Annotated in this window: 55 protein-coding genes (1 of these 55 running past the window's edge); 12 read left to right on the top strand and 43 right to left on the bottom strand. The window is 35.5% G+C overall.

Translation table 11 applies throughout. From position 1 onward, the window contains the following. The 34 genes from QZU83_RS02995 to ehaA form a co-directional block, all read right to left on the bottom strand. Window positions 1-2,200, bottom strand: the 5' portion of a protein-coding gene (locus QZU83_RS02995) for a CDP-glycerol glycerophosphotransferase family protein (RefSeq protein WP_295609549.1). It extends 497 nt beyond the left edge of the window; the window shows 2,200 of its 2,697 coding nt (coding positions 1-2,200); the start codon lies at window positions 2,198-2,200; its stop codon lies off the left edge, out of view. Between the two features lie 60 nt (window positions 2,201-2,260). Beyond that, on the bottom strand, window positions 2,261-4,897 hold the full coding sequence (locus QZU83_RS02990) for a CDP-glycerol glycerophosphotransferase family protein (RefSeq protein WP_295609547.1): 2,637 nt from the start codon (window positions 4,895-4,897) through the stop codon (window positions 2,261-2,263). Between the two features lie 122 nt (window positions 4,898-5,019). After that, on the bottom strand, window positions 5,020-6,090 hold the full coding sequence (locus QZU83_RS02985; protein WP_295609546.1) for an acyltransferase: 1,071 nt from the start codon (window positions 6,088-6,090) through the stop codon (window positions 5,020-5,022). Between the two features lie 98 nt (window positions 6,091-6,188). Beyond that, window positions 6,189-7,307 carry an acyltransferase gene (locus tag QZU83_RS02980; RefSeq protein ID WP_295609545.1) on the bottom strand — a complete coding sequence of 373 codons (1,119 nt, stop codon included), beginning with the start codon at window positions 7,305-7,307 and terminating at the stop codon, window positions 6,189-6,191. Window positions 7,308-7,439: 132 nt separating this feature from the next. Continuing rightward, window positions 7,440-8,984, bottom strand: a complete 1,545-nt coding sequence (locus tag QZU83_RS02975) for a CDP-glycerol glycerophosphotransferase family protein (RefSeq protein ID WP_295609543.1) — start codon at window positions 8,982-8,984, stop codon at window positions 7,440-7,442. A 243-nt stretch (window positions 8,985-9,227) separates the two neighbouring features. Continuing rightward, on the bottom strand, window positions 9,228-10,919 hold the full coding sequence (locus QZU83_RS02970; protein ID WP_295609542.1) for a hypothetical protein: 1,692 nt from the start codon (window positions 10,917-10,919) through the stop codon (window positions 9,228-9,230). 100 nt (window positions 10,920-11,019) lie between these two features. Beyond that, window positions 11,020-11,718 carry a diacylglycerol/polyprenol kinase family protein gene (locus QZU83_RS02965; protein WP_295609540.1) on the bottom strand — a complete coding sequence of 233 codons (699 nt, stop codon included), beginning with the start codon at window positions 11,716-11,718 and terminating at the stop codon, window positions 11,020-11,022. Beyond that, window positions 11,718-12,836 carry a tocopherol cyclase family protein gene (locus tag QZU83_RS02960; protein ID WP_295609539.1) on the bottom strand — a complete coding sequence of 373 codons (1,119 nt, stop codon included), beginning with the start codon at window positions 12,834-12,836 and terminating at the stop codon, window positions 11,718-11,720. Before QZU83_RS02960 ends, QZU83_RS02965 begins: the two co-directional genes overlap by 1 nt. Window positions 12,837-12,931: 95 nt before the next feature. After that, window positions 12,932-15,034: a nitrous oxide reductase family maturation protein NosD gene (locus QZU83_RS02955; protein ID WP_295609538.1), complete on the bottom strand. Its 2,103-nt coding sequence runs from the start codon at window positions 15,032-15,034 to the stop codon at window positions 12,932-12,934. Between the two features lie 229 nt (window positions 15,035-15,263). Further along, window positions 15,264-15,362, bottom strand: a complete 99-nt coding sequence (locus tag QZU83_RS02950; protein ID WP_295609536.1) for a zinc ribbon domain-containing protein — start codon at window positions 15,360-15,362, stop codon at window positions 15,264-15,266. 8 nt (window positions 15,363-15,370) lie between these two features. After that, on the bottom strand, window positions 15,371-15,808 hold the full coding sequence (locus QZU83_RS02945; protein ID WP_295609535.1) for an EamA family transporter: 438 nt from the start codon (window positions 15,806-15,808) through the stop codon (window positions 15,371-15,373). A gap of 123 nt (window positions 15,809-15,931) precedes the next feature. Further along, window positions 15,932-17,764, bottom strand: a complete 1,833-nt coding sequence (locus QZU83_RS02940; RefSeq protein ID WP_295609533.1) for a hypothetical protein — start codon at window positions 17,762-17,764, stop codon at window positions 15,932-15,934. 182 nt (window positions 17,765-17,946) lie between these two features. Further along, window positions 17,947-18,582: an HPP family protein gene (locus QZU83_RS02935; RefSeq protein ID WP_295609531.1), complete on the bottom strand. Its 636-nt coding sequence runs from the start codon at window positions 18,580-18,582 to the stop codon at window positions 17,947-17,949. A gap of 14 nt (window positions 18,583-18,596) precedes the next feature. Continuing rightward, the gene (locus QZU83_RS02930) at window positions 18,597-19,424 is read right to left on the bottom strand and encodes a 4Fe-4S binding protein (protein ID WP_295609529.1); all 828 of its coding nucleotides are present in this window, start codon (window positions 19,422-19,424) and stop codon (window positions 18,597-18,599) included. A 46-nt stretch (window positions 19,425-19,470) separates the two neighbouring features. Continuing rightward, a complete protein-coding gene (locus QZU83_RS02925) occupies window positions 19,471-20,403 on the bottom strand; it encodes a carbohydrate kinase family protein (protein ID WP_295609527.1) in 933 nt (310 codons plus the stop codon). 9 nt (window positions 20,404-20,412) lie between these two features. Further along, window positions 20,413-21,303, bottom strand: a complete 891-nt coding sequence (locus QZU83_RS02920) for a formylmethanofuran--tetrahydromethanopterin N-formyltransferase (protein ID WP_295609526.1) — start codon at window positions 21,301-21,303, stop codon at window positions 20,413-20,415. Window positions 21,304-21,322: 19 nt separating this feature from the next. Next, window positions 21,323-22,369, bottom strand: coding sequence for a hypothetical protein (locus QZU83_RS02915; RefSeq protein WP_295609524.1), 1,047 nt, complete (start codon window positions 22,367-22,369; stop codon window positions 21,323-21,325). 3 nt (window positions 22,370-22,372) lie between these two features. Then, a complete protein-coding gene (locus tag QZU83_RS02910) occupies window positions 22,373-23,743 on the bottom strand; it encodes a 4Fe-4S binding protein (protein ID WP_366925376.1) in 1,371 nt (456 codons plus the stop codon). After that, window positions 23,740-24,768 (bottom strand): 4Fe-4S binding protein, encoded by a 1,029-nt coding sequence (locus QZU83_RS02905; RefSeq protein ID WP_295609520.1) that lies wholly within the window; start codon window positions 24,766-24,768, stop codon window positions 23,740-23,742. The genes QZU83_RS02910 and QZU83_RS02905 overlap by 4 nt, the downstream gene beginning before the upstream one ends. Window position 24,769: 1 nt before the next feature. Continuing rightward, the gene (locus QZU83_RS02900; RefSeq protein WP_295609518.1) at window positions 24,770-25,894 is read right to left on the bottom strand and encodes a nickel-dependent hydrogenase large subunit; all 1,125 of its coding nucleotides are present in this window, start codon (window positions 25,892-25,894) and stop codon (window positions 24,770-24,772) included. Continuing rightward, window positions 25,891-26,340 (bottom strand): NADH-quinone oxidoreductase subunit B family protein, encoded by a 450-nt coding sequence (locus QZU83_RS02895; protein WP_295609516.1) that lies wholly within the window; start codon window positions 26,338-26,340, stop codon window positions 25,891-25,893. Before QZU83_RS02895 ends, QZU83_RS02900 begins: the two co-directional genes overlap by 4 nt. 41 nt (window positions 26,341-26,381) lie before the next feature. Further along, window positions 26,382-26,774 (bottom strand): DUF1959 family protein, encoded by a 393-nt coding sequence (locus QZU83_RS02890; RefSeq protein ID WP_295609515.1) that lies wholly within the window; start codon window positions 26,772-26,774, stop codon window positions 26,382-26,384. Window positions 26,775-26,779: 5 nt separating this feature from the next. Next, the gene (locus tag QZU83_RS02885; RefSeq protein ID WP_295609513.1) at window positions 26,780-27,088 is read right to left on the bottom strand and encodes an energy-converting hydrogenase subunit EhaL family protein; all 309 of its coding nucleotides are present in this window, start codon (window positions 27,086-27,088) and stop codon (window positions 26,780-26,782) included. 8 nt (window positions 27,089-27,096) lie between these two features. Then, window positions 27,097-27,351, bottom strand: coding sequence for a hypothetical protein (locus QZU83_RS02880; protein ID WP_295609511.1), 255 nt, complete (start codon window positions 27,349-27,351; stop codon window positions 27,097-27,099). Beyond that, window positions 27,348-28,220 carry a respiratory chain complex I subunit 1 family protein gene (locus QZU83_RS02875; RefSeq protein WP_295609509.1) on the bottom strand — a complete coding sequence of 291 codons (873 nt, stop codon included), beginning with the start codon at window positions 28,218-28,220 and terminating at the stop codon, window positions 27,348-27,350. The genes QZU83_RS02880 and QZU83_RS02875 overlap by 4 nt, the downstream gene beginning before the upstream one ends. Window positions 28,221-28,229: 9 nt before the next feature. Continuing rightward, window positions 28,230-28,445 (bottom strand): DUF788 domain-containing protein, encoded by a 216-nt coding sequence (locus QZU83_RS02870; RefSeq protein WP_295609507.1) that lies wholly within the window; start codon window positions 28,443-28,445, stop codon window positions 28,230-28,232. Between the two features lie 8 nt (window positions 28,446-28,453). Then, on the bottom strand, window positions 28,454-29,125 hold the full coding sequence (locus QZU83_RS02865; protein ID WP_295609506.1) for a hypothetical protein: 672 nt from the start codon (window positions 29,123-29,125) through the stop codon (window positions 28,454-28,456). Between the two features lie 7 nt (window positions 29,126-29,132). Further along, window positions 29,133-29,828, bottom strand: a complete 696-nt coding sequence (locus tag QZU83_RS02860) for an EhaG family protein (RefSeq protein WP_295609494.1) — start codon at window positions 29,826-29,828, stop codon at window positions 29,133-29,135. Further along, a complete protein-coding gene (locus QZU83_RS02855) occupies window positions 29,828-30,421 on the bottom strand; it encodes an EhaF family protein (RefSeq protein WP_295609493.1) in 594 nt (197 codons plus the stop codon). The genes QZU83_RS02860 and QZU83_RS02855 overlap by 1 nt, the downstream gene beginning before the upstream one ends. Continuing rightward, window positions 30,418-30,678 (bottom strand): DUF2107 family protein, encoded by a 261-nt coding sequence (locus QZU83_RS02850; RefSeq protein ID WP_295609491.1) that lies wholly within the window; start codon window positions 30,676-30,678, stop codon window positions 30,418-30,420. Before QZU83_RS02850 ends, QZU83_RS02855 begins: the two co-directional genes overlap by 4 nt. Beyond that, the gene (locus QZU83_RS02845; RefSeq protein WP_295609490.1) at window positions 30,671-30,940 is read right to left on the bottom strand and encodes an EhaD family protein; all 270 of its coding nucleotides are present in this window, start codon (window positions 30,938-30,940) and stop codon (window positions 30,671-30,673) included. Before QZU83_RS02845 ends, QZU83_RS02850 begins: the two co-directional genes overlap by 8 nt. A gap of 6 nt (window positions 30,941-30,946) precedes the next feature. Continuing rightward, window positions 30,947-31,195, bottom strand: a complete 249-nt coding sequence (locus QZU83_RS02840) for a DUF2109 domain-containing protein (RefSeq protein WP_295609489.1) — start codon at window positions 31,193-31,195, stop codon at window positions 30,947-30,949. Window positions 31,196-31,205: 10 nt separating this feature from the next. After that, window positions 31,206-31,697, bottom strand: coding sequence for a hypothetical protein (locus QZU83_RS02835; RefSeq protein ID WP_295609487.1), 492 nt, complete (start codon window positions 31,695-31,697; stop codon window positions 31,206-31,208). Beyond that, a complete protein-coding gene (gene ehaA / locus QZU83_RS02830) occupies window positions 31,697-32,080 on the bottom strand; it encodes an energy-converting NiFe hydrogenase A subunit EhaA (RefSeq protein WP_295609486.1) in 384 nt (127 codons plus the stop codon). The genes QZU83_RS02835 and ehaA overlap by 1 nt, the downstream gene beginning before the upstream one ends. Window positions 32,081-32,487: 407 nt before the next feature. Here ehaA and QZU83_RS02825 point away from each other — a divergent pair, with 407 nt between their 5' ends. Further along, window positions 32,488-33,297, top strand: a complete 810-nt coding sequence (locus tag QZU83_RS02825; RefSeq protein WP_295609485.1) for a CPBP family intramembrane glutamic endopeptidase — start codon at window positions 32,488-32,490, stop codon at window positions 33,295-33,297. Between the two features lie 13 nt (window positions 33,298-33,310). Here the strand turns inward: QZU83_RS02825 and QZU83_RS02820 are convergent, their stop codons facing one another. Then, window positions 33,311-33,682, bottom strand: coding sequence for a hypothetical protein (locus tag QZU83_RS02820; RefSeq protein WP_295609483.1), 372 nt, complete (start codon window positions 33,680-33,682; stop codon window positions 33,311-33,313). 230 nt (window positions 33,683-33,912) lie between these two features. Between QZU83_RS02820 and QZU83_RS02815 the strand changes: the two genes are divergently transcribed. From QZU83_RS02815 to QZU83_RS02765, 11 genes are all read left to right on the top strand, one after another. After that, complete coding sequence (locus QZU83_RS02815; RefSeq protein ID WP_295609482.1) at window positions 33,913-34,464, top strand: helix-turn-helix domain-containing protein; 552 nt, start codon at window positions 33,913-33,915, stop codon at window positions 34,462-34,464. A gap of 21 nt (window positions 34,465-34,485) precedes the next feature. After that, the gene (locus QZU83_RS02810) at window positions 34,486-36,153 is read left to right on the top strand and encodes an AMP-binding protein (RefSeq protein ID WP_295609480.1); all 1,668 of its coding nucleotides are present in this window, start codon (window positions 34,486-34,488) and stop codon (window positions 36,151-36,153) included. Between the two features lie 14 nt (window positions 36,154-36,167). Next, entirely contained in the window at window positions 36,168-36,455 is a 288-nt protein-coding gene (locus QZU83_RS02805) for a 4Fe-4S dicluster domain-containing protein (protein ID WP_295609478.1), read from the top strand. Beyond that, window positions 36,456-37,571 (top strand): 3-methyl-2-oxobutanoate dehydrogenase subunit VorB, encoded by a 1,116-nt coding sequence (locus QZU83_RS02800; protein ID WP_295609477.1) that lies wholly within the window; start codon window positions 36,456-36,458, stop codon window positions 37,569-37,571. A 12-nt stretch (window positions 37,572-37,583) separates the two neighbouring features. Continuing rightward, window positions 37,584-39,023, top strand: a complete 1,440-nt coding sequence (locus QZU83_RS02795) for a 2-oxoacid:acceptor oxidoreductase family protein (protein WP_295609476.1) — start codon at window positions 37,584-37,586, stop codon at window positions 39,021-39,023. A 9-nt stretch (window positions 39,024-39,032) separates the two neighbouring features. Further along, a complete protein-coding gene (gene gatD, locus QZU83_RS02790) occupies window positions 39,033-40,343 on the top strand; it encodes a Glu-tRNA(Gln) amidotransferase subunit GatD (protein WP_295609474.1) in 1,311 nt (436 codons plus the stop codon). A 9-nt stretch (window positions 40,344-40,352) separates the two neighbouring features. Then, window positions 40,353-42,218 carry a Glu-tRNA(Gln) amidotransferase subunit GatE gene (gene gatE / locus QZU83_RS02785; RefSeq protein WP_295609472.1) on the top strand — a complete coding sequence of 622 codons (1,866 nt, stop codon included), beginning with the start codon at window positions 40,353-40,355 and terminating at the stop codon, window positions 42,216-42,218. Window positions 42,219-42,884: 666 nt separating this feature from the next. After that, the gene (locus QZU83_RS02780; protein WP_295609470.1) at window positions 42,885-45,668 is read left to right on the top strand and encodes a type I restriction endonuclease subunit R; all 2,784 of its coding nucleotides are present in this window, start codon (window positions 42,885-42,887) and stop codon (window positions 45,666-45,668) included. A 14-nt stretch (window positions 45,669-45,682) separates the two neighbouring features. Beyond that, window positions 45,683-47,221, top strand: a complete 1,539-nt coding sequence (locus tag QZU83_RS02775) for a type I restriction-modification system subunit M (RefSeq protein ID WP_295609468.1) — start codon at window positions 45,683-45,685, stop codon at window positions 47,219-47,221. Between the two features lie 4 nt (window positions 47,222-47,225). Continuing rightward, on the top strand, window positions 47,226-48,467 hold the full coding sequence (locus tag QZU83_RS02770) for a restriction endonuclease subunit S (protein ID WP_295609466.1): 1,242 nt from the start codon (window positions 47,226-47,228) through the stop codon (window positions 48,465-48,467). 22 nt (window positions 48,468-48,489) lie between these two features. Then, window positions 48,490-49,005, top strand: a complete 516-nt coding sequence (locus tag QZU83_RS02765; protein WP_295609464.1) for a DUF1802 family protein — start codon at window positions 48,490-48,492, stop codon at window positions 49,003-49,005. A gap of 234 nt (window positions 49,006-49,239) precedes the next feature. Here QZU83_RS02765 and QZU83_RS02760 read toward each other — a convergent pair whose 3' ends face one another. The 8 genes from QZU83_RS02760 to QZU83_RS02725 form a co-directional block, all read right to left on the bottom strand. Next, window positions 49,240-50,139: a hypothetical protein gene (locus QZU83_RS02760; protein ID WP_295609463.1), complete on the bottom strand. Its 900-nt coding sequence runs from the start codon at window positions 50,137-50,139 to the stop codon at window positions 49,240-49,242. A 240-nt stretch (window positions 50,140-50,379) separates the two neighbouring features. Beyond that, window positions 50,380-52,833: an Ig-like domain-containing protein gene (locus QZU83_RS02755; protein WP_295609461.1), complete on the bottom strand. Its 2,454-nt coding sequence runs from the start codon at window positions 52,831-52,833 to the stop codon at window positions 50,380-50,382. 11 nt (window positions 52,834-52,844) lie between these two features. Then, window positions 52,845-53,696, bottom strand: a complete 852-nt coding sequence (locus QZU83_RS02750) for a hypothetical protein (RefSeq protein WP_295609459.1) — start codon at window positions 53,694-53,696, stop codon at window positions 52,845-52,847. 304 nt (window positions 53,697-54,000) lie between these two features. Further along, complete coding sequence (locus tag QZU83_RS02745) at window positions 54,001-55,074, bottom strand: zinc ribbon domain-containing protein (RefSeq protein WP_295609457.1); 1,074 nt, start codon at window positions 55,072-55,074, stop codon at window positions 54,001-54,003. A 192-nt stretch (window positions 55,075-55,266) separates the two neighbouring features. Then, complete coding sequence (locus QZU83_RS02740; RefSeq protein ID WP_295609456.1) at window positions 55,267-55,833, bottom strand: carboxypeptidase-like regulatory domain-containing protein; 567 nt, start codon at window positions 55,831-55,833, stop codon at window positions 55,267-55,269. Window positions 55,834-56,023: 190 nt separating this feature from the next. Further along, on the bottom strand, window positions 56,024-56,611 hold the full coding sequence (locus tag QZU83_RS02735; RefSeq protein WP_295609454.1) for an Ig-like domain repeat protein: 588 nt from the start codon (window positions 56,609-56,611) through the stop codon (window positions 56,024-56,026). A gap of 9 nt (window positions 56,612-56,620) precedes the next feature. After that, complete coding sequence (locus QZU83_RS02730; RefSeq protein ID WP_295609452.1) at window positions 56,621-57,241, bottom strand: Ig-like domain-containing protein; 621 nt, start codon at window positions 57,239-57,241, stop codon at window positions 56,621-56,623. A 15-nt stretch (window positions 57,242-57,256) separates the two neighbouring features. After that, a partial coding sequence (locus QZU83_RS02725; protein WP_394350257.1) for a hypothetical protein occupies window positions 57,257-57,671 on the bottom strand: 415 nt, incomplete at its 5' end.

Genomic DNA, 57,671 nt, shown 5'->3' with positions numbered 1-57,671 from the left:
TATCAAGTTTTCTTCTCCAGGTAGGGATGAACAGTATCTCCTTTTGAGGGTCGCTTTTTAGATTGTCATAACGAGGGAATCCCAATACAGGAATTCTGTCTTCCTCATAATTATAATGGCCATTGACCATTGAATCCCTTTCCAAATCTGATACGGTTAAAAACAGGTATAGATTCTTATGGTACTTCTTAATCCACCATGAGATATCGTCCTTTGTTACTCCATGCTGTAAAAAGCAGAATTTATAGGTGGATAAACCTTCGTAGATATAGCTGTTTTCATGGGTGAAAGGATTTAGGATACCTCTTGTAACCTGGGAAATCATGATTTTTTCAGAAAATAGATACTTGATTTTATGCTTGAAAGATCCGAAAGCAACCACGTTGTCAAGGGAGCTGTTTAGCCTTTCATAATCAGGACTGTCCCTATTTATAATGAAGTATTTTTCTATTCCGTCATCTTGCTTGATGCAATATTTGAATAAATGCTCTGCATTGTCATCGGCTATGATGTCACGGTCTATGAACAGCCAGATTGTCCTGTTTTTCCAGAACGGATACAGAAGCACATAGACAATGCGGTAAAATATTCCCTGAAGCAGGAATGGACCTCCGGTCCTTAAAATCCTGATGAGTGCTTTGAATTCCAGTTTTAAAACTGATGAATATGAATATGGCTGGATGTAGAATGTTCTTCCTCTGAAAAAGATTATTCTTCCATTTTTGATTAGGTAATTTCCTAAATTGGACAGTCCCGCAAATTCACGAAATACGATATGATTGTCCATTGCAACATGGTGATTTTCATCATCATATACTATCTTAAATGTCAGATTGGACACTTCATCTTTGGTTAATGGAATTTTCAAATCGAAATTGTATGGGAATTGCCAATCAATGCCTAAAAAAGTTTTGATACGTCTGTTTGTTGTTGGATACTCAACAAATTTTCCAATGAAAACCTCTTTTTTACCGTTTGCAAATTCGCGTGTCATCTCAACTGTCATGTTTTCAGCATATGAATTGCTTGAAAGGGAACCGGATATGTTGAGAGTATCTCCAATCAGCTCAATAATGTCTATTCTTAGCTTATGGAAATGAAGACTGTTGATGAGATAATCATTTGACTTTAAGAATACCTTATTTAAATCCTCCCTTGATTCGACATGGAAATCCCTGTTTTTCAGAAATACCAGGAATGACCTTGTAATCCTTGGAACTTCATTGTGAACCTCCAAATCCTGGAGATTTAAAACATCCAAAACATTGTATAATTCATTCCAAAAGTTGTCGATTTCCTTTTTCGGATCATAATCATCAGGCACGTAATCGATTCCTTCATCAAAACCGTAATATTCATTTATATCCTCGATTTCTGTTTCTTTCGGGTCATAAAATTCATTTAAATCATCGATACGGACAATCGGATTCAATTCACTGGTCAATATATACTGAATATATCGTGGAACATCACCATTAAACTTATCAATGAAATAATTGAAGAATAGTTTAAACTTGTTTTTAACATATTTCGGTGTTTTGTATTCATTTGGCAATTTTTTCTTGTTACGAACGAATTTGGCATTTTGAACCAATGCATACTTTTCCTTTTTCATCAATATCTCTGTGAAAAACAAATCGATTTCACAGTCAATAAGCACTTCATCAAATTGCAGATCACCAATTGCGTCTTTTTTGATGAATGCTGCACCCAGATAAATGATTGAATGGTCAATATGCTCATTAACATCAACAATATCACTTTTGACATAATCCCATTTAGGGAGAAGCTTTTTTTGTTTTTTATCGAAATAATAAACAGGAACATAAACTATATCCACTTCCGAGGAATATTTCCTGATGTATTTTTTAGCCTCGGAATATGCATTTTGAGATAATTCTGACCTTGAATCGAAAAAGTGAATAAACTCCCCTTCAGCTTCCTTTAAAGCCTGATTGAAATAAACACCGTACCCCCATGATTCATCGCGATACTGCATTAATTTAATATTATTGGGATATTTGTCCTTATATTGCTGGGCAATTTCATAAGACCCGTCACTGCTTCCCAAATCAAGTAAAATGAGTTGAATGTTTTTTTCAAAATCTCTGTTCTGTGAGATGATGGAATCCAGTGACTCTTCAATTGTCAAAATTTCATTATCTATTAATCTTATTATTGAAATATCAAAATCGCCCATAACTATCCCTAAAATCAAAAATATTAATATTAGTAATTATATTTTAAATAAAATATATAGTTAATGTTGATATAACCAGTCATAAACACGGCTGCAATTTTTTTGGTCAGTGTATTTGAAGAAGTCATCCACACGCTTTTTGTACTTTTCTTCCATTTCGCAGTCATTGTCCATGTATTCAATAATCTTGTCAACCAAATCCTCTTCATTATCGATTACATCACCGAAGCCCATTTCCTCATAGCTGAAATATCCCTCATCATAATGGTAGTCATTTCCCTCATGATAATAGATTACAGGTTTTTTAAGAAATGAAAAGTCGAAAAATACACTGGAATAGTCAGTAATCATTACTGCAGAATTATTGAATATTGTCTGATAGGAATCATGAGTATTTACTTCAATAACATCAGTATCTATTGTGAATAAATCAAGGAAAGGCTGCAAATCATAATGAGGCCTGAATACGAGTTTATAACCTTTATCCTTAATTGCATTCAGTAGCCTTTCATTATTTAAAAAGCTGTTGAGACGGTAGTAATATTCGGATTTTTCAAATGCCTGTCTGTTTATCAGATGCTTTCTCCAGGTCGGTGCAAATAAGATCTCCTTTTTGGCAACTCCAAATTTTAGATTGTCATGGCGAGGAAGTCCGAATGCCTGGACAACCTCTTCATCGTAATTGTATGTGTCTCCCAATATTGAATCCCGCTCATAGTCGGATGATGTTAAAAACAAGTGCAGGTTCTGGAAGAATTTCCTAAACCAGCTTGACAGGTCATCCTTAATAACCCCATGCTGCAGGAAACATTTCTCAACAGTCAAAAATCCATTATAATATGGTCTTTTCGGATTGAAAAACGGATTCAGCCAGCTGTGGTTTACATGAGATGAAATCATTTTCTCGGCAAAGAGGTACAGGAACTTATTTTTAAATGAACCTAAAGGCACGATATTGTCGTCAATCTTTTTCATTTCACTGAAGTCTTCACAGTCCTTGCTGATTACAAAATACTTCTCGATTTCATCATCCTGCTTTACGGCATATCTGAACAAGTGTTTTGCATTGTCATCCGCAATGTCGACACGGTCCTGGAATAGCCAGATGCGCCTGTTTCTCATGAACGGATACATGAACAGATATAATAAATGGTAAAATATTGCGGGAACTGTTGAGCTGTTGTGGTCCTTAATCATTTTCAGCATGGACACTATTTCAAGTTTTGCGGACTTTAAAAATGAATAGGGCTGTAGGTAGAATGACTCGTCAGCCCTGTTGTATATCACCATTTGATCATCTTTAATCAGATAGTTGCAGACTTTGGAAAGGCCCGCATCATAATTCTGGAACTGCAGAGGATTGTGCATTACCGCATGTTTTCCGTCTTCATCATAAATTAATTTGAAATAAATTCTTGAAACTTCACCATTGGAAATCGGGATTTTAAAGTCAACGCAATAATCAAAATTCCAGCAAACCCCGATTGACTCGCGAGGATATCTGTTGGTTGTCGGATAGTCAAAGAATTTTCCCTCATAACTTTCCTGTGAACCGTCATTTTTAACTTTAACTGCCTGCATTGTGAAATATTTATAATCACAGCTGCTTCTGAAAAATGTTGAGAAATTTAAACTGTTTTCAATGATTTCCACAACATCTACAACCAATAAACTTTTATGGAGATCATCGATAGTGAAGTCATTGGATTTTAAGGATACCCTATTTGCTTCAACGTCAATGTGAAATTCATTGTTTTTCAAATAAATCAGAAATGATTTGATGTTTTCGCCTAAAAACTTATGATTTAAAATGATTTCATCATCAATGTAGGCCAGCACATCCTGAAGGGATTTTCTAAATTCATTATATTCGGATTTGGTTAAAACCGTTGAGGATGGAACATCATAATATTCCTGAATGTCTAAAGCCAGGGAATATTTGATGAAATCAGGCAGATATCCCAATTCACTTATCGCATAGTCAATTAGCTTTTTATATGAATGGTTTACTTTGGTTGTGAAAAAATCCTTTTTTGATACTGCAATATCCGAAACTGCTGTTTCATCAGGTCTTATCATTTGAAAATAAGTGCAGTTATTCAGAATTGCATATCTCTTTTCATTGAATAACAATTTGTTGATTAAAAGAAAATCCTCACCTATGATTAAGTTTTCATCGAAATTGTCAGTTAAAACATCCTTTTTAATAAAACATGACGAAATATTCTGTTGCGGATATTCAATGTCCTCCAAAACATTAACAATCTTGTTTTGAGCGAATTTCTCCAAAAGAATATGTTCCTCATCACTTCCAAGATACTCTACCGGAATTGAAACTATTCCCACATCATTCCTTTTGAAATAATCCAACACCTTTTCAAGAGCATCACAAGACAGCTTATCGTCACTGTCAAGGAAATTTACATATTCCCCTTCTGCATGTTTCAATCCGAGATTGCGAGCGGCAGACTGGCCGGCGTGATTTTGTGATAGAATAAGAATATTGTCAGGATATGACTCCTGGTATTTTAATGCAATTGTTTTAGATTCGTCAGTTGAACCGTCATCAATTAGGATTAACTGAACATTTTCCTTAAAATCGAGAGTCTGGTTAACTACTGAATCTATTGATTCTTGAATATAATTTTCGCAATTATAAAAAGCAGTGACTATCGAAAACTTAAAATCATTTTGCATGATAATAATATTAGAAAAAAATAATATTTATATGTTGAGAAAAAAACGGGAAAAATGATGGATTTAAAAAAGTTTTTTTAACTTGACTGAAACACCCATCAACGACATTAATTTTTTAATGCTTAAGTTCCGCTGACCTCTTTTAGATATGGAATCTTACTGCAAACCCCTATCAGACCCCATGAGAATAAAATTGCAATTAGCATTATGAAAGGAATCCATTTAAATGGATTTCTTAAAAGAATATGTGTCTGATAATTTGTTATTTTGACAACCCAAATTACAAAATAATGGGTCAGATACATTCCGTAACTGCATATGCTTATAGAAGTGATAATCTGTCCGATTTTTGAGTTTGTGATAAATGAAACAAACCTGCTGGTTATGGATGTGTCGCTTTCCTTTGCATAGTCATCACATGATTTGAACAACAGATAAAAGCCGATTGCCTGAATAACAGGCAATATTGTCAGGTAATAAACCTCATCAAGCAGTTGCAGATAAATGCAATATGCAGTAACCAGTGAAAAGACAACAAAAACAATGAAACTGCAAATCATCATTGCCTTATTGGATATGCTGAACTTCTTATTATTCAAATACCATCCCAGAACAAAATATCCCAGGAATTTTGCAAAATAGCTTAGCTCCACATTTTTAATTGGATAAATGCCCAAAGTATTCAGTATTATTGTCAAAAGCCATATCGCCAGGAAATATTCAACACCTTTTATGCCGTATTCCCTTATGAATGAATTGATTACCGGAGCAATAAGATATATTCCCATCATTGTCCAGACATACCAAACGAATCCTTTAAAGAATATGATGTCTATAAGACCCTCAATTGTAGCAGGGTAATTCAGGTAGTTAAGCTTGAAAATTATAATAAAAATAATCCAGAAGAAAAATGGAATAAAAAGCCTGGAAAGCCTTTTTTTATAAAAACCGCCCAAATCATCATATTTTCGGTTCAGCAATAATGCACCACTGATCATGAAAAAAATTGGGACACCAACATTGCCTAAAGATGCCAATGATGATGAAAATGTCCAGAACAGTGAATGGACAGGCTCGCTTTTAGCAAACCATTTGCTTGTATGAATCAATATTACAAAAATTATAGCAAAAGCCCTTAGGGCATCATAATAAAAAATACGAGTTTTTTTCTTGGTTGCGGTTACATTCGACATAATCTACCTTAAAAAGTTTTATAGAATAAATTATATTTATTATTGTTTATTAATGTATCCATTAAGAATTAAAAAAAAGAAAAGATGATAAAATCATCTTATTTGGCACCAATGACCCTATTGACATATGGAATTCTATTCAATACCGCCATGACTACCCATGATATGACCAAAGTCACCACAAATATTTCCACAAATAATGTACCGTAACCATTAAATGAGTGAGTGACTTTTAAATATCTGACAAATACATTCATTATGGCCTGATGAATTAAATAAAATCCATAACTGTATTTTGCAATAGAGAATATTCCTTTTCTGAATACTCCTCCAACTTTTGATAATGAATCGTTGTTGAATGTAAATCCTGAAAGGTTTCTGAATAACAGGAAGATTCCGGCAACCTCGATTACATTAAAAATGGAGTATCTATCAAAATGGAATAAAGTCTCTGCATTTGAGTTTAAAAATGATCCGAAAATCAGACAGAATAACCCAATCAGTATCAGCAGCACAGGAAGCCATAAGTTGTCAAATATTTTTCTTTTGGTGTGCCTTAGATAATAACCTAAAACTACCATTCCGATTGGTCCTGTGAAATATATTAGCTTAATTGGAAGTGGCTTATAAAGAGTTGAAGTAAATAAACATGTAGCCATCCAAATAACCAAAAAGTACTCCGCCTCCTTCAAATCGGCATGCAATAGCCATTTATTAAAAATAGGCATAATTAAATAAGTACCCAAAATCATCCAAAAGAACCAATATGGTCCAAATCCGAAAACTTTACCAGTACATGCTTTAATGAAAAAATCTGAAATTTGTCCAAAGGTAAAGGCAGAAACCACATTAATCATGCCAGGATTATAAAATTGAATTAACAATAATGCAGATCCCAATATTATAACCCAAAATACAAATGGTTCCACAATCCTAGGTATCCTTTTACCTAAAAATGACCTTATTGACCATTCCCTTCCAAGTGACAGAGCACCGGATAACATAAGGAATAAATCAACCCCTATGATTGATCCTGCAAAGAAAAAATCTCCAAATAACCAGTGAATATTGATATGTGGAGTGTATGTGGCAATAATCTGAGGTTGCAAAGATTTTGCAACATGAAACATTATTACAGACAATATTGCAAGAGCCCTTAAAGCATCAAAGTAAAAAATACGTTTTGATTTCTTTTTTCCTACGTTCGCATTCGTCATAAAACCTATCCCTCTTTATCTAATAAGTTTATTTTTATAATACATATTATATAATATTAATGACAATTATTGCATCTAAACTAATCAAAAATACACATTTTTGAAAAAACTAAGAGAAAATAAGACATTGTGCTAATGCTTCATAATCCATTCATAACATCTTTTGGAATTGTCCTGATCGTGAAATCTGAAAAATTCATCAACACGTTTTTCGTAAATGTCTTCCATTTCACAATCATTATCAATATATTCGATTATTTTATCAACCAGTTCATCTTCACTGTCGAATACAGGCCCAAAACCGTTATTTTTGTAGTTGAAATAACCGTTTTCCACATCATAGTGATAGTCATTTCCATACTGATAATAAATCAGTGGCTTTTTAAGATATGCGAAATCAAAAAAGATTGATGAGTAGTCTGTTACCATCAGGCTTGACTCGTTGAAGATATTCTGATAACGTGAATCCAAATCTATTTCCACGAAATCATTTCTATCAAACATGTCCAGATATTTTGTCAGTTCCGGATGAGGCTTGAATCTGATTGCATAATTTTTATCCCTGCAGTGATTTATGAGATTTTCATTGTTTATCAGTGAGTTGAACCTTTTAAAATATTGGGAATCAAGCAAATCGTCACCAGATTCAATATAATTTCTCCAGGTCGGCATGATAACTATCTGCTTTTTAACATTTTCATTGGTGAGATTATCATATCTTGGAAGGCCCAAAAGCTGAATAACATCCTCATCATAGAAATATCCCTCATCAAACAGGGATTCATACTCCCTTTGTGTGGAGGTTACAATCAATTTTGGGTTGCGGTCATATTTTCTAAGCCAGGAGGACATGTTATCCTTTATGACACCATGCTGCAGGAAATAAAAGTCAAGATTACAGATGCCCGCAGTTAACTGATGGTTTGTGTTTAAAAACGGATTCAAGTCAAATTCAGATCCCTGTGATGAAATCAGCTTCTTTGTGAAAATATAATATAGCTTATGTTTGAATGAATCGCAGTCAAGGATTTGTCCTTTGAATAGCTGGTTAATTCTTGAAAAATCAGGACTTGCATTGTGAAGGACAAAGAACTTCTTGATTCCATCCTTTTTATCCTTTATGTATTTGAAAAGGTGCTCCGCATTATCGTCAGCCATTGTCTTTCTGTCCATCACCAGCCAGATATCCTTATTTTTCATGAACGGATATGCAAGGAGAAATATGAATCTGAATAAAATTGCCTGGCCGTAAAAACCTGGACGATTTTTGATGATATCGATTAACTCCTTTACCTCCAATTTTAACATTGAAGAATATGAATAATCCCTTACATTAAATGACCCATTGAAGTAAACAATCTTATTATCTTTAACGAAATATTTACTAAAATGAGAGAGGTTGCAAAATTCCCTAAACCTAATCGGATAATCTACATCGTCGGTTGAATTTATTGTAATTTTTAAATTTTCATCATTGACGGGCACTTTAAAATCAAAATTGTAGATGTCTTCATCACGCCTTGTCGGATAATCAAATGAATTGACACTGACGTTTTCGCCATTGCACTTCACATCAACACCCTTTTTAGCATTTTGACATTTGAGATAACCTGAAACATTTAAAACGTTATCCCTCAATGTAACAAAATCGATGTTAATCTTATCATTAAACTCCATAAAGACATTCCCGATTATTTTCTAAGGCTTGCAATAGTTTTTGAAAACTTATAGCCAACATATTACCAATATAGCCCTACACTCAGCATAATAGTGAGCATCAGATGAATATTTAATATTCATTGTATTTAAAACACCCTCATTTTTATAATTGAAGTTAATTAGCAATACTGAAAAAAATAGACAGTTAATGATGTGAAATACTCAAAAATTAAAAAAAAGAAAAGGAAAAATAAGTTTTTCCTATTTTACGACCTTTGCAGTTTTTAGAGTAATAACCTTACCATAGCTTACAAGATATGAAACTTTTTTACCGACTTTAAGATTCTTAAAGTGTTTTTTCGCTATTGAAACAGTAGCTATGCCTTTTTTATTGGTCTTTACCTTAAAGGTTTTCTTGTTGAACTTGAAAGTAACCTCTTTATATTTGGCCGCCTTTCCATTGATTTTTAAATTTGCAGTAATTTTTAATTTGCTGGCTGATTTCTTGACATTAACCTTTTCAAGTGTCAATGAAATATTGGATTTCTTAACGACAACGTCAAATGTTTTTGAGAAATAAGTAATTCCATCATCGAACCAAACACGAACTGCATGTTTTCCAACCTTCAATCCATAGAATACCTTGGAAGCATAGCCGGACATGAGTTTAAGTGTTCCCTCAAACTGGCTGGTGTCAATATCAATATATCCATATACATATGACATATTCTCACCATATGCCTTGACCTTAACAGTTTCACCGAAACTGATTTGGGAAGGAACAACCTTGGCGGAAAAGCTTTCACTGTTATTCAGGACCTCAACTGAAAGTTCTTGGCTATCCTTATATCCTTCTACATTATATTCCACTATAAATCCATATATGCCTGTAGTCAGGTTGTTTAAAGGAATGCTAGCATATCCATTTACAATATCAACATCAAATAGTTTTCCAACTTTTTTATAGCCTTTAATGTATACATCTTCAAAAGTTTTAACAACAGCCTGATAAATACTTGCAGTACCTGATGTTCCCTTAGCGGATTTGATGATTATGCTTTGTTTTTCGCCCACTGACATTTTCTCCGGAGCATATATATCAGGAATTGTTTTTATAAATTTAACTTTTTGTGTTAAAGAATAGGATTTGCCTGTACTTGAAGCATAAGTGACTTTAACCTTATACTTACCAGGATCATAACCCTTAGCAATATCGAATGAGTTTATATACAAATACCTAATTTTATTTGAAGCCTTGAATGACTTGCTGTAAACATTTTTTCCGTTGATTGCAACCTTGACTGTACCGACTACATATCTGGCTTTAGGATCAGTGACCCTTATTGCATTGCCATTTTCTTTAAGAGTCAGAAAATCGTAAATTGATATCGGATTGTTAGCGTCTCTTTCATCCTCAGAATAGAGTAAAAAGCTATAATCTGCAAGATTGACTGTTTGATTGCTCATGGCATATTTTATAGAAATTTTATAATTTCCAAGGGTTTTTATACCCAAACCCCTCTTAACGCCATCAATATCGAGAGAAACAAATTCAACATTTTGGGCATCAACCTTTTTATTGAATTTCAATTTGTCGTTTACAAATATTTTTAAAGTACCGTTTTCAGGAAAATCAGACACCAGGATTTGCGGTTCATCCCACTCGTCGTCTTCAGTGGCCAAAGATTTTGTAGTGTAGACAAAAAAGTCGTCTGCAGTTATTGGCCTTTTGGAATCATCAGTGCCGTTGACAGTGTCATTATTTACATCACCGGCATCTGTTGAGTTTTCATCCACAACAACTGTTTCATCACCGGCAACTGTCGAATTGCTGTCTTCGACAATCATTGCATCATCAATATCTGTCAAATTATTATCCGTTTGTGATGCACTAACCGCACCCAATGTCAAAATAATAATCAGACATGCAAACAATATCTTTCTAAATTGCATAATTTACCCCTTTTACAAATTATAAGGATATTTTTTTAATCATTAATATATACAATTTGTGTTTGTTTTTAGAAAAAAAAGAAAATAAAAAGAAAAGTAGCTATAATACAGCTACCAGATAATATAAAATAGCAGTTATGGTAGGAACTGACAAATTGTCAATACCTCCGTAACTTAATGCTTCACATACTGTTGCAACAGCAGAAATCATTAAAATATAGACTATATTGAATTCAGGCATTACACATCCGATTGAAGCAAAAACCATCCAAACGAACACACTCATGACTGAAGTGATTACAAACATGGTAAGTGATCCTTCAACTGATTTTGTTCCTCCGAACACTGTGTATTTGAGTCTGCCGAATTTCTGACCTATAAGTGCTGCAAATCCGTCACCATATACCATAGGAACAATAGCTAATGCCACAATCCATATGAAGAATTTAGGGTCATTTGCAGGAGCGATTGTTGTAAATACTGCAATCAGAATTGTCCATATGCCCGCATAGAAGAACAGTCCCAGTGCATGACCGGATTCTGTTACGCTGTTTTCTATCTTGATAGGAGAATATTCTGTCAAAAAGAACAGCCCGATTGTAATCGGAAGTGTTAAAAACCATACCATTACCCACGGATCTGAGAAAAACGGCATGGCAAATATCATATTACCTACCATGATATGCAGAAACTTACGTGAAACTTCAGGCCTTGTCTTTAAAACCATTTCGGCCACTACAAAAATAACGGCCACATAAATATAAACGACAATCAATGCAAGGATATCTGTGAATATCATTACTTATCATACTCCCCGTATTCACATCCTGCATTTTCAATTTTTACATGGTCGATTAATGTTCCGTCCTTTTTGTATAGTTTTATTTCACCCCAACCGTTTCCACCATTCCATAAACGGTTGTGTCTTTTCTGACCATCAGGAGCTTCGTAGTTAATTAACAGCATTTCGTCACGTTTGCAATAAAGCACCAGTTCCATTCTGGAGTTCTTGTTTGTTGCATTTACATGCCAGGTATGCACCTCTTCACCTTCCTGGAAGTCGAAATCGATTTTTACCATGTTCCAGAATCTTGCGAAGTTGTATTCATACATTGTGCCTTCATAGTAAAATCCTATTAACAGTTTACGAGGTATTGAAATACCGAATGCCTTTGGTTTTCCACCACCAGCTTCAAAAGCGGAATTATTCAGCTTTTTGCCTGTTATAAGACTTGTTATGTTACATGATGAAATCCAGAGCCATGGTGAGGTAAAGTCTCCTCCCCAGTTTTTATCGGCATATCCATAGGATTTTTCCGGAATTACCTCATATTCTTCACCGTCAAGCCAGATGGTTCCGCTGTATTGGGTCTTAATTCCTTCAGCATGCCAGAACATTTCAAAGGAGTTTAATTTTCTAAACAGGGAGTTTGCACCATAACCCACATTAAAAGCGATTTGCTTGTCAATGTCCAAATCCCACATCATCTCTCCGGCATCGCACATATATTCAGGGTGTGCTTGGGCCTCTTCTTCTGACACTCTTGAAAATCCGCTCATATGAGTTTCAGTAAGGCTGCAGTCACCTACACGAATGTTCAGTTCATCATCCGGACAGTCAAAGTATTTCATTGAGTAAAAATTATGTATCTGCTTCGGATTTTTACCCCATGTTCCTGCCTTAACCATGCAGTAAGACGGTTTTTTGCCTGCTGCCTTATTTTCAGGCAATTGTCCTAAAGTTGGTTCTTCTTCAGCCAATGCCGGATTACATACAAAGTATTCAATAAAAAATGGCCTTGGTTCACCGGTTTTTTTATTATATGCAGTTAAGGAATGCCACCACCAGTCATAACCCTTTTTGGCAAGTGGTCCCTTGAGCATAAAATAATCTCTTTTCAAATCACTTTTGTTCATAATAATCCTCCAAGATAAGATAAAATAAGTTTTGTTTTAAATACATTAAATAATTTGTTATTAAACTTAAAAAAAATAGAAAAAAAGAGATGATATTACATTTTAGATTTCATTTCCTTAATTTCTTCACGATAGTAAAATGCAATTGTTAAACTTATTAACAATAGGATAAATGAAATTCCCGCAACTCTTACAATATCATCCTCATCAAGTATAATTTGTTTTATTACAGATTGACCCTGTGAACCAGCCGTATTTGAAGGGCCCGCACCGCTTTGTGATGCGCCCTCCTGGGCTGTTGAATCCACATCATAGTTTTGTGAAACATCGTTTATAGGATTGTTTACATTGCTGGACGGTTCGTTTTGTTGGCCGTATGAGCTATTTCCGTTTGTCTCACCGCCATGCTGAGACTGACCGTTGCCATTGTCGGCTTCGCCTGAAGAGCCTTCACCGTTGCCGTTACCGTTTCCGCCACCTATATCTCCATACAGATCATATTGAGGAATCGGAGGATATTCATAAGATGGAGACACACCGTTAATCTCTGAACCCTCAGCGGTATTTGAATCATAAACATTGTTTCTTCTGGAATTATCCACAGTTGCCTTAACAAGATCGCCATCCTTTGCATCGGTAGTGAATGATGCCGCTCCACCACTTATGGTCATGCTTACGGTTTTTCCGTTATTGGTCTGGAACGTTAATGTCCTGTCGGGAAGCAAACCGGCAATGTTTCCAAAAGAATCAGTGAATGTGGCCTGGAACTTGTTTTCACCAATCTGCTTGACTGAAAATTTGATATATTTGGTGCTGACCTTAGGGCATACGCCATTAAAATCAGTGTACCAGTTATCTCCAATCTGCAATTTGATGCCGTTTTCCTGGTAGTAAGTGTCTTTTGCTTCAATGTCCCTGCCCAAATTGCTGAACACAGCATTATAGCTGATTTCCTGATTTTTCGGCATTACATAATTGTTATAAAATCTGATACCGTTTTCCCAATTTTCGGATATTACGTTTGACTGAATGGTATTTGTTCCGACAATACCTAAAGAAATTCCGTTTTCATGATTTGCCTCAACGGTGTTGGATTTGATATTTATATTGTTTCCGGCATATTTAATCTCAATACCATCCTTGCCGTTTTTGAAAACTGTATTCTTATTAATCTGGATATTTTTTGGACCTTCACCGTAATTTATTCCGTTGATGCTGTTTGTGAGGTAAACTCCCTGCTCATTATTGTTTGAAATGGTGTTTCCATCAATGTAAATACGGTTTACTTTAGCAACACCCAGTCCTACATCGCCATTGTTGGAAATCTTATTATTGAAAATATAAAGATTTGATGAATTTCCAACCAGTATGCCGCTTTTTGAGTTCTTTACAACATTGTTTTTAGTGATGTTCAAGTACTTGGTTTCGGATGCGACAATACCATTTCCTCTGGTTGAGATATCATTTCCGTAAATAGTTACATAATCGGAACCGGTGATTTTAATGCCGTCACCGTTTGACTGGATATTGAATCCTTTTATGGAAGTTAAGGAAGCATCTTTGCCCTTGATTGTAATTACGGGATTTGAAGATGAAGATTTCAATGTAGTGCCCACATTACTAATCAGGGATAAGCTTTTTGCAATTACCAGATTTATATTGGAATAGCTTTCCCCCTTAAACAGAATAACATTATTTGGCTTGGCGCTGTCGATTATTGCCTGAATCTCCGAATTGCTCATGCCACTATCTACAATACGGACATTATTGATTGTTACTTTGGTTGTAAGGGAGGAAGACCCGTAATTTGAGTTTCCGCCAAATTTGGTAACGATCTTATGTGTACCGTCTTTAAGCTTAAGTTGAAGCAGGGCAATACCCTTGGAATCTGTGTTTTTATTATAAGTTTTTCCATCAACTTTAAATGTCAGTTTGGCATTTGCAATAGACTTGTTATTCTCATCAGACAGCTTTACTTTGAAATAATCTCCAATGACGTCAAATGTAGTGTTGCCTTCAACATCCAAATGAGTATTTAGCCTGGATGATGATTGAACAACACTCACATCAGAAGATGCAAGAACAGGATTATCCGAACTTGCATTGATAACATCAGTGGAATTTTCATGGGCAACGCTGAAATTCAGCGATAATAACACCAGTACAGATAGTATTATAATAAACCTTTTTTTATTCATGTTTCACCTCCTTTATGCTCAATAATAAAGAAGTAAATATTGAAAATTTATCTTTATGGATTATCTTATAATTTTAATAGTATATATTATTGACTGTTTTAATTAAATTGCATTCAATTCTAAAATTAAGATGTTTTAAATTAAATTAATCTAAAAAAAGTAAAATTAATAGAATAAAAAAAATATGATATTACATATTGTAATATCGATAAACAATTAAAAAAAATAGTTAAAACTCATCCTCATCAATGCAGTAAACATCATTTCCGCAGTTAGGACAATATTCCTCTCCATCCTCAACAAATGCTCCACATACAGGACATCTCATCAAATCACCTACAAGTTTATCAGGATCAATCCCACCATACAGACAGCTATTCCCACAATCTGATTCAGGGAAACGTTTTCACGGTATAGGAAATACCCGACGAACAAAAGAACGCATGCAAGCCCAATGTTTGCTACAACACTGGCCGTGCTGACTGTCCATCCTGCACGGTACACAAATACGTAACCCACTTCAAGGCCTACGATCGCCAATGCCAAAACAACTGACGTCCAGTTGATCTTTGAAATTTCAACGCCGACATTTGATGGTCCTGCAACATATACAAAAATTATGGCTGAAATAATGGCTGCAACCAGATAGGTAACCATCAATGCGCCAAAAGGATTTACATCATTCGGCATTGATTTCATGCAAACATTATAGAAAGTATTTGAAAGCAGAACAATTAAAATCGGCCAGATTAATCTCCACATATCAATCAACAATTAATTAAATATTCAAAAGGATTTAATGTTTCCTCATTTGTCTAATATTAAAACAATACTATAAAATATTTACTTATTTTAAAAAATTGAAAAAAAAGAAAAAAGTTGAAAAAATTCCTAATCTCAGATTTGAGGAATCCTTTCATTGGTATTTTGCGCTGTCCAGCCAACACCGAAGCTGTTATAAAGATTATCCAACTGTGTCTTGGTGGAATCTGCCAGATTATAATTCAAATTAACAATGACTCCTGAAGTGTCATAGTCATTGAACATTGAGTACATATAATCTACTGTCAGCCAGTTGGTTGGAATGCTGTGGCTTCCGTGGTCATAATCCCCTGAAGGATTGCCCACCAGAACCTGCTTACCGTCTTTACTGATATCCAGGATTGCAACATAATGGTTCCATGTGTGGAAAATTAAAGCACAAGCTCCTTTCTTAAGCTCATTGATTGCCTTTTTATATGTTGAATTGTCATAAATGGTACACTTATATCCACATTTCTCCAAACCCTCTGCAAGAAGGTCTGTAAATGAACCATCCTCATATGTGGTCTTGGAAAGTATTGCCAGTTCGCTTTCACAGCGATAATTTTTTAAAACCTGACTGCACATACTTGATGAAGTCGGACCGCAGGTATATCCTGTATCCTGCACATCCCTCACCTGAGGATAAGTATAGGATTTGCCTTTCAGAGATACTGTAATCTGTTTTGGCCAGTACCCTGCCTTATTGGCCAATACAACTTTTGTATTTACGGCACGTTCAATTACGTTCCACTTTTCCCTTACAATAACATGCTTTAGCTTAGGTGCCTGTTTTGTTTTAAATAAAACATACTTTGACATTTTTTTGTATAGGTAAAGGGTCTGACTGTCCCTTTTTATTGTATCCTGATATTGGCTTTTCAAAAGGGTGTACTTCATGTCACCGTCAGCCATTACATAGCTTCCAGGCATCATATCAATGTCCGGAACGCCGTTGACCAAGGCTATTTTTCCAGTGTACGGGCTTTTTGTACTTCCTTCAACACCAATGACATTTTTAGAACTATTTGATGCAAAAATTGTAGCTGTACCCTTATAAACAGCAGTTACCATCAGATTGCCTGTACCCAGCTTAGGGGCAAATATCACACAGCCTTCGGCATTTGTTGTTTTTAAAAATGAGCTATTGCCTATTTTTATCAGGATTTTCTGGCCTGAAATGGCAGACAATGTCGGACTTTTCAGATAAACTCTCAAATATCCTTTTGTAAGCAGCTTTTCATTTCCGATGACGACAGAAGTCGTTGCCGGCACAACCATCGAGAGTGTTCTGGAAACCGCCTTGTAGTAGGTGGATCCCGCAAAGGAAATTTTTACCGGATATATTGCATTTGAACTGAATGTGTTCTTGAATGAAGCAAGTCCGTTTTTATCTGTCTTTGTAGTGTAGGTAAGCTTATTAACTGTGAAAGTCACCTTTTTGTTTTTCATAGGATTTCCGAACTTATCCTTTAAGGTCGCATTGAAATACTGCTTGTTTAAAACAGTGGTATTTTCCACCTTAATCAGTGATTTTAACTTGACCACGTTTATATTGAATTTTTTGCTTACTGCAGTGTAATTGTCATTGCCCTTGAAGGCTACCTTTAAAATATAGCTGTTGGGTTTTAATTTTAACTGCAGACTTGTTTTACCATTATCATCAGTATACATACTATAATACTCATTGTTGACTTTTGCAATCACTTTCTGACCGGAAATAGGCGCGTTATTGGAATCCTTCAGTGATATTCCAATGGAATGCTGAGTATATACCTTTGATGCATTTACCGCCACAACGGGCGTTTGCTTTACATTTGAATCAGCACTTAAGACATCTTCAGTGATGTTTTCACTAGCCGACACAGTGGCAATGAAAAATGCTGATAAGAATATGCAAATAATTAAAAATTTCATTTTTGAATTCATAAAAATTCACCTAAATTGTAGGTATATATAAATTTGAACTCATTTAAAAATGTTTTGTAAAAAATAATCGATATTAAATGAAAAAAAAGAAATTATAAGACTGAAAAGCCTTATTTTTTCTTTGAAAAGTTAGTGTGGAAATAACAAAAAGGGTTTTTATGTAATGCTTTAGTTAGTTAGTGTTATTTTCTTGCTTTTCCTACACGACGGGCAATAACCATTTCTCCAACGGAAATAAGGCCCGCAAAGAATTTTTCCAAACCGCCAGTAGACCAGATGGCTTCCCCAAATGTGGCGCTTACAATGTTTGCTTCGTATTCTTCAGCTGTGATTTTCACACCGGTTGTCTTGGTGGACACTATTGCTGATGCTGACATGAGCTCTTCCCAGGTAACGCCCTTAAGCTGATTCTGCATTGCCTTGTATAACTTTTCAACTTTAATGTCATAAAGTTCGGACAATAACTCTACAATATCACATGCACGGACCATACCCACTATCTGATTGTCGTCATTTACAACAGGCACAGTAACGAATTTGTTGTTTGCAGTCAAAATAACCGCTTTTCTTGCAGGGTCATCTTCATGAACGGTTGCAACTTCCTCATAGCCACTCATGATTTCTGAAATTTTTTCATTTCCTTCCCTTAAACCTCTGGTAATGTCAAATGAAGTAATCCATCCTACCAGCTGTTTGTTTTCATTTACAACAGGACAGGTAAAACGTCTAATCTCTTCCATTACTTTTGAAACTTCAATTACGCTGTCTTCGCAGTTCAAATATACGAAGCTTTTATCCATTAATTCTTTTGCTCTCATAAACAACCCTCATTTTATTCAATATCAACTATTTTAAGTGCTCCTACAGGACAATGACGGGTGCATTCAACACAGCGTATACACTTATCATTGTCAAGAATCACTTCACCATCCACTAACTCAATTGCCGCAGTCGGACAATTCTCTTCACATAAATAACAGTTCACGCAGGCTTCATGATTTATATCAAGGTTTCTGCTGTGAATTATCGGACCTATGTATCTGTCCAGTTCGATTGCATCGTCATTATGTGAAATCTCAACACATGCACTGCATCCGATACACATCTTTTCATTAACATACGGATATAGTGTATCTTCAGCCATATCAATGCCCAAATCAATATTCAAATCCTCAAAAAACTCTTTGAATTCAAGAGTGAATGCCTTTGTCGGACATAAATTCGCACAATCATCCCAATTATTTTCGACAGAGCAATCGATTGAAATGCTGTTCATTCTGACTACCCTGTGAGAAGAGCTAACGTTGGACAAATTATATTCCATGAAATCGTTTTCGTCCTCGTTGTTGTAAATAACTGAATTGTCAATCAGTTTAATTGCTGAAACAGGACAAGTTTGAACACATATTTCACATTTGACACATTTTTCAGTTATTTTAGCTATTCTGAATATATTAGCTGGTTCGATTGCACTGACAGGACATTCTCCAACACAGGTGTTACATCTAACACACCTAGGTGCAATAGCTATGATTTCCTCATTTGCATTGAAATGATCCAGTTCAAATTGGAAATCATCACCATCATCATCTAAATCAACAGACTTCAATAAAACTTCACGCTCTAAGTTTTTCATCTGTTTTTGAAACGTTACATTCATATTATTACCAACTAACTTTTTTTATTATATTAATAAACATGATTCCCTAAAAGAAATCCTCCAGTTCCTTTAAGGAAGGGAATTTTTCCATTCCAAAGCCTTCAATGGCCTTGCTTGCCACCCAATTTGCAATTCTGCAGGATTTTTCCAGATTGTACCCTTTTAAGTATGAATACAGAAAACCGCTGTTGAAACTATCTCCAGCACCGGTCGTATCGACAACGTCACATTCATATGTGCAGACCTGACATTCCTCACTGCCGTTTGTGGCGTAAACTCCTTTTGAGCCCTGCTTTACGACAACTGTTTCGATTCCCAAATCAAGGAAACTGATAACCAGTTCATTTACCGGAGCCTCGCTGCCGTTGCATAAAAGTCTCAATTCCGATTCGTTTATAAGCAGTATATTTGTTCTCTCAAGTATTGGGCGCAGTTCATCGAATCCCTTCTGAACATACAACATGCCCGGATCGAAACTTAAAACTGTATCCCTGCTTAGTTTTTCGAGAAGCTCAATTTGGGTTTTGAATGAGTCACCGACAAATGATGTGTAATGCATTATTTTACATCTCATAATGTTTAACGGATTGATTTCACCAATCTGGATTTCATCATTAACTCCAGGGTCAATGTAAAGGCATCTTTCGCCGTCACTGTCAACGAATCCCAGACATTTTCCAGTAGATCCTGTTTCTGAATAAATCAGATTGTTTGTGTAGACTCCATTGATTGCAAGATTGTACTCTATCAAATCGCCGTCTTCATCTTCGGCTATTTTTCCGATTATGGAAGTGTCGCAGCCGAGCCTTGCCAAACCTACGATAGTGTTGGCTGCAGAACCTCCTGGAGTTTTGGTTTCTGTTTTTATAAAGCTTTCCTCGTCCGCTCCAACAATATTTTCTACAGAAAATAACTTATCCACATTCAATGCTCCGAATCCGATTATTTCTGCATTTAAATCATTGTCAAATATTTCCATATTAAAACCCTACTTTAAGATATCAAGTAAATTTATGTTTTTATCTCCGAGTTTGCCGTCAAAATTGCCTGCAGAGATTTTAACTACACCATCAAATTCCAAAGCCGCATCAATTCCTGCCTTTATAGCTTCATTCATTGACTGTTCACTGATTGCATTTACCACAATTTCAGGAATAAAGTTTACGCCTTCAGGGACTTTGGATTCGTCGCCCAGTGATTCCTTCAGGGAAGGGCAGTAAACGTGATTTGTGGTCGGTCCGATTTCTGGGAAGTTTGTCTCCGGCTTTGAAGCGGCAGAACATACGTCAAATGGTGCGGTGGCGCCTTCAACATTCATGATTGCGTCGATTATTGCCTCGCCTGCTTCCAATACGGCTTCTGGAGTTTCACATAAATACCAGAAGTTTCCTCCCATTATTCCGTCGTTGATTTTGAATTTCTCTTCAATCTGGAAATCCGGAACCGCAATAGGTACATTGATCATTTTTCTTCCGTATTCCTCAACTATCCATTCATATCCGTCGCCGCAGTGACCTACAATGTCCATCATTTCAATATATTCGTCACTTTCGCTGTCGGAATAGTCAAAGATACGGGTAAACGGTTTAACCAATACATCCTGACGGAGCCTGTAGGACAGTTCAAATGCGAACTTTTCGACATCATCGCCGCCTAACCAGTATTGCACGACAGCACCGAATCTTCCGTCCGGAGTTTGGGACTTATCCAAAAATCCTTCAACTCCACCTTCAACCCTTCCGATTACCGCACTTGGGGTTGAAGTTGAGTCATATGCTGCTCTTTTTACAATTTTTTCTGTAGGTCCGGTTATTAAAGCTCTTACGTATTTTCCTTCAAAAGCTTCAAAAAATGTATCATCTACTTTATCATAGCTCATTATATTACCTTCTATAAATTTAACCTAATCCTCCGATATCCTGGCCTCTGATATTGTTTCTCATATGTTTACTAGATTTCAGGACATCTTCATAATTTTCATCTGTTACTATTTCAATAATAGGATATTCTTTGCTTGCGAACACTTCAAAGAATTTTTCCCTTATTTCCAAATCGATTTCGTATTGGTCAAACAAAACCTTCAAATCATCTGAAGCGTTGTAATCTTCTATAAATTTTAAAACCTTATTTTTATCGTATTTTGCATAAATATTAGCAATCACAGCTGTTGTTACTGCGCTTGGTGAAACAATAGCTATTTCAGCCACTTTAAGCGGGTATTCATTGCCGTTGAATGATATGCTTATTCCGTTGTTTTTTCTTGCGAACTGCAGCGGTTCGACATCTGTGATGCTGTCACCAATGTATAGCATATTGTTAATGTCGATGCCATCCCTTTCAATTATCTTATCGATGGCTAATTTTTTACCTTCACCGCCAACAACCTCAATATCCTTGATTTTTTCATATATTCCCATTTCGGTTATCTGGTTAAAGAAAATATCGTCAAACAGTTCATAATCATCCGGATTTTCCAGAATCAATTTTTTGAACTGGCCGATTTTTTCAATTTCATCATCATTCAAATTCAGGACATCCACATCAACATCTGTGTAAAATGTGTTTTTGAAATCAACATCCATATAATTGGAAACAGCTTCTATATACTGGCCGTAACTGGTACTTACTATATAAATATTCATAGCTTTCTTCAAGTAACTTAAAAGAAATTTTGAATCCCTGACAGAGTAAATATTGTTTCTGGAAAACTCGACCATATCCCTGTTTGTGAGATTCTCACAGGCAAAGAAAGGCAAAATCAACTTCAAGGTGTTTCCTGCCTTATAGTTTTCCTTTTTAACAACATCTGCAAGATAATCATCATACAAACTAAGAACCTTGAATAATTCGTCCCCGTCATCAATGACCTTTGCAGCCAGTTCAAAGGCGTTGTCATTCAATGTAAGGGGACCTTCACAATCTGTAATATATGATTTTTCAAACATAATTCACCTGAAGTTAACAATTCTTATGGCATCAAGAGGACAAATTGCCTCACATGTTCTGCAATAAATACATTTTTCGCTGTCAAAGTCTATCTTGTCATTGTTTAATGTCAATGCTTGGGCAGGACAATTCTTTACACATATTGTACATGCCTGACACTTCTCATCGGAAAGTGAAAAGTCACCTAGTCTCTGGGAGTGCAAAAAGGACCTTGCGTAATACAGGTCAGTGTCCTTACTGTAGAAATAATCATCATATGCGCCAATGGCATCAAACTGACATTGCTCAACACATTTTCCACAATATACACATTTATTTTCATCAATCACCATAGGATTTGGACCATTGAGCTTGATTGCACCTGTAGGACAGACGTTAAAACAATCTCCACAGGCAACACACTTTTTGTCATAGACTTCAATGTTCCTGTCCATCAGATAGGAACCGAACAGCTTGGTGAACTTGGAAATTTCAATGTGGGAATCAAGACTGATTTTAAGTTCCTGTTCCATCATGTCATTTACCTTGCATTCAATGAAATTTTCAAATGTCTGGTCATTGAATTCAAGAGCTATTGTATTTGCAACCTTTTCTAAAACCTTATTCAGGCTGATTAAATCCAAAGACAGCTTTTTGATGTCATAGTCCACAATTCCTGAGACGATGTCAAATGACTTGATTTCACTGTACATCTTGTAAGCCTTTTTACGTGAGGAATACTTGATTGCGGTTGAAGGACATGAATGCATACACTCTTCACATCTTGCACAGTAGCCGGGATTGATATACGGAAGCTTGTTGGTTCTTGCCACATTTATTGCTCCCATTGACGGACAAACCCTTGTACAGGTCATACATCCGATACATTTGTCCTGGTTGACAACAATTGCCTTACCACCCTTAACAGTTTTGGGAAGGAGCTGACCGTATTTGATTGCATCGGTCGGACAAACCCTGAAACAGTATCCGCACCTGACGCATGTGTCCTTGTCAATTTCACTGTGAGGAACTTCACTGCCGTCAGCGACTATATGAATAGAACCATTTTTACAGGCCTGAACGCATGCTCCGCAGGCTTTGCATAATTTTACATTAATGTTAGGAACGTTTTCTTTTATAGGAGGGTCCATATGCACATCAAGAGAAATTGCATCAAATGGACAAGCATTACGACATAACACACATCCGAAACAGGTGTTTTTTAATTTGATAAGACCGTCATCCTCATCCATATAAATCGCATCAATAGGACAGGACTGAAGACATGGCTTATCGCTGCATTTTGCACATTTTGTCTGATCAACAAGATAATCAACATCAACGTGTCTTAATGGCCTTGGTGTTTTAGTATAACTATCAATCATAACACTCACTCCATGTAAATATCCTCATTTAGGTTTGATGCTTTTACGGTAGCATGAATACTCTCCTTATCGTCCATTGTGAATTTTGCAATGAAATATTTAATTACTGAAAATGGACAGGTTTGGTAACATATGCTACAGCGTAGACATCTGCTTTTATCTCTCACAATTGTGTCTTCATCATCATCAAATGAAATACATCCTGTAGGACAGTCCGGAATACATAACTGACATTTTTCACATTTTGACTTGTCCCAGTCAATTATTCTGATTTTAAGTCTGTTTACTGCATTTGACATTATTTCGAAAGCAATTTCCTCATCAGGAATTATTTTCAATGCATCATCCCAAATTTCAGAAACCGCAACGTCATACTGCAGCAGCTCATCAGTTTCCAATGCCCTTAAATCCTCTTCTTTATTATTTATGTAATCTTCAAGATAGTTTACAGTCAAAAGAATAAGATTCTTCTGGTCCTGTAAGTTTTCAACAAATACTCCTTTCATTGCGCCGTTGACCGGACAGACGTCAAGACAATCACCGCAGGAAATGCACTTAAGCTGGTTGACTACAAGATTTCCATCCTGAAGGCTTATTGCATCAACAGGACATTGCTTCATGCACTTTTTACATTTGATGCAGAGATAATCGTCCACAATGTACTGCCTTTTGGACGGTATGATATTGAATTCAGGCAAAATCAGATGGTTTTCACCGCATACCAGTGTCTTAGGGTCTGTTGGGCAGACTTCGGCACAGAATCCGCATCGGATACATGCTCCCTTTTTAATTACAGGATAAGTCAGACCTTCGCCCTCTTCTGAATCCTCATCACGCACAAGTTTGATTGCATTTGGTGAAGGGCATGAAATTGTACATGCACCGCAGCCTATACAGTATTCCTTATTGACTGTAGGGAAATCCCTGAAACGTTCCGGCTTTTCGGAAATTTCAGGCTGTGAATGCGCATTTGCAAATGCGTCAGTCCATGCCTTTCTTGCAAACTCATATACGTACCACATTAGAGATGACATCTTATTTCACCTCGTAAAAGTCTTTGATGAATGTTTTTCCAGCTTCATTTGTAATGGCCACCCTTTCTGCACAGGCCACACAAGGGTCGCAGGATGCATAAGTGGATACGGCATCTGCAACAGTTGGAACATCACGAATCATGTATTTTGCACAGGAATCCATATTTGCAATACTTGGAGTTCTGATGGAAATGTTTTTAATTAAATTACCGTTAGTTTCAATCATGTAAGTAACTTCACCACGGGGAGCCTCATTTTGTCTCATTGCATAGCCGGATTTGATATTTGCAGGAGTACGAACTTCACCTTTAGGCATATTTTCAATAGCTTGCCTAACAAGACTGATTGATTCAGGTATTTCATCAAATCTGGTCATTGTCCTTGCGTAATTATCTCCCTCTTTTCTTACAATAACATTAAAATCAAAGTGGTCATCATATGTCCAGTGACCTACACGGAAATCCTCGGTAATGCCTGAAGCCCTTCCTATAGGCCCCACTGCTCTTCCCTTAATTGCCTCTTTTTTGGACATGTATCCTATGCCTTTACACCTTAAAGCAAGGGCAGGACCTTCAGCAAACAGATTACGGGTTATTTCAAAGCCTTCTTCGATTTTTTCCATATTTTTGAGTATCTGTTCGAAGTGGCGTTCATCTGCATCCATCCTTACTCCACCAACAACATTCCAACCCATATTAACCCTGTTTCCGGTTAACAGTTCGATTGAATCCATTGCGTATTCCCTCAGCTCCAATACGTGCATGAACAATGTTTCATGATCCATTGATTTAAAGAATGTTGAATTTGCAAGCAGGTGGCTTTGAATTCTGTCCAGCTCATTTGCAAGGACTCTTAAAAACTGGGCTCTTAAAGGCACGTCAACATCGGAAATCTTTTCGATTGTTTCTGCAAAGGTCTGTGTGTGTTCATATGAACAGATTCCGCATACCCTTTCAGAAAGATAAATTCCTTTCTGCCAAGTCTTTCCTTCGATTATCTTTTCAATTCCCCTGTGAACATAACCGTATTCAATTTCAGCCTTAACGACCTTTTCTCCTTCAGTTTGGAGTTTTAATCTGATAGGTTCTTTTAAAGCAGGGTGAATTGGACCAATAGGCACTATCATTGTTGTTCCCTCCCCCTATCGGCAATAGCTTGCGGTCCTACGGCCAGTATTGCTTCCAATATTTCATTAGGCCTTGGCGGACATCCCGGAATTTCTGCCGCAACCGGGATGAAATTTGATGCAGGGGCATTTACATGTCCCCCTTCCTGATTGAACACATCACCGGATATCGGGCAGTTTCCTACAGCTACCGCGATTTTTGGTTCAGGAGCCTTGTCATATATTCTTTTTAAATTGGTTTTCCATTGTTCGGTTACAGCACCGGTCAACAACAGAACATCAGCTTCACGAGGATTGTTGTGAACGTAAATACCATACTGCTCCAGGTCGTATCTCGGAGACAACAGTGCAACACATTCGACATCACAGCCGTTGCATCCGCCACAATTTACGATACAGACATGTATTGAGCTTTTCCTCACAACATCCCTTATAGCATCTAACATTGTACTCCCTCTTTAATTTTATAATTTAAATATAAACTTGATTAGTATCTCGCTTCTTTTTTTAACAATTCAAATAATTCCAAATGACCTTCTTTTAAGGCTTCTTCATAAGACTTGCCGTTTTTGACTTCTTTGACCAGCTTCATTTTAAGCTGTCTGGCATCTTCAGGGTCGATTACCTCCAAAGTGCCGCTGAACCAGCACAGCCTTAAGTCTGCATTAAATTTTTGATATAGGCAAATGTCTTCAGCGGAACTATACGTTCCATGCATCGCTTCAAGAGTGTCCATATTAAACAGATTAAAGAACACCTCTTCAAGCTCCTCAACAGTACAATCAAAATCTTTGGAAAGTGGAACTATTACATCTCTTTGCCAAGCGTAGCTTTTTACAATTCTTGTCTGCATTAATCTTAATCTTTCACTGTCATCCATTCCAATCACATCATACCGTTACCTTTCAATAATACATAAACGATTATTCCAATGATTAAACCTACAGCAGATTCCTTTCTGCCGTATCCAGGTCTTTCTCCCATGACAAATCCTGCTAAAAGAAAACCAACAGCAGATAAAATAACATTACCTGAATTAAATCCTAAAACCCATCCCACAGTTGAAACTGCAGCAAATGGAACATTGAAGTCGGTCACTGCAACAAACGGTTCGCCATGCTGTTTGTAGCTGTAAAGCAAACCGAGAATTGATCCGACCGCAAATGTGAGTATATAAATCATATAATCTAACATAATATCTCCTACATCGGTTTATAAAGCAATATAAATGAGCAAATAATTGCTATGAATGTTATAATGAAACATAATTTCTCGATAAGTTCTGTTTTATGTGCAAAGTGTCCTTTTGCAAGCAATGCAAATACTGCCAGAATCAATCCAATAGCTATTACTGGAGCAATCATGGTTGAGTGCAGGACTGTTGCCAAAAGACCTACAACTATTACGCCGGCAGCAACCAGCGCTGTGAAATAAACAATTACATCTTCACTATTCATGCTACCACTCCGGTAAATATCATCAATACTGTTCCAAAGAAGCATATTGCGCCTATGGTAATCTGGGTCATGACTGAATGATTTGGAGATAACAGCGGAGTTGTAGCATTGATAAATGCTGTTATGAATGTAATCGCAATCATTCCAATCAGATATCCTACGGCATTCAGCGGTCCGAAGAATATTGTCAGAAATACCCAAAGCAGCACATACCATGCGATAGCTTCGGAAAAGTGCATGAAACCTCTCAGGAAACCGAAGTGTTCAGTTTCAAAACCGGAAATCAATACCTTATCCTTGGTTATTGCAAATGGGGAATATGGGGATTTTGTAATAATCAGCATGAAAAACATCAGGGCCGCAAGAGGAACTGTAAATACCAATGGGCCGTGTGCGGACTGATATGCGATAATCTCTCCAATATTCATTGATCCGGTAACAAGATATACAAATACGATAGCAGCAAACAACGGAAGTTCTGTTGCCGCTGAAAGAACTGCCCTTACACAGCTTAACTTACCGTACGGGGAACCTGAACTGGATCCTGAATTGTGCTCCACAATCTTGTAAACGGCATATACGCCGAACAGTATGAGCAGTGAATCATGAGCTACAGGACCTGCAATGACCCCTATAACCCATATCAATGCCAATATAAACACGATACCTATGTAAAACACTTTTGAAACTGTTTTTGGAATTGCTGTCTCCTTGAAGAAAAACTTCAATGAGTGTATCAGATGCTGGACAATAGGCGGTCCCGGACGCTTTTGAACACGGGCCATGATTTTTCTATGCAAACCTAGAAGAAGGCTTCCCGCAAGAAATGCAATTACAACTTGAATTAAAATTTCTGCCATTAAATTCATAATACCACTCTAATACCCAGTAAATGGTTCTTTCACCCTTTCTTCCGCATCTTCAGGTTTTGGTTTGGCCATAGTCAGCAAACCTAAAGACAATATCCATAATGGAATACCAAATATAGCTACTGCGTAAACGATCCATGCCTCAAAGTTGATTACAAGGCAGGCGAGAATAGCTATTGTTGATAATGCCAATAATATAATACATGTAATTTTTTGACTAACCATACTACCATCTACCACAATACCAATAATAAAATTTCAACAGCTCTTACAATAATGAACAGGGAACTTAAGTGAATGATTACAATATACGGAGAACCGGCTGTTCTGAACATTTCTGCTTTGCTTGCAAAGAACGGTGCCACTCCGCTTTCACCTAAAATTCCAATCAACATCAGCACTGCACCAAACACCACCATAGGACTGGCAGGCATTTGGGATAAAACCGCCAGAGACAGGGTTCCTGTTGCCGCAAGAATTATAGCAGCACCACCAAAGAGCGGCAGACTACACATCATTGCAATCAAACCGTAATTGAATGCTGAATTCAATACACTGGTCTGTTTAACGGCTGATACAATACCGATATTTAAAATACCAACCAATGCCATGAAGAGAGTGAAGTTGAATAAATCTCCTGTAATCATGGCTCCAGCTGATGCAATACCACAAATTATAGATAAAAATCTTCTTTGTTTAAGTTCTTTCGGACCTACTTTAACTTCAGTATTATATAAATAATGCATAGTAGCTTCCACCTGAGTTTCAGGCTTACTCAATGCTATGAGAAGGGTAAATCCGAGTAAAACCGCAAATAGGAACAGGTTGAATGGAGTAAGGTACAGCACTATGTCTCCAAGTGGAATTATTCCGAGTAAATTTCCGCCAAGTGTAACAAAATCCATTTTCTCACTACTCCCTATCAATATCCTCTCTCATAAGCAGTCCGATAAGTCCTACTTTTGAAGCTACTTTCAGTAATAATCCGCATGCGGCGATAAATAAACTTAACAGCCAATATTGAGGTGCCACGAAGAACAATAAAAAACCGAGAATCCATAAACACCAGGATATTCCGGAAACACCTGCAATACCATCTAACATCAGTACAGGAAGGCCCCTTGCCTTTTTGGATAATGCGTACAGTACGATTCCGCCACCTGCAATTGCACCACCGGTAAATCCGGTGAGGAAAATACCGTATCCTATAAGCACCAATGCAATAAAGTTAGGAGCAGTATTCAGTATTTCCATATTCAGTGCGAAAGGCTGCGGGAACAGGGATGAAGATTTCGGTAAATTTCTTCTTGGATTCTGTTCGATTATCCTCATTTCCCTTGTAATCAGTATTTCAGAAATGGCTAAAGTTTCCGCCAGCTCCACAACCAGACCCGGTAAGATCAGTGCTTCCGCAAGGTCTGTTCCGACTGCAGAGACTACAAATATCATTGCAAGACCGACCAAATCAGTCAGGATAAGAATGTGTATCTCTTCCCTTTTCAATGCAATTGCCATTGTTGCAATAAATCCGACAATCAGTCCGGCATAGATTGCAGGCAGATACATGGAAATGAATGCATCAGGAACAACAACAGGTAAAACAACCATCAGTTATCCCTCCTTAACTGTTTGGCTCTTGCCTTTTCATCATTTGCCTTGACTTCATTGGCTACTTTTCTGGATTCGGAAATGGCTTTTTTGACATCTTCCTTAATCTCCTTTTTGTCGTTTTTACGGTCCATGGTGTAATTGATGGATAACCATGAAGCGATGACGAATGACATCATCAATATACTGGATTCGAGAATTGTATCGAAACCTCTGGTATAGTATAATATTTCATCTATAAGCCCTCCTGGGGATGAATAAATTGATGTTCCGAAGTACGGAGATATAGAAGACACGAACTGGGCCAGCGGTGACATGTATCCTGTTATCATACCCAAACTTGCTGCATTATCCGGATATTGAGGATGGATAACGCCCGGTTGGGTTAAGACTTCACCGCCCCTGTCATAAGGAGCGATTGCCAAACCGTTGTCAATTTGCTCTTGAGGAGCGGGTCTAACATATAATTGATCTGGATTCAGTGCCATCGGCACAATCAAACCGATGACTAAAATTATTCCCAAACTGAAAGCAAACAAACGGGGAATGTTTTTTGGTTCGGCAAGTTTATTCCATAAAACTCCAATTCTCATACATCTGCCCCCATTTCTTCTAAACGAATAATAGCTCTAAATAAAATCAAAGTGATTACAACAGTTGTTGCAAGTAAAGTAAGTAAAGCTAAAACATGATTATAACACAGCAACACCAGACAAACGCCTATTGAAGCAATTTCAGTGTTGAATGTTCTCACGACAGGGTCATTTACTCCAGGACCCCATGCAGTGGCTATGCTTCCTACAATAGCCAGAAATATTCCAAAGTAAAAGAATAACGGAACGCTAATCATTTAAATCACCACTTTCCAGCTTTTTCTTTCTGATTTCATTAATTTTCACAATGGCAAAGATAAATACCAGTGTGGATAACGGATCAACCAGAGCCGCAAACATTGCCACATCCAAATATTTGAATAAAACAACGGCTAAAATGAATCCCGCATCAAGTATTGTAAACATTATCACCTTGTCAAGCGGTTTTTTGAGAAATATAATACCGAATGCTCCGATTACCATTAGAGCAATTGCAATTACAGAAACGAAAAATTCCATCTTACCTCACTCCAACAGTATTTCATCATCTAGCCTTTTTAAAGTATATGCAATCGCATTTGCACTAATTGTAGAACAAATGAAGAATGCCGCTGCAACTACAAGAGCGAATGGAGTGTTAATCACCAAAGCAATTATGGCTGAAACTCCAAATCCGATAACGTTTAGATATAATAATCTTTCAGCCCTGTTTCTGGTTATCAGTGCTCTCAATGCAACAAATATGACTATGACACCAATTATTTCAACATACATATTACCACTCTCAAGCATGCCTATTGAATTTCTCGGCTATTTTGCCCAAAACGATTGAAGCTCTTCTGTGGTCAATGCCCTGAACGGTCAGGATTGCAATGACCATTCCCACAATAAACATTTCGGGAGTGAAACCCAAAAATGAACAGATAAAAATTATTAAAGTAGCTGTTAAGCTTCCTACAGTTCCGGCATAACCCGGATCAGCACACAATCTGTTTCCCATGAATACAAAGAATGCTGCAATGATTCCTCCGGGAATTCCTAAAAGCAGATATCCAATAGAAGCCATTAAAGTACCGGCAGATGCGTCCGGAGAACAGACAATGTTTCCTTGGAAGAATCCACCAGCAATATCTCCCCCTCTTTTTTCGACATTTTCACCAATTATCCTGGCTCCTTTAACGCCAGGTTGCTCGGGAAGTCCGAAATATGTATCAACAATAACAAAATTCAACCAACATAGAATTGCAGCAATTATAATACCAATCACTTCATTCATCACATATCCTCCCCCTCATCTCCATCTAAAGGCTTTGGAAATACAAAATCAAACAAATATTTCACAAACAATGCAGATAAAATACCAATAATAACAGCCAACACGATTCCATTATACATGAAAGTGTAGTTCAAAACTAAAAAAATAGAAAGAATACCAATAGCTATTATCGGAGTCGGATATATTGCACTAACATCAAAAGAATACCTATATGGTTTGCCGGGTAATAATGGGAGTTTTAAAATTAACGCAACAACAATTGAAACAATGACAGTAACAATATAAGCTAATAAAACATCAAATAAACTAATTGTTATGTTACTTAGCCCAAGATAATTACCATAAGAAGCAAAGAATATGGCATTACACATCAAATCAAACATATTATTAGACTCCTCTTAAATAATAATTATACTATATAAAAATATATAAATGTTGTTACTTAAAAATTAATATTAATAGCTTAAACATAATGAAAATTAATAATTATTCCTTTAATTGAGAATAATAATATTTTAAATTGTTGTTAAGCATAATTTATGGATTTTCAAGTCGAAAATTTATTAATGAAGGACAATGAAGTCCTAATTTTCAATAATTAATCTGATAGTGACATTAATATCTTAAAAGACCTTAAATTACGAAAATTTGAAAATCGCTGAGATAATACTTTGCAGAAGCAATTTGAATGACTTTGCATCAGATATCCGTGACATTTCCAAATTTAAATCAGATTTGGTGCTTTAACGATTGACAATGATTGAAAATTCAAACAAAAGGAAGAATCAGTATGGATAAACAAGTTAAGGATTTTAACATAAGATTGAGAACCATTAGACTTAGAGAGCTTGCGGTAGGCATCATCATAAGCATAATTCTTACCGGACTAATCATGGCAATCTTTCCAATGATCGAAGAGAATGACGATTTAATGTTCATAGTTCTTCTATCATGTGTTTTGCTGTTTTTCATCTGGGAATTGAGGGGCACAACCGGCATTGCCCGTAATTTTGAAAATTTGTTTGTCGAAAAAACCAGAAATGAAATACTGTATGTCTTTGCCATCAATCTTCTGTTTGCATTTCTCTTTACATGCCTGGTTTCAGGAATTGACATTCTCATCGGATTTTATGATCCAGGATGGGTTACAGGAATAGATATCGACTCTGTCGACTTCGCCCCAGGAGCATTCCTTTTAAGCGCAGTCGCATCAATAATATTTGCGCCGCTTCTCGAAGAGCTGGTATTCAGGGGAGTTGTGTTCAACAGACTTAAAATAAGAGTGGGAATAGTTCCGGCAATGCTCATCTCATCATTCCTGTTTGGAATCGGACATGACTTCGGAGGCATTACAAGCGCATTCCTGTTTGGATTGTGCATGTGCATACTATATTTGAAAACAGACAACATTCTCGTTCCGATGAGCGTGCATTTCACAAACAATCTTGTTGCAACAGTACTGGAACTGACTCCGCTGGACAGCATCATCTCACAGATGCCTTGGATAATCCCTGCAACAATAATAACACTGACAGCAACAGTTCTTCTGATAAAATACATTGTCCAGGAGACAGGTGCGCTTAAAAAGAGACTGGGCTAAAAATTAAAAAAAGTTAGTGGAATCCGCATCCACTACAAGTTTCACATTTTTCTTCTTCCAAAGGATTGTACTGCTTATCTTCCTGCAGAGTTGCTGAGATAAAGTACTGGTCAAACTCATCCTTATTTTTCAGGACAGGGGATATTCCCTTAAAATCACATTTGATATCGCCGGTTCCGCCGATATCCACCATGATCGGTTCGCCTAATTTAAATCTTTTAAAATATGCTTCAATTTCATCTATTAAAGAACCAGGCACTCTGAAATTAAAAGATAAAATATTATTTTCCTTCATTTTTAAACCGACATATTTTTGGTCTATTTCATAATTCAAACCAAGCTGTTTTTTGAAAATAACATTAGTACCAATTTCACTAGATGACATTTCATAATCTCCTTGTTTAATTAATTTAAATTAAAATTATTAGTTTGTAATATTTAAAACTTTCTTAAACTGTAGGAAAAATTGCAATTTAAAAAATTATTTTTAAGGGAATTTATAACGAATTATCACGATTTTTGATAAGGTTTATATAACTTCAAAATCAAAGATAGAATATGTTATAATATTATATTATAATAACAAATCAATTGAAAAATATAAGGTGTTTATGAATGAACGAATACAATAAAGATATTGGAAATAGAATTAGAGAATTGAGAGAACTATCAGACATTACTATTAAAGAAATTGCAGAAGACTTGAACATTACAGAAGAAACCTACATCCAATATGAAAACGGTGAAATAGACATCCCAGCAAGCTTTTTATACGAACTTGCACACATTTTTAAAGTTGATTTAGGATTATTATTAACAGGTGAAGAAAGCAGGATGAGCATCTTTGATATTACCCGTGCTAAAAAGGGAGTGTCAGTTGACAGAAGAAAAGAATATACACACGAAAACCTATGTTCTAACTTCATTCATAAAAAAGCTGAAACCTTCCTTGTTACTGTGGACCCTAAAAAGAATCCGCAGCCTTCACTTAATTCACACCCAGGACAGGAATTCAACTATGTCCTTGAAGGTTCCTTAAAAATTTATATACACAATAACGAAATCATACTGAACGAAGGAGACTGCATCTTCTTTGATTCCGCACACAGACACGCAATGGTAGCGCTTAACGATAAACCGGCTAAATTTTTAGCAGTAATCATATAACATTTACAGGGAGTTAATTAAATGACATCAGTAATAGCAGATTTTGTAGAAAGGGTCGACTATGACTCTTATGAAGACTTTCATGAAAATTTCAAATTAAAATATGATGAAGATTATAATTTCGGATTCGATGTGGTTGACAAATATGCGGAAATCGATCCGGACAAGATTGCATTGATATGGACCAACGATGAGGATGAAAATCACACATTCACATTCAAGGAAATGAAGGAATATTCCAATAAGGCCGCAAACCTATTCAAAAGATTAGGCATCAAGAAAGGCGACTGTGTAATGCTTACCCTGAAAAACAGATATGAATTCTGGTTCTGTATGGTGGCACTTCACAAAATCGGTGCAATAGCAATTCCGGGAACCCACATGCTTAAACTTCACGACATTGATTTCAGAATAAGGGAAGCCAACGTTAAGATGGTCGTTTCAGTTGAAGAGGATACACTTTTACCGGATTATGAAGAGACAGAAAAAGAATTAGGAATAGAATTACAAAAATTAGCTATCGAAACCGACAGAGACGGCTGGATTAATTTCAATGAAGCCCTTGAAAAGGAAAGTGACGTTTTCGAAAGGCCTACCGGCGAAGACAAAACCTATGCAGAAGAGATATTCCTTATCTACTTCACATCCGGAACCAGCGGACTTCCTAAAATGGTTTCACACAAGCATACCTACTCCCTTGGACACATCCCAACAGCAAAATACTGGCATAATGTCGTGGAAGACGGAATCCACCACACAGCAGCAGATACCGGATGGGGTAAAGCTGTTTGGGGAAACCTCTACGGCCAATGGATTGCCGGAACCAGCATATTCATTTATGACTACGACAGATTCAACGGACTCAAACTGCTTGACAAAATCATTGAAAATAAGGTCGATACATTCTGTGCCCCTCCTACAATATACAGATTCATGATCAAGGAAAACATCGAGGGATATGACCTTTCAAATTTAAAATACGTTACAACTGCAGGAGAGCCTTTGCCTCCTGAAGTATCCGAAAGATTCTATGACATTTCAGGATTAAGGATTAAAGAAGGATTCGGACAGACCGAAACCACACTGTCCATCGGAACATTCATCTGGCTGGATGCGAAAATCGCTTCCATCGGAAAACCTTCCCCGCTATTTGACCTTGAGCTATTGGACGAAGACCACAATAAGGTTGAGATAGGTGACGAAGGGGAACTCTGTTTTAAAATGGGCGATGAACCTATTCCGGGACTATTCAAAGATTATGTGAATGACGATGAAAAATACAGACAGCAAATCCACGACGGATATTACCACTGCGGAGACACCGCATGGATTGATGAAGAGGGATACGTTCACTTTGTCGGAAGAAACGACGACATCATCAAATCTTCAGGTTACCGTATAGGACCTTATGAAGTGGAAAGCGCCGTGCTGTCCCACGAAGCAGTGGCCCACTGTGCCATTACCGCTTATCCTGATGAAGTGAGAGGCCAAATCGTAAAGGCGAGCATTGTTCTCCAGCCTGGCTTCGAGCCATCAGAATCATTAACTAAAGACATTCAAAATCATGTTAAAAGAGTTACAGCTCCTTATAAATACCCAAGGATGGTTGAATATGTTGATGAACTTCCTGAAACCATCAGCGGTAAAATAAGAAGGGTTGAAATAAGAGACAAAGACAATAAAAATTAATTCAGATGATATAAATGACAGAAGAAGAGATATCTTATCCAGTTATTAACAAGGAAATCTGCAAAGGCTGTATGAGATGTATAGTCGGATGTCCTCAAAATGCAATATTGCTTTCACAAGACATGAACGACGCAGGATATCAGTTTGCATATTATGGCGGAAATGGATGTACAGGATGCAAAGACTGTTACTTTACCTGTCCTGAACCATTGGCGCTAGAAGTACATCAATATAAAAAGATTGTTAACGATTCAGTCGCTAAAATGATCAAGGCCAAAGCAGCTAATCAAGGGGGAAACTAAATGAGCAATCAAATGGTTAAAGGAAATACTGCAGTCGTCATCGGCGCAATGTATGCCGGCTGTGACTGTTTTTTCGGATATCCGATTACTCCAGCAAGTGAAATTCTGCATGAAGCGTCAAAATATTTCCCGATGGTTGGAAGAAACTTCGTACAGGCCGAAAGTGAAGAGGCATCCATCAATATGGTCTACGGTGCGTCAGGTACCGGCCACAGGGTAATGACCTCATCATCAGGACCCGGCATCAGCCTCATGCAGGAAGGATTTACATTCCTTGCAGGTGCGGAACTTCCTGCAGTTATTGTTGACATTATGAGGGCAGGACCTGGACTCGGTAATATCGGACCTGAACAGGGAGATTACAATCAGGTCGTCAAAGGAGGAGGTCACGGTAACTATAAAAACATAGTTCTGGCTCCAAACAGCGTTCAGGAAATGTGTGACCTGACCATGAAGGCATTCGAGCTTGCAGACAAATGGAGAAACCCTGTTGTTGTTCTTGCAGACGGTACCTTAGGCCAGATGGCTGAACCGCTGGTGTTCCCTGAAAAGGCCGTTGAACCTAAAAACGACAAGCCATGGGCAGTAAAGGGAACAGAAGAAACCATGGACAATCTCATCACTTCAATTTACAATGACTTTAATGAACTGGAAGACTTCAACTATAAGCTTCAGGAAAAATACGCTCAAATCGAAGCTGAAGAAGTAATCTATGAGGAATACCAGGTAGAAGATGCGGATATCGTTCTTGTATCCTTCGGTATAAGTTCAAGAATCGCAAGATCCGCCGTTGACAAAAGCCGTCAGAAAGGCGTGAAAGTAGGACTTTTAAGGCCTATAACATTATCACCGTTCCCGGTTGACAAAGTAAAGGAACTGGCAGACAGAGGAGTCAGCTTCATATCAGTTGAAATGAGCAACGGCCAGCTTTTGGCTGACGTGCAGTTTGCGGCACTCAGAAAAGAGGACACCCACCTTGTCAACAGAATGGGAGGAAACCTTATTGAGCTTAAACAGATTCTTGCAAAAATCTATGAAATCGCAGGAATTGAAGATGAAGACATAGACTTGTCCGAAAGAAGTGAGGAAAAGGCAAGTCCGAATATAATTGACTAGGGATGTGGAAAGATGAGTGATAAAGAAAATAAAGATTATGAATTGAAAGTACGTAGAAATCCACAATCTCTTTTGGAGGAATATCCTAGAAAAGGAACCAATATCCAATCAACTCACTACTGTGCCGGTTGTGGACATGGAATTTTACACAAACTTATTGCGGAATGTATGGACGAGCTTGGAATTCAGGAAAGATGCGTCATGATTTCCCCTGTGGGATGTTCAGTATACGCATACTTCTACTTCAACTGCGGAAACTTCCAGACAGCACACGGAAGGGCACCTGCAGTGGCTACAGGTATTTCAAGAGCAGAAGATAATGCAATCGTAATGAGTTATCAGGGAGACGGAGACCTTGCTTCCATCGGTTTGAACGAAACATTGCAGGCTGCAAACAGAGGAGAAAAGATTGCAGTATTTTTCGTAAACAACACAGTTTACGGAATGACCGGAGGACAGATGGCTCCTACAACCTTAATCGGTGAAAAGACAGTTACATGCCAGACCGGAAGGGATCCGGACTATGCGGGACACCCTACACACATGTGCGAGTTAATCAACACATTAAAGGCACCTGTCTTCATTGAAAGGGTATCCCTTGCAAACCCATTGAAAATCAGGCTTGCCAAATTTGCAATCAAACAGGCACTAACCGTGCAGAAGGAAGGAAAAGGATACTCATTTGTGGAAGTGCTCTCACCTTGTCCTACCAACCTTAAACAGGATGTTGTGAGCGCTCAGAAATTCATCGAAGAGCAGATGGAAAAGGAATTCCCTGTCAAAAACTTCAGAAACAACATGTACACCAAAGAGCCTGTCCAAAGACCTGCCAGTGACTTTTCAACAGAATCACTGGATAAAATCTTTAACGTGAACAGAAGCGAAGGTTCAGGATATGTTGATGAGGATATCGAACCTGTAAGCATCAAGGTATCAGGATTCGGAGGTCAGGGAGTTTTAAGTGCAGGACTTACAATAGCTCAGGCAGCATGTGCTGAAGGAAAGCACGTTTCATGGTATCCCAGCTACGGACCGGAACAGAGAGGTGGAAAATCCAACTGTTCAGTTGTAATATCCAATGAAACAATCGGAACACCTGTCGTAGATGACATTGACATTCTCATTGCATTGAACAAGCCTTCTTTGGAACAGTTCTCACAGGACGTTAAAGAGGGCGGAGTTATACTTTACGATTCAAAAATAGGCGAATTTGAAACAGACCGCAACGTCAAGGTCATTGCAATGCCTTGTGTTGACATTGCAGAAGAACACGGCAACGCAAGAACTGCAAACACAGCACTTTTAGGTGCACTGACCGAACTGGGCGATGTTTTAAAACGTGAATCTTATGAAAACGCCATCCGTGAAATGTTTGCATCCAAACCTAAAGTCATTGATGTGAACATTGAAGTTCTTGAAGCCGGAGCGGAATGGATTAAAAACAATTACTAGCGTGATTTAATGACTTATAAAGAAAATGCTGAAAATTATATGGAAAAATATGGTTTAGGTATAGGCGATAAGATCAAAGTCAACAAACAAGACATCTCCTATACTGGTATTTTGCTTGATAGGCCGGAAGATGCGGATGACGGGTATCTTGTAATCAAATTATCAAGTGGATATAATATCGGAGTAGCTATTGAAAATACTACAGCAGAACTTATTGAAAAGGGAGAAAAACCTAAAATCGGATTTGGAGAAACCGAAATTCCCCATGACGATTCCAAACAGAACATCTCCATCGTTTCAACAGGGGGTACCGTATCATCTGTCATTGACTACAGGACAGGTGCCGTTCACCCTGCATTTACAGCCTCAGACCTTGTAAAGGCAAATCCTGAACTTCTGGACTATGCAAACTACAACGTCAAGGCACTGTATAATATTTTAAGCGAGGACATGAAACCGGAATACTGGGTAAAGGCGGCAGAGGAAATTGCCAATGACATCTCAAACGGCGCCGACGGTGTCGTTATTGCCCACGGTACAGACACAATGCACTACACATCAGCAGCATTGAGCTTCATGGTTAAAACACCCGTACCGATTATCATTACAGGTGCTCAGAGAAGTTCCGACAGACCTTCAAGCGATGCAAACATCAACCTTATCGATTCAGTAATCGGGGCAAAATCAGACATTGCGGAAGTCTGCGTCTGCATGCACGGAAGTTTGAACGACGAGTACACCTACCTCCACAAGGGAACCAAGGTAAGGAAAATGCATACTTCAAGAAGGGATACCTTCAGAAGCATCAACGCTCAGCCGATAGCCAGAATCCAGAACGGAAATGTTAAAGTCAATCCGGATTACAGCTACACCAGACGTGGCGAAAACGAACTGGAATTGAACACCTCAATTGAAGATAAGGTAGGATTCATCAAAAGCTTTCCGGGCATTTCACCGGATTACATCGAATATCACATTGACAAAGGATATAAGGGCCTTGTAATTGAAGGAACAGGTCTCGGACATGTTCCGAATGACCTTGTCGACTCATTCAAAAGGGCGCAGGATGAAAACATCCCTGTCATCATGACATCACAGTGCCTTTACGGAAGGGTCAACATGAACGTATACTCCACAGGACGTAACATCCTTGATGCAGGAGTGATTTCAGGAATTGACATGACCCCTGAAACCACCTATGTCAAGCTGTGCTGGGCATTAGGTCAAAGTGACGATTACGAAAAAGTTAAGGAAATTATGCAAACCAATGTTGCAGGCGAATTTGGAGAAAGATCCACTATTGAGGATTTCTTGAATTAGGGTGATAGAATGGATTATGAAAAATTAGGATTAATGATGGGACTTGAAATTCACCAGCAGCTGAACAGTGAACATAAGCTATTCTGTCCATGTAAAACAGAGCTTGTTGATGATGATTTTGATGAACTGATTCAGAGAAAACTCAGACCTACACAGTCCGAGCTTGGAGAAATCGACAGGGCGGCTCTTCAGGAGTCACTGAGAGGACTTAACTTCAAATATGAAAACTTCGCAAAACATACATGTCTTGTTGAAAACGATGACGAACCGCCTCACAGCCTGAATGAGGAAGCTCTTGACATCTGTATCACCATAGCATGTCTGATGAACATGCATATCGTTGATGAGTTCCACACCATGAGAAAACAGGTAATCGACGGAAGTAACACAGGAGGTTTCCAGAGAACAGGTATGGTTGCAACCGACGGATACCTCGACACCCCATACGGAAGAGTCGTCATTGAAAGTTTAGGCCTTGAAGAGGACGCCGCAAGAAGGGTTGAAACCAAAGACGGATTTACCGAATTCAGGCTTGACAGACTTGGAATACCTCTTGCCGAAATCACAACAGACCCTTCAATGCACCACCCCGACCAGGTAAGGGAAGTCGCATATATGCTCGGTCAGATTTTAAGAAGCACAAACGTGAAAAGAGGTCTCGGTACAATCAGACAGGATTTGAACATTTCCATTGCCGAAGGCGCACGTGTGGAAATCAAAGGTGTGCAGGACTTGGATTTGATGGCTGAAATCGTAAACCGTGAAGTCCAAAGGCAACTTGCATTAATCGACATCAAAAAGGAACTAAATGCAAGAAACGCCGAAGTTTTAGATGAAATCCATGATCTGGATGAACTTCTTGAGGACACCGAATCCAAAATACTGAAGTCTGCCGAAACCATCAAGGCAGTTATCTTAAAAGGTTATGACGGTTTGATCGGCCGTGAAGTGCAGCCTGGAAGAAGATTCGGTACTGAAATTGCAAGCTATGCTAAAAAACGTGGCGTTGCAGGCATTTTCCATTCAGACGAATTGCCGGCATACGGAATTAAACAGGATGAAGTTGACAAAATCGTTGAATTCTTAAACATCGGCGAGGAAGATGCATTCATCATTGTTGCCCATGACGAGGACATTGCCGTCTCAGCGCTTGAAGAGGTTAAAAGAAGGGCAGAACTTGGTCTGGACGGTGTTGTTGAAGAAACCCGTAAGGCATTGGATGACGGAAACACAGAATACATGAGGCCTCTTCCGACCGCAAACAGGATGTATCTTGAAACAGACATTCCTCTCTTTAAAATCACTTCCGAGAGAGTCGAGCCTATTGCAAACAACCTGCCGGAACTTCCTGACGTGAAACAGGCAAGAATCATTGAGGAGTACAAGTTAAGTGAAGACCTTGCAACACAGCTTGTCAAAAGGCAGGAAGCGGACATGTTTGAGGCAATTCTAGCCGACGTTGATGTGGATGCAACACCTGTAGCTTCACTTCTTGCATATGATTTAAGAGAAATCAAAAGGGAAGGCCCTGACGCCAGTGTGCTGACTCTTGACCACTTCAAGGGAATCTTTACCCTTTTGGCAGATGGCAAAATTGCAAAGGACAGCGTACGTAAACTTGCTGTCGAAACCATCAAGACTCCTGACGTGGATATTGCTGAAATCGCCGAGAAAAGCAATCTGGTAATGATGAGCGATGAGGACGTTAAAAAAATCATTGCAGAAATCGTAGCCAACAATGAAGGAATGGTTAAGGAACGTCAGATGGGTGCCATGGGCCCGTTAATGGGAATGTGCATGAAACAGCTTAAGGGAAAAGCTGACGGAGGACTTGTAAACAAGATAGTCCGTGAAGAAATTCAAAAACTAATTTAAGGAAACTCAACCGAGTTTCCCAAAAACTCTTTTTTTAGATTTGAAAACATCATCATTTAATTGATGATACCTACCTGAAACACTGCATGTTGAAAAATGATTTGATACTAAATTTAGGAATGCCTAAAAAAATAGAAACCTTTATATATTACATCAAACAACATTATAATTGGTGATGAAATTTAGGTTCACCTAAATATATCATTTAGTTAAAAAAAACATAACTCTCCAAAAATTAGAATCGTGTTAAATTAGATTTCTCACAATTTCTCTAATTTGATACAAGTCGTTGGAAAATTAAAACAAAATCTGCCAAACACTAATTTTCCTCAAAAATCTGGTGTTTAAACTAGTCACTTAAACACCACTTATCTCTCTTTTTAAAAACACTTTTTTCAATTAACTGATGTTATCATACCAACACCAACATTTAGCAACATCATATAAAACTTTAATAATTATGAATAAAACAGCATCAAGAACATAAATACATCATATGCTGCATCACCTTGTTACTTTTATGCAAAATTTTAACTTGAATTAATTCCAGATAAACCTCACTACTTATTACTAACCTTTCAAACTCAAAGCAAAATTGCATTAACATAAAAATTATAACCTGTTAAACACAAAAATAAATATTATAATGATTAAAAGGTGTTTCTCATGGACATTGATGTTGAAAGCGAAGCAATGTTAGAAGAAAAATTCATAGAACAATTAAAAGGAATGGGATATGAATTTATCAAAATAAAAAATGAAGAAGAACTCAATGCAAACTTTAAAATCCAATTAGAGAAATTAAATAAAAAAGAACTTAATGGAACAACAATATCAGATGACGAATTTGACAGAATAATAACTCATTTAGATTCTGGATCAATTTTTGATAGAGCAGAGAAACTTAGAGACGAATATACTATCAAAAGAGATGGAGAAATGTCTGTATCCATTAAATTTCTAAACCAAAAAGATTGGTGCAAAAACATCTTCCAAGTATCCAACCAAATAACTATGGTGGGATCCCATACAAACCGTTATGATGTTACTTTATTAATAAATGGATTGCCATTAGTCCAAGTAGAACTTAAAAGAAGATCAATGGACATAAAACAAGCTTTCAACCAAGTAAAAAGATATATGAAAACATCCTATGACAGATTATTCAAATACATACAAATTTTCGTAATTAGTAATGGTAATGAAACCAAATACTTCGCCAATGGCCGTCCAAGCAAAATAAACTTCGGATACACCTTCTTCTGGAAAGACAAAGATAACAACAATATACACAACCTTAGTCAATTTACTGAAGAATTCTTAGAAAAATGCAATATTGCAAAAATGATTTCCAAATTCATGGTACTAAATGAATCAACAAAAGAACTGATGGTTTTAAGAGCATACCAAAAATATGCGGTCGATGCAGTATTAAATCAAGCACTAGAAGTAAAGAAAAATGGATATATTTGGCACACCACAGGAAGTGGAAAAACACTAACATCATTTAAAGTAAGCCAACTACTTGCAGAAGAAGAATCAATATACAAAGTAATATTTGTAGTAGATAGGCGAGATTTAAACGACCAAACCAATAAAGAATTCAATAAATTCTGTCCAAAATGTGTTGGAACATCCAAACACACAGGTGCACTAGTTAAAAATCTCTTAAGTGATAAAAACAAACTCATTACAACAACCATCCAAAAATTATCAATAGCTGTAAACAGAAAATCCACTAAAAAACAATTGGAAAAAATCAAAGACAAAAACATCATATTAATTTTTGATGAATGCCATCGCAGCCAATTTGGTAAAATGCACAATGACATTACTACTTTCTTTGAAAATACATTATCATATGGTTTTACGGGTACACCAATATTTGAACAGAATGCAATGGGCCATAAAACCACCAAATCAATATTCAAAGAAAGACTGCACACTTATATGATTAAAGATGCAATAGCAGACAATAATGTATTAGGATTTTCCATAGACTATTATTCCACAATGAAAACAAAAGAAGGCATAATTGATGAGGAAGTTGCAGCAATTAAAAAGACAGAAGTTCTAGCACATCCAGATAGATTAAACATGGTTGTAGACCATATTCTTGATACCTATGATTATAAAACAAAAGACCGTGAATTTAATGCAATATTTGCAGTATCGCAAAAGTCAAAAGAAAATCCAACAGGATACATACATGACTATTACAAAATATTAAAGCAAAAAAATAAAGAACGTGGCATGAATTTAAAAATTGCAACAATATTTACTTATGCACCTAACGAAAACTTCGATGAACAAGAAAAACACTCACAGGAACACTTAGATGACTATATAGCTGAATACAATGAAACTTTTGGAACAAACTTTGATTCCGACACAATGGGAGAATACCACAGAGATGTATGTAAAAGAATGAAACACAGAGAAATAGATTTATTGCTAGTAGTAAATATGTTTTTAACAGGATTTGACAGTAAATTACTCAATACATTATATGTGGATAAAAATCTTGAATATCATACATTATTACAAGCATTTTCCCGAACTAACAGGATATATAATGCACGTAAATCACAAGGAAACGTTGTATGTTACAGACCAATCAAAGAATCAGTAGACCGAGCAATAGCATTATTTTCCAACAATGCACCAATAGAAGACATACTATTGCCACCATACAAAGACCTTGTCAAAAGATTTAATGAAGATTTAAAAGTCTTACGTGATTTAGTTAAAACTGCACAAGAAGTATATGAACTTCAAAGTGAAAATGATAAAAAAGACTTTGTATTGGCATTTAAAAAATTAATAAAAACAAAAAATAAATTAGATATATTTTCAGAATTCACTTTTGATGATCTTGAAATGACAAAACAAGAATATGAAGATTATACGGGAGCATACCTAAACATTAAAGACACAATACCTGTTGAAGATGGGCCTGGTGCAGTATCAATATTAAAAGACATTGACTTTGAATTAGAATTATTGACTAATGATAAAATCAATGTAGATTATATATTGGGATTGATGGAAACTATGGGTGTAGATTCTGACTTTGATAAAGGTAAAGAAAAAATTATTAAATTAATGGAACAGTCTGTACATCTACGTAGTAAAATTAAACTTATAGAGAAATTTATAGATGTGGAGCTACAAGACATTAACGAAAAAGGATTAGATGTACCTGAAGAATTCGATAAATTTGTAAGAGATGAAAGAAGGGAAGCAATTTGTGATTTAATTGAAGAAGAGGAACTAATAGAAGATGTAACAAGAGAAATATTAAGTGAATATGAATTTACAGAAAAATTAGATGATTCATTAATCAAAAAAGCATTCAAAGATAAAGAATTAAAATATAAAGAAAAGAAAAATAAACTTAAAAAAGTTAAACAAGAAATTTTAGAGATATTTGACATATTTGACTTTTAATGGTGGAATAAGAAATGGCAACAAATTTAGAAACAAAACTATTTGCAATAGCAGATGAATTAAGGGGAAATATGGATGCAAATGAATACAAAAACTATATTTTGGGTTTCATATTTTACCGATACTTGTCTGAAAAGCAGGAAAAATTTATTAATGAATTACTTGAAAAAGATGACATCACATTTCAGAAAGCATGTGAAGATGAAGAGTGGAAAGCAGATTTAAAAGAAGATTGTATTAATAACTTAGGATACTTTATAAGTCCAAAAAGCCTGTTTAGCTCAATGATAAAAAAATGTAAAGTTGGAGATACAATAAGAAATGATTTGAGATCAGCATTTAATGAAATAACTAACTCCTCACAAGGTACAGAAAGTGAAGACGACTTTGATAACCTATTTGACGATGTAGATTTAGATTCGCCAAGATTAGGTAAAAAAGACAAAGATAAAAATAAAATAATATCCACCATATTGTTATTGTTAAATGATATTGATTTTGAATTAGACAATGATGAATCAGACATACTTGGAGATGCATATGAATATTTAATCAGCCAATTTGCATCAGAAGCAGGTAAAAAAGCAGGAGAATTTTATACACCTCAAGAAGTATCAAAAATCCTAGCTAAAATAGTAACATTAGGAAAAGACCAAATCAAAAATGTTTACGACCCAACCTGTGGGTCAGGATCATTACTTTTAAGAATATCAAAAGAAGCAAGAGTAGCACACTACTTCGGACAAGAATTAAACACAACCACATTCAACCTTGCAAGAATGAATATGATATTGCATGGAGTAAAATATGACCAATTTGACATAAAACAAGGAGACACATTAGAAGACCCACAACACAAAGATATGAAATTCGATGCAGTAGTTGCCAATCCACCATTCTCTGCAAAATGGTCTGCAAGAGAATCATTCATGGACGATAGCAGATTTAGTGCATATGGTAAATTAGCACCAAAATCCAAAGCAGACTATGCATTCGTACAGCACATGATATACCAATTAAATGAAAGTGGAACAATGGGCATTGTATTGCCTCATGGAGTGCTATTCAGAGGAGCTGCAGAAGGAAAAATAAGACAATACTTAGTGGGAGAAAAAAACTACCTTGATGCAGTAATCGGATTACCGGCAAACTTATTTTATGGAACAAGTATTCCAACATGTATATTAGTGTTTAAAAAATGCAGGGAAGATGATCAAGATATATTATTCATTGATGCAAGTAAAGAATTTGAAAAAGTTAAAAACCAGAACAAACTGCGTTCAGAAGATATTGATAAAATAATCAATACTTACGCATCAAGAGAAGAAATAGAAAAATATTCTCACAAAGCATCACTTGAAGAAATAGAAGAAAATGATTACAACTTAAATATTCCACGTTATGTAGATACATTTGAAGAAGAAGAACCAATAGATCTTGATGAAGTAGTTGATGAATTAGAAAGAATTGATGTTGAAATGGAAAAAGTAGATGCTGAAATCAAAAAATATTGTGACGAACTGGGCATTAGAGCACCTACATCATTGAGATGATAACATGACTGAAGAAAAATTAGTACCCAAACTACGATTTAACGGCTTTGATGATGAATGGATTGAAGTTAATATAAAAAATTATTCAACAATTAAAGGTAGAATTGGTTGGAGAAATCTAAAACAGAGTGAATATACTGAATCAGGACCCTATTTAATTGCGGGGAAACATATTACTAATGGAATTATTAATTGGGAAGAATGTGACCATTTAAGTATGGAAAGATATGATGAATCCCCAGAAATAGCACTGAAAATAGGTGATGTAATCTTTTCAAAGGATGGTAGTTTAGGAAACCCTGCTTTAATAAGAGAATTGCCCGATAAAGCTACAATCAATGGTACTATGATGTTAGTTAGGTTACATGAAAAAATTATGCCTAACTTTTTTTATCAAGTTCTAAATTCCGATTCATTTTTTAGATTATTGCATATTCTTAAATCGGGCAGTAGTATACCACATATTTTTCAAAGAGATATGGAGAATTTTAAATTCAAGGTTCCACAAAGTTTAGATGAACAAAATAAGGTTTCTAATTTTTTAGAAGTTGTGGATAAAAAAATCGAATTGTTAAAACAAAAACAAGATGATTATCAAAATTTTAAGAAGTATTTGATGCAACAGATATTCGCACAGAAATTAAGATTTAAAGATGAAAATAACCACCATTATGAAAACTGGGAACAATTACAATTAAAAGACATTATTTCATTAAAAGGAGGTTTTGCATTTAAAAGTGAACTTTTCAAAGATGAAGGAATGGCAATAATTAGAATATCTAACATTTCTCCAAATAATTCTGTTATATTAGATGATTTAGTGTATTATAATAAATTAGAAAATGATTCTGATTTCATTATAAAAAAAGGAGAACTTATAATTGCAATGTCTGGAGCTACAACTGGAAAAGTTGCAGTTTATAATTTAGATTATGAATCTTACATTAATCAACGAGTAGGTTTGTTTAAACAAACATCAGACAAATTATATTATCCTTTTTTAATCCAATATACTCATAGTGATGATTTCAAACGAGAATTGAAAAAAACATTAGTAGCTGGTGCTCAACCAAATATCAGTAAAAAAGAAATTGAATCATTCAGTATTAAATTACCTCAATATGAAGAACAAGAAAAAATAGCTGATTTACTATCTAATTTGGATTTAAAAATTAATACAATTAAAAATCAAAATAATGAACTTTATATGTTTAAGAAAAGTTTACTTCAACAAATGTTTGTTTAAATGCTAAACAAAGGTGATAATTATGTCTGAAATAACAAAATGTTTAAACGAATGGAACGCAACTATCGAAGCTTTAGGTCAAGGAAAACAAACAATATTAATTAGAAAGTATGGGACAACATTAAAAGAATTCTTACTGTACCCAACAGTTAGCTATGCCCTAAAAGATGATGTTTTAGATTCCTTCCAAGACCAAAACTTCGCAAAAGGCAATTTACTCCCAGCTGGCGAAGATGGAACTTATGGAGTAAAATACTATGCTACTGTCGAAGGCGTGATTGAAAAACCTTCAACCAGGATTGGCGCATTTAACAAGTTCCACATCTGGACTCGTGATCATGTGAAAGATTATCTTGGCCACAAACCTGTACAAATTTGGATTTTACGAGTTTACAAATTAGATGAACCGCAGATGTTGAAAAGAAATCGTGGTATGAGATATGCAAATGTGGAGCGCCCAGTTAAACTTGAAGGAAAACCAGTTTTAAGTGATGATGAATTTGAGAAGTTAAAAGAAGAGATTATGAATACAAAATAATTATTACTTTGTTATTCTAAATTTTTAGCTATTTCATACCAACATCAGTTAATCTGTATTATCTGCCTTTACGTGCTTCAGGATTTATTATCTCCAATGGTTAGTTTTTTTCCAGTACGTTTAGCTATTTCTTTAGGTATGAGCACATTACCATCTAATGAAGTTAAAATTCTTTATCTGCATTGTGACCGTTTAACAAACTCAACAGTATCATTATCCATTCTTAGACTCCATTTATTTAAATATCTCATTTCTTAAGTTAATTGCTCTTTTACTAGTATCTGCTTTATTACTTTTAAAATTGCTGGTTTTTATGTGTGCGTTGCCAGTGATGATAGAATGTTCCTTAATTTTATTAGGTTTTGGTTTGATTGGTTCTTTTTTAATTTTTGGTCTTGATTTGATTTCTTCATCTTTTATTTTACTAAAATTTAAGTAAAAAATTAGATAATTATTGATAAAACTCCATTTTTCAATTTCAAATTCATTTAAATCACAGGAATCAATTGATTCTTGAAGAGATTGGCCATTTTTGATAGCGATATAATAACTTTGTATATTATTTAATTCTTGAGTTTTATGATTTTTTGGGATGTCCTGACCAAATAAATTATCAATATCCAATATTGAATCAATATTATAAGAATTATCCATATGGGACACATATAGTTTAAATTTCTCAAATGATGTCAAACCTCTATCAAACCAATTAGAAACTAAATGATGAGAAATACCTATTTTTTGAATTGCATTGTTGCGAGATTCGCCTTTTTTCATTAGTTCCAGGAAATTTTGCATATTTGACAATTCAGTTTCATCAATATTTAATATGTCAGGCCTGTTTGAAGTTGTGCAAGATATAATTTTGAGATATGAGAAAGGACTACCTATATTAATAAATTTTGCATAATAGGTTTTATTTTTCATGTCTAAAAAGTCAAAAAGTTCTGTTGATTTAAATATTTGCTGTTTAGCAAACTTATCCTTCTTTTTTTTAGTATGTATTCTTCCAACAACTTCACCATCATCATTTAAAAGATTTATACGTTTTTTATAACCTCTATAAGCTAAAATTACCCTATCTCCAATTTTAGGTTTATATATCAGATAACGTGTAGTGCAACGAGTAATCATAAAACTCCTCAAATCTTAATTAAGCTAATAAATGAATATGCCATATATTATTTTAAATTGAGTAACATATTGCATTATGCTTAAAGTAATCAATTTCAAATAATATTTGTATTAATCCTATTTTTAACAATTCCTAAGGTGAAAGAGGTAATGAATTTAATTCTATGAGGATATAATGAGAGTCTTTTAATATATGTCAACTCTGAAAAAGTATTGTAAGTGAATTTGCACTTACAATTTTTAAATCCATACCGTGACTGTGGCTTGGTCAGCTTTTATAGCCAAATCATTATTAATGACTGTTTTTTGAGTATTGTAAATTCCATCATTCGTATAAACCCAAATACCTTCACCTGAACTAAAATGAATATATGCTTCAGCCCGAATGTCAGTTAATCTTATATTATTTTTGTAAATATATATTCTAACGTGCACATCTGAATCAACCCATTTATAAGTTTCAACAGAATATACTCCATAAGACCTTATAACATGTTCATTTAGTTCAAATGGAACAACCAAAGTAAAAGAAGATACTTTTTCTTCATATTTTATTTTTTTAACATGAATATTAACAGTTGTAGAACTAGCATGAACCTGTTTATTTCCACCATAATTGACTGTAGCCTTATATGTTCCAGCATTAGTCGGTGCTTTAATTTTAACTTTAGCTACACCATTATTTACTTTAGCAGAATAAGTTTTTCCATTGATTTGTACTTTAACTGTTCCAGATTTAATTTTTTTACCATTTGAGCATTTAACATTAACTTTTAATGTATATTTAGACTCTGGAGCAATAGTTACTGAATTTACAGTAGTTTTACTATAATATTTTTTTACAATTAAATTAAATTTTGCAGAAGAAGATTTATAGACAGAATTTTCTAAAAAACTAACAGTACAAGAATATGTTCGAATCTTTGATGGAATATTAATCTTTAATGTAGCAAAACCCCTATTAACTTTGGTTTTGTAAGTTTTTCCATTAATTTTACATTTCAAATAACCATTTTTAACTTTATTGTTCATTTTATCTTTTATCATAATTTTCAAGTGATATATGGTGATTTTTGTTGTTGTTTTAATGGTATTAACTTGAATTTTTGTTGGAATCTTTTGTATGTCCAAGTATGATTCTCTTAAAATCTTTCCATTTTTATCAACTATTTTAAAGATGTAATATCCAACACCAAAAGTCATGGTAGAAATGTTATTTGAGTATTTATTAAATGTATTCTCAGTATCAACATACCCTGAAGAATCTAAATCAATAGTTTTAATTAAAACTGACCCTTTGTATATTTTTAAAAATCCTTTGAAGTAACCCTTCCAACCATAATTAATAAATTTATTTTCCCCATAATATGTTGTTACAGAATCAATATGCATATCTTTATATTCATTATCAACATAAACTGGATTAACAATTATTCTATTTGTAGTAACAATACCACAATACCTGGTTGTGATTGTATAATTTCCAACTTTTAAATGTGTTTTAAAACCGGCATACCCTTCTTTATCAGATACCACATCATATCTTCGATTATCTAAAACAAATGAAACAGTTAAATTAGCTGTGAATTTATTATTTTCATCAGCTACTCGAACATTATATTCTGTTAAATTTTTATAATCAGTTATTAAATCTTCAGCCTCAATTATTCTCTTTAAAACAACTATCTCCTTTTCTAACACTTCACCAGTGAAAGGGTTTTTTATTTTAATAAGATTAGTACCGAATGGAGCGAAGAAATAATTATTAGAAACCCAAGACTTACCCGTGAAAAATTCACACAGTATTCTCACACCCCCATCAACATAATATTTTTCATTTTCTTTAATAACCATCGATGATTTATAACATACTCGAATAGTTTTATTACACGGAACATATACGGATGATTTACCTTTATAAACAAAAACAATATCATGATAAGAATTATGGGTGAAATTTAAAACAATATTACCATTAGTGGCATTAAATTGATTATCAACATCACCATCAATATAATAATTAAATATATCCTTTATTTCTCTATCCAAACCGTCTATTAGCTTAACTTTTATTGATCCATAAACCTCCCCATCATAAGTTGTGATAGAAAATAATGATCGTGAAGGCCCCTTATTTGTTAAGGTACATTCACCCACTGTTGGCTTAAAAAAATAAACAGTATCAATACAAGTCCCATATATTCCATCAGTAGAATACCATAAGGACAATGCATGTGTAGCATTAGATTCTAAACTATTTGGAATACTGATAGAATTACCCGAAAATGTTTTTTGAACAGTTGAATAATCAAAAGAATAGAATACCTCTGCATTTTTAACCAAATTATTTGAAGAATCCTTTAAATTTATTGTAATGATTTTATTAAAAGAACTTGGAACATCAAAATGTGTATAAATCAAGTCAGTACTACACAATTGGTCATCATAAGAAGAAGACAATCCATTAAAATCAACATCACCATTATCCGAACTATCATTATTTAAAATAATCTCATTCTTTGCTAAATCTAAATCCAAATTTTCATCTGAAATTACATTCAAATCATTTAAATTTTCATCATTAATTACAGTATTAACAAAATCATCAGTTTGATTATCAGCTGCATTTGCCGCAGATAGAGCTAATAATCCTACTAGTATTAAAGTTAATATCAATGCAACTTTTTTAATCATTTTATCACCCATTATTTGAATTCAACAGATTTTGCCATCTCTTTAACTAAATTCAAATCATTTGAAACAACAATCACCATTGCATTATCACCATGTGTATAAGCCGCATTTGTTCCATCGATATTTTGAATACCTTCAACAACAGTAACATTGCCATTTTTAGAAGAATTTACACCATTTTGAGAGGTTACATTATTGATAAATTTATCATAATATGCATCATCAATTGTTGTGTTAGCTGATTCATCATTTGTATAATAAACAACAGCATCACAACCTACTGCAGAATATACTCTCCAAAATCCATCATAAGTACCATTATTGAATTCTGAACCTTTCGGAGCATTAATTGTTAAAACATCACCCACATTTACTTTTTCCATATTTCCAGTAGCAGAAGTGTTTGTAGGGGATGAAGTTTTATTAGAAACATCAATTGATGCACTTGTTCCTAAATCTGCACTAGCTGCAATTGCCTTAGCCTCATCCAAATTCTTATCAGTAATAATATACATTTCTTCACTTGAATTAGCGACTACGACATATTTTCCATCTTTTTGGAATACTGTAAATTTACCGTCCACTTTACCATCTTTTAAACCATGTGAAGTAAGATAATCCGTGAAAGTTCCTCCTTTAATGTCGTTCAATGTTAAATATTGAATTATGATTCCATGCCCATCTTCATATTGGTGACCGTCAGCTCCGGCATTGGCCATCCAATAGTTACCAGGGACATTTAATTTGAATTGTCCGTTAAAATCGTGTTCCTGTAATTCTGCTGCAGAAACAGAACCTAATAAAAATCCAAACGCTACAACAAATATCAATATTGTTAGTGTCAATATTTTTTTATTTTGCAAAATGTTTTCCTCCAATACTTATTAATTGATATATATTTGTGTTTAAAATAAAATATATTTGTTTTGATAAAAAGATTAAATGGTGAATATTTTTTTATATGATAAAAAAAGTAACTGGAAGAATAATCATTCTATAATGTATATACTTCCAACTTCTTTTTGTACAACACCATTTATACTCTTCTTTTGCATTAAAATATGTAATGAGGCAAAAAACTAATTTTATAAACTTTTCACCATATTACCAACCATGAATATAGGGCTTGCGCAGTTTGATAAAACTTAACTTCTGACTTAGGGTAAATTAATATAAGGGGTCATGACCACAGTCCATCATACATCTTTTATATAATCTTCGCATATCCCGTTGGTAACTTTTTTTAGGAGATGAAGTTAGATTAACTTGAATTAATGGAATATGCATTTTCCAAAGTTCAATATTTTCATTAGGTCTTTTTTTTATTTTAGGTTCCCCAATTGCACATTTACCCCACCAAGTATTATTAATGATGTCCCGTATCATTTGCTGTTGATTATTTGGTGTGAATGGTCTTCGTATAGTAATTATTTCAATTATATCACTTGGTTCATGCCCTCCTTTACTTTGAATCCATTCATTAACGTTATCTTGACTTTCTTTAGGAAGTGATTTTAATCCGCTATTTTTAAGTTTTTCTGATTTTTCTTTTCTTTGTTTGTTCATTTCATCATTTAGTCTTCTTTGAAAGATAGAGTATTCATTTGAATCAATAGAATGTTCATTTCCATATCTTAATATTTTATTCATACTTGAATAAGTGTACATTCCCCATTTGTTTTTTCTAGCTTTAACCCTTATTGCGATTGTTTCAATGGGAACTGTATTTATTCCTTCAAATTCTACTTCATTATCAAATTTAGTCTTGTTATTCACCCAATGTTTTGAATTAGCTTTTGAAATTTCGGATTCACGCTTAGTTTTTTGTTTAGATTTTTGTTTAGCTTCAATTTTTTTATCAAACTGAGTATTATTAACAAAGTCAATTCTCTTCCTAAACATATTTAAGTCCTTTTGAGAATTAGTGTGCTTTTTAGCATATTTTAACATTTTATCATAATCTTTAGGTGAAAAAAAACCATCTTTTGTTTTTTTAATTTTCAATCTTCTTGCTATATCATCAATAGAAACACTATTAATTCCTTTTAAGTCGATTTTTTCATCAAAATCATAATTTTTATTTAAGGATTTTTGTATTCTTTTGTTTGCTTTTTTTAGAAATGAACTATTGGATTCCATCATATTAGATTTAATATTATCCTCATCAACAATCTTCTCTCCACAATTTTCACAGAATTTTGCATCAGATGCAACTTTTGATCCACATTCAGGACAATACATACTTTCACCATTTATATCAATCTTGTTAGCATATTTGTTACCCCTATTTTAAAGTTTTATTGTAAAATAACTTGTTGAGTATAGGCATAACTGAAACTGTGATAAAAAAAAATAATTTTAGAGAATCATTATGGAAATGATTCTCAATTTCCTCCGAGAAAATATAATCTTACTTTCAGATTTTATCTTTTATCAGTATCCCAAACTAGCTTTTTGTGCTTCCCATTCTTCAGGACTGTTAGCACTTTTACCATAAACTTGAAGTGTTTTGTAATCTGCTTCACTAATTGGGAGCCCATCTTCTCCGATATACTGTGGTTCACTATTACTCTGCTCAACAGTAGATTCAACAACTTCTTCTTGAACAACTTCTTCTTTTTTAATAGTTATCTTCTTAGTAGCATTGCATCCATTATACTTATCATTTCCACCATAGCTAACAGTTACATCGTATTTTCCTGCATCCTTATCAATTTTTAAGGTCCCAACACCTTTTTCATTAGTTTCTACAGAATGATAATCACTTGTGCCATCTTTATCCTTGATTGTGACATTAATTGTTTGATTAGCTATTGCAGTTCCGTTGGCATCAGTCAGCTTTACTTTTAATGAATCCCCTTCTGCTAATGTGGAATTGTTTTTAAATTTCAATTTTGTATCCTGTTTCGCCATGTTTGGCATCATTGTAAATGCCATGCCTACCAGAAGAGCAGCAATGACAACAATTAAAGCCAAAATAATAATTTTGTTTTTATCCATGAAATCACCTAAGTAATAATATTATTTAATATTGTGTCAATCATATGTATATAACAATTCCGACATAAAAAGGTAGGATAAAACATTCGATTCATGAAATGGCATGGAAAAGTGGGAAATGATTAGACGGCTTGAGGAAGTAATCAAAATAAAAAGAGTGTAGGTGGAGTTTCACCTACCTAATAAAACATTAAGAAGTAATCCTTGCGTTTTCATCGTATGCAATCCCATCTTCATAAACAGAACCCTCAGCAGAATATCTGGTAACAAATTTATGACCATTCCCATCATGATATACAACAATACTGGATCCAGTATCTCCTCCAGGATGAGTTTCAGTCCAACCTACAGAATTTGAACTGGATGGCTCGCTAACAGTTTCTTTGACCTCTTCTTTAATAGTTAACTTCTGTGTTGCATTGCTTCCAGTGAAATTATCATTTCCAGCATATACAACAGTAACATTATATTTGCCTTTCTTCAAATCCAAATCCAGTTTGGCATTGCCTTTGCCGTTTGTCTTTACTGTTTTATTTGCTACAACTTTGCCTTTGCTGTTTTTAACTGTGATTTTGACCTTTTCTTTGGATAATGGTGTTTTGTTTAGATTAGTTAATTTGAGAGTTATGTCTTCGCCTTCATATAGTGTTTTATTGTTTGTTATTTTGACTGTAGTTGGTTCTTTTGCATTAGTTATTTGCAAAAACATGGCTCCTGCAACAACTGCAAGAATGGCAATAATTACTAGCATTATTATAATAATGTTTTTGTTTTCCATAATATCTCCTCATGTATGATAGAGTCCATTATTTGGATCACGGGCAGTATAGCCGCCAACAGTCACATACTCTCCAGGCCTGTCACCATCCACCCTCATTTCAATGTAATGCATGTCATGTGCAATTGCATACTCCCTGGTTATGCCTTGAGAATCAACTTCAGGGCCATATTCCGGATATATGCCACCATCAGGAGCATTTTTGCTGGCATGAGTTGTGGTTGATGTTTGCTCCTCACTAACTACTTTGGTGGTTGCCTTTTCAACTGTGATATTGTCAGTGATGGATGATGAAGCATATTTGTCATTTCCATCGAATCTGCATTCAACGAAATACTTGCCCTTTTCCTCCATCGTGAATTTTGCTTTACCTTTGGAGTTGGTTGCTGTTTTTTCATCAATAGCTGTTCCATTTTTATATGTAAGTTTAATATTTACTGTTTCATTTGAAATGGGATTTCCCTGACTGTCAGTCAATTTAACAACCAGTGAATCACCAACATTGACCTTTTTATCGGCAATTTTTAAGTTTGACTTTTCCTTTGCCATTTGCTGAGACATCACACCCACAACCGCTGCAAGAACGACAATTATCACAACCAGCATCATGATTATGTTTTTGTTTTCCATGATGACATCTCCCCATTATTTAGATTTATCAACATATCGATTGGCAGGCTCTGCATCAGGATAATAAACGCTATTTGGTTCATTTGGACGATATTGCTTACTAGGGCCCAAATTTTCTAAAAAATTACCATTATCATCGACTGTATAATAATATCCGTCTTCACCAATAATGGTATGTGTGCTACTACCGCCACTTTGGCTACTTTGAGCACTATTTTCCGATACAGTAGCTTCAGCAACTTTCTCCTCAATGGTTATCTTCTTAGTGACATTGCATCCTTTATACTTGTCATTTCCGCCATAGCTGACAGTAACATTGTATTTTCCGGAGTCCTTATCCATCTTTAATGTTCCAACACCTTTTTCATTTGTCACTACAGAATGGTCAGTTGACTTGTTTTTATTTGTTATTATTATATTTACAGTCTGA

The sequence above is a fragment of the uncultured Methanobrevibacter sp. genome (assembly GCF_902771435.1).
Classification (GTDB): Archaea; Methanobacteriota; Methanobacteria; order Methanobacteriales; family Methanobacteriaceae; genus Methanocatella.
Note: the sequence above shows the minus strand (reverse complement) of the source record. Positions and strands in the feature narration are given on the sequence as shown.

Excerpts from the sequence above, each read along its gene's own strand:
- QZU83_RS02865 (WP_295609506.1), bottom strand. The coding sequence starts at position 29,125 with ATGGATTTTGTTACACTTGGCGGAAATTTACTCGGAATAATTCCACTT.
- QZU83_RS02890 (WP_295609515.1), bottom strand. The coding sequence starts at position 26,774 with ATGGATGACAGTGAAAGATTAAGATTAATGCAGACAAGAATTGTAAAA.
- QZU83_RS02940 (WP_295609533.1), bottom strand. The coding sequence starts at position 17,764 with ATGAATTCAAAAATGAAATTTTTAATTATTTGCATATTCTTATCAGCA.
- QZU83_RS02870 (WP_295609507.1), bottom strand. The coding sequence starts at position 28,445 with ATGGTTAGTCAAAAAATTACATGTATTATATTATTGGCATTATCAACA.
- gatE (WP_295609472.1), top strand. The coding sequence starts at position 40,353 with ATGGATTATGAAAAATTAGGATTAATGATGGGACTTGAAATTCACCAG.
- QZU83_RS02875 (WP_295609509.1), bottom strand. The coding sequence starts at position 28,220 with ATGAATTTAATGGCAGAAATTTTAATTCAAGTTGTAATTGCATTTCTT.
- QZU83_RS02825 (WP_295609485.1), top strand. The coding sequence starts at position 32,488 with ATGGATAAACAAGTTAAGGATTTTAACATAAGATTGAGAACCATTAGA.
- QZU83_RS02780 (WP_295609470.1), top strand. The coding sequence starts at position 42,885 with ATGGACATTGATGTTGAAAGCGAAGCAATGTTAGAAGAAAAATTCATA.
- QZU83_RS02885 (WP_295609513.1), bottom strand. The coding sequence starts at position 27,088 with ATGTTAGATTATATGATTTATATACTCACATTTGCGGTCGGATCAATT.
- QZU83_RS02920 (WP_295609526.1), bottom strand. The coding sequence starts at position 21,303 with ATGAGCTATGATAAAGTAGATGATACATTTTTTGAAGCTTTTGAAGGA.
- QZU83_RS02895 (WP_295609516.1), bottom strand. The coding sequence starts at position 26,340 with ATGTTAGATGCTATAAGGGATGTTGTGAGGAAAAGCTCAATACATGTC.
- ehaA (WP_295609486.1), bottom strand. The coding sequence starts at position 32,080 with ATGTTTGATTTGATGTGTAATGCCATATTCTTTGCTTCTTATGGTAAT.
- QZU83_RS02800 (WP_295609477.1), top strand. The coding sequence starts at position 36,456 with ATGAGCAATCAAATGGTTAAAGGAAATACTGCAGTCGTCATCGGCGCA.
- QZU83_RS02950 (WP_295609536.1), bottom strand. The coding sequence starts at position 15,362 with ATGAGATGTCCTGTATGTGGAGCATTTGTTGAGGATGGAGAGGAATAT.
- QZU83_RS02740 (WP_295609456.1), bottom strand. The coding sequence starts at position 55,833 with ATGGATAAAAACAAAATTATTATTTTGGCTTTAATTGTTGTCATTGCT.
- QZU83_RS02990 (WP_295609547.1), bottom strand. The coding sequence starts at position 4,897 with ATGCAAAATGATTTTAAGTTTTCGATAGTCACTGCTTTTTATAATTGC.
- QZU83_RS02730 (WP_295609452.1), bottom strand. The coding sequence starts at position 57,241 with ATGGAAAACAAAAACATAATCATGATGCTGGTTGTGATAATTGTCGTT.
- QZU83_RS02855 (WP_295609493.1), bottom strand. The coding sequence starts at position 30,421 with ATGAGAATTGGAGTTTTATGGAATAAACTTGCCGAACCAAAAAACATT.
- QZU83_RS02745 (WP_295609457.1), bottom strand. The coding sequence starts at position 55,074 with ATGTATTGTCCTGAATGTGGATCAAAAGTTGCATCTGATGCAAAATTC.
- QZU83_RS02900 (WP_295609518.1), bottom strand. The coding sequence starts at position 25,894 with ATGATAGTGCCTATTGGTCCAATTCACCCTGCTTTAAAAGAACCTATC.
- QZU83_RS02975 (WP_295609543.1), bottom strand. The coding sequence starts at position 8,984 with ATGGAGTTTAATGATAAGATTAACATCGATTTTGTTACATTGAGGGAT.
- QZU83_RS02925 (WP_295609527.1), bottom strand. The coding sequence starts at position 20,403 with ATGGAAATATTTGACAATGATTTAAATGCAGAAATAATCGGATTCGGA.
- QZU83_RS02960 (WP_295609539.1), bottom strand. The coding sequence starts at position 12,836 with ATGAACAAAAGTGATTTGAAAAGAGATTATTTTATGCTCAAGGGACCA.
- QZU83_RS02805 (WP_295609478.1), top strand. The coding sequence starts at position 36,168 with ATGACAGAAGAAGAGATATCTTATCCAGTTATTAACAAGGAAATCTGC.
- gatD (WP_295609474.1), top strand. The coding sequence starts at position 39,033 with ATGACTTATAAAGAAAATGCTGAAAATTATATGGAAAAATATGGTTTA.
- QZU83_RS02980 (WP_295609545.1), bottom strand. The coding sequence starts at position 7,307 with ATGACGAATGCGAACGTAGGAAAAAAGAAATCAAAACGTATTTTTTAC.
- QZU83_RS02735 (WP_295609454.1), bottom strand. The coding sequence starts at position 56,611 with ATGGAAAACAAAAACATTATTATAATAATGCTAGTAATTATTGCCATT.
- QZU83_RS02840 (WP_295609489.1), bottom strand. The coding sequence starts at position 31,195 with ATGTATGTTGAAATAATTGGTGTCATAGTCATATTTGTTGCATTGAGA.
- QZU83_RS02775 (WP_295609468.1), top strand. The coding sequence starts at position 45,683 with ATGGCAACAAATTTAGAAACAAAACTATTTGCAATAGCAGATGAATTA.
- QZU83_RS02760 (WP_295609463.1), bottom strand. The coding sequence starts at position 50,139 with ATGATTACTCGTTGCACTACACGTTATCTGATATATAAACCTAAAATT.
- QZU83_RS02845 (WP_295609490.1), bottom strand. The coding sequence starts at position 30,940 with ATGGAATTTTTCGTTTCTGTAATTGCAATTGCTCTAATGGTAATCGGA.
- QZU83_RS02770 (WP_295609466.1), top strand. The coding sequence starts at position 47,226 with ATGACTGAAGAAAAATTAGTACCCAAACTACGATTTAACGGCTTTGAT.
- QZU83_RS02860 (WP_295609494.1), bottom strand. The coding sequence starts at position 29,828 with ATGGTTGTTTTACCTGTTGTTGTTCCTGATGCATTCATTTCCATGTAT.
- QZU83_RS02820 (WP_295609483.1), bottom strand. The coding sequence starts at position 33,682 with ATGTCATCTAGTGAAATTGGTACTAATGTTATTTTCAAAAAACAGCTT.
- QZU83_RS02815 (WP_295609482.1), top strand. The coding sequence starts at position 33,913 with ATGAACGAATACAATAAAGATATTGGAAATAGAATTAGAGAATTGAGA.
- QZU83_RS02850 (WP_295609491.1), bottom strand. The coding sequence starts at position 30,678 with ATGATTAGCGTTCCGTTATTCTTTTACTTTGGAATATTTCTGGCTATT.
- QZU83_RS02955 (WP_295609538.1), bottom strand. The coding sequence starts at position 15,034 with ATGAATAAAAAAAGGTTTATTATAATACTATCTGTACTGGTGTTATTA.
- QZU83_RS02965 (WP_295609540.1), bottom strand. The coding sequence starts at position 11,718 with ATGATATTCACAGATATCCTTGCATTGATTGTCGTTTATATTTATGTG.
- QZU83_RS02835 (WP_295609487.1), bottom strand. The coding sequence starts at position 31,697 with ATGAATGAAGTGATTGGTATTATAATTGCTGCAATTCTATGTTGGTTG.
- QZU83_RS02755 (WP_295609461.1), bottom strand. The coding sequence starts at position 52,833 with ATGATTAAAAAAGTTGCATTGATATTAACTTTAATACTAGTAGGATTA.
- QZU83_RS02905 (WP_295609520.1), bottom strand. The coding sequence starts at position 24,768 with ATGTCATCTCTAATGTGGTACGTATATGAGTTTGCAAGAAAGGCATGG.
- QZU83_RS02765 (WP_295609464.1), top strand. The coding sequence starts at position 48,490 with ATGTCTGAAATAACAAAATGTTTAAACGAATGGAACGCAACTATCGAA.
- QZU83_RS02935 (WP_295609531.1), bottom strand. The coding sequence starts at position 18,582 with ATGAGAGCAAAAGAATTAATGGATAAAAGCTTCGTATATTTGAACTGC.
- QZU83_RS02985 (WP_295609546.1), bottom strand. The coding sequence starts at position 6,090 with ATGTCGAATGTAACCGCAACCAAGAAAAAAACTCGTATTTTTTATTAT.
- QZU83_RS02880 (WP_295609511.1), bottom strand. The coding sequence starts at position 27,351 with ATGAATAGTGAAGATGTAATTGTTTATTTCACAGCGCTGGTTGCTGCC.
- QZU83_RS02810 (WP_295609480.1), top strand. The coding sequence starts at position 34,486 with ATGACATCAGTAATAGCAGATTTTGTAGAAAGGGTCGACTATGACTCT.
- QZU83_RS02915 (WP_295609524.1), bottom strand. The coding sequence starts at position 22,369 with ATGTTTGAAAAATCATATATTACAGATTGTGAAGGTCCCCTTACATTG.
- QZU83_RS02970 (WP_295609542.1), bottom strand. The coding sequence starts at position 10,919 with ATGCAATTTAGAAAGATATTGTTTGCATGTCTGATTATTATTTTGACA.
- QZU83_RS02795 (WP_295609476.1), top strand. The coding sequence starts at position 37,584 with ATGAGTGATAAAGAAAATAAAGATTATGAATTGAAAGTACGTAGAAAT.
- QZU83_RS02930 (WP_295609529.1), bottom strand. The coding sequence starts at position 19,424 with ATGAATGTAACGTTTCAAAAACAGATGAAAAACTTAGAGCGTGAAGTT.